57 protein-coding genes, 1 tRNA gene and 1 pseudogene are annotated in these 56289 nt (G+C 71.4%); 10 read left to right on the plus strand and 49 right to left on the minus strand.

What is annotated here, in order from left to right; genetic code table 11:
- The 20 genes and pseudogenes from M8330_RS16735 to M8330_RS16830 all read right to left on the minus strand — a co-directional run.
- A pseudogene (locus M8330_RS16735) lies at positions 1-658 on the minus strand (hypothetical protein); the annotation flags it as partial.
- Between the two features lie 23 nt (positions 659-681).
- Entirely contained in the window at positions 682-1521 is an 840-nt protein-coding gene (locus tag M8330_RS16740; RefSeq protein WP_250828259.1) for a hypothetical protein, read from the minus strand.
- Positions 1446-1721, minus strand: a complete 276-nt coding sequence (locus M8330_RS16745; RefSeq protein WP_250828260.1) for a hypothetical protein — start codon at positions 1719-1721, stop codon at positions 1446-1448. Before M8330_RS16745 ends, M8330_RS16740 begins: the two co-directional genes overlap by 76 nt.
- Before the next feature lie 9 nt (positions 1722-1730).
- Positions 1731-2525: a hypothetical protein gene (locus M8330_RS16750; RefSeq protein WP_250828261.1), complete on the minus strand. Its 795-nt coding sequence runs from the start codon at positions 2523-2525 to the stop codon at positions 1731-1733.
- 297 nt (positions 2526-2822) lie between these two features.
- Complete coding sequence (locus M8330_RS16755) at positions 2823-4868, minus strand: hypothetical protein (protein ID WP_250828262.1); 2046 nt, start codon at positions 4866-4868, stop codon at positions 2823-2825.
- A gap of 131 nt (positions 4869-4999) precedes the next feature.
- Positions 5000-5653, minus strand: a complete 654-nt coding sequence (locus M8330_RS16760) for an ABC transporter ATP-binding protein (protein WP_250828263.1) — start codon at positions 5651-5653, stop codon at positions 5000-5002.
- 4 nt (positions 5654-5657) lie between these two features.
- Complete coding sequence (locus M8330_RS16765) at positions 5658-6119, minus strand: hypothetical protein (protein ID WP_250828264.1); 462 nt, start codon at positions 6117-6119, stop codon at positions 5658-5660.
- A 144-nt stretch (positions 6120-6263) separates the two neighbouring features.
- On the minus strand, positions 6264-7250 hold the full coding sequence (locus tag M8330_RS16770; protein WP_250828265.1) for a hypothetical protein: 987 nt from the start codon (positions 7248-7250) through the stop codon (positions 6264-6266).
- 70 nt (positions 7251-7320) lie between these two features.
- On the minus strand, positions 7321-8823 hold the full coding sequence (locus M8330_RS16775) for a LysM peptidoglycan-binding domain-containing protein (protein WP_250828266.1): 1503 nt from the start codon (positions 8821-8823) through the stop codon (positions 7321-7323).
- A gap of 24 nt (positions 8824-8847) precedes the next feature.
- Complete coding sequence (locus M8330_RS16780) at positions 8848-9243, minus strand: pilus assembly protein TadG-related protein (RefSeq protein ID WP_250828267.1); 396 nt, start codon at positions 9241-9243, stop codon at positions 8848-8850.
- Complete coding sequence (locus M8330_RS16785) at positions 9240-9620, minus strand: TadE/TadG family type IV pilus assembly protein (RefSeq protein ID WP_250828268.1); 381 nt, start codon at positions 9618-9620, stop codon at positions 9240-9242. The genes M8330_RS16780 and M8330_RS16785 overlap by 4 nt, the downstream gene beginning before the upstream one ends.
- Positions 9621-9658: 38 nt before the next feature.
- Positions 9659-10063: a TadE/TadG family type IV pilus assembly protein gene (locus M8330_RS16790; RefSeq protein WP_284704858.1), complete on the minus strand. Its 405-nt coding sequence runs from the start codon at positions 10061-10063 to the stop codon at positions 9659-9661.
- A 4-nt stretch (positions 10064-10067) separates the two neighbouring features.
- Positions 10068-10280, minus strand: coding sequence for a hypothetical protein (locus M8330_RS16795; RefSeq protein ID WP_250828270.1), 213 nt, complete (start codon positions 10278-10280; stop codon positions 10068-10070).
- Positions 10277-10834, minus strand: coding sequence for a type II secretion system F family protein (locus M8330_RS16800; RefSeq protein WP_250828299.1), 558 nt, complete (start codon positions 10832-10834; stop codon positions 10277-10279). The genes M8330_RS16795 and M8330_RS16800 overlap by 4 nt, the downstream gene beginning before the upstream one ends.
- A 326-nt stretch (positions 10835-11160) precedes the next feature.
- On the minus strand, positions 11161-12024 hold the full coding sequence (locus M8330_RS16805) for a type II secretion system F family protein (RefSeq protein ID WP_250828271.1): 864 nt from the start codon (positions 12022-12024) through the stop codon (positions 11161-11163).
- The gene (locus M8330_RS16810; protein WP_250828272.1) at positions 12024-13361 is read right to left on the minus strand and encodes a TadA family conjugal transfer-associated ATPase; all 1338 of its coding nucleotides are present in this window, start codon (positions 13359-13361) and stop codon (positions 12024-12026) included. Before M8330_RS16810 ends, M8330_RS16805 begins: the two co-directional genes overlap by 1 nt.
- On the minus strand, positions 13358-14119 hold the full coding sequence (locus tag M8330_RS16815) for a hypothetical protein (RefSeq protein WP_250828273.1): 762 nt from the start codon (positions 14117-14119) through the stop codon (positions 13358-13360). Before M8330_RS16815 ends, M8330_RS16810 begins: the two co-directional genes overlap by 4 nt.
- Positions 14116-14670, minus strand: a complete 555-nt coding sequence (locus M8330_RS16820; protein WP_250828274.1) for an SAF domain-containing protein — start codon at positions 14668-14670, stop codon at positions 14116-14118. Before M8330_RS16820 ends, M8330_RS16815 begins: the two co-directional genes overlap by 4 nt.
- A gap of 146 nt (positions 14671-14816) precedes the next feature.
- A complete protein-coding gene (locus M8330_RS16825; RefSeq protein WP_250828275.1) occupies positions 14817-15722 on the minus strand; it encodes a hypothetical protein in 906 nt (301 codons plus the stop codon).
- Positions 15710-16357 carry a hypothetical protein gene (locus M8330_RS16830; RefSeq protein WP_250828276.1) on the minus strand — a complete coding sequence of 216 codons (648 nt, stop codon included), beginning with the start codon at positions 16355-16357 and terminating at the stop codon, positions 15710-15712. Before M8330_RS16830 ends, M8330_RS16825 begins: the two co-directional genes overlap by 13 nt.
- A 218-nt stretch (positions 16358-16575) precedes the next feature.
- On the opposite strand from M8330_RS16830, the gene M8330_RS16835 reads away from it, so the two are divergent.
- From M8330_RS16835 to M8330_RS16845, 3 genes are read left to right on the plus strand one after another with little or no spacing between them, the layout of a single operon-like run.
- Positions 16576-16872 carry a hypothetical protein gene (locus tag M8330_RS16835; RefSeq protein WP_250828277.1) on the plus strand — a complete coding sequence of 99 codons (297 nt, stop codon included), beginning with the start codon at positions 16576-16578 and terminating at the stop codon, positions 16870-16872.
- A gap of 58 nt (positions 16873-16930) precedes the next feature.
- Positions 16931-18310: a hypothetical protein gene (locus tag M8330_RS16840; protein WP_250828278.1), complete on the plus strand. Its 1380-nt coding sequence runs from the start codon at positions 16931-16933 to the stop codon at positions 18308-18310.
- A complete protein-coding gene (locus M8330_RS16845; protein WP_250828279.1) occupies positions 18307-18501 on the plus strand; it encodes a helix-turn-helix transcriptional regulator in 195 nt (64 codons plus the stop codon). Before M8330_RS16840 ends, M8330_RS16845 begins: the two co-directional genes overlap by 4 nt.
- Positions 18502-18629: 128 nt before the next feature.
- Here M8330_RS16845 and M8330_RS16850 read toward each other — a convergent pair whose 3' ends face one another.
- Positions 18630-19331 carry a hypothetical protein gene (locus M8330_RS16850; RefSeq protein ID WP_250828280.1) on the minus strand — a complete coding sequence of 234 codons (702 nt, stop codon included), beginning with the start codon at positions 19329-19331 and terminating at the stop codon, positions 18630-18632.
- A gap of 1008 nt (positions 19332-20339) precedes the next feature.
- On the opposite strand from M8330_RS16850, the gene M8330_RS16855 reads away from it, so the two are divergent.
- A complete protein-coding gene (locus tag M8330_RS16855) occupies positions 20340-21374 on the plus strand; it encodes a tyrosine-type recombinase/integrase (protein ID WP_250828300.1) in 1035 nt (344 codons plus the stop codon).
- A gap of 184 nt (positions 21375-21558) precedes the next feature.
- On the opposite strand, the gene M8330_RS16860 is transcribed toward M8330_RS16855, so the two are convergent.
- From M8330_RS16860 to M8330_RS16915, 12 genes are all read right to left on the minus strand, one after another.
- A tRNA-Arg gene (locus M8330_RS16860) sits at positions 21559-21631 on the minus strand.
- Between the two features lie 511 nt (positions 21632-22142).
- Positions 22143-23411, minus strand: a complete 1269-nt coding sequence (locus tag M8330_RS16865; protein WP_250828281.1) for an LLM class flavin-dependent oxidoreductase — start codon at positions 23409-23411, stop codon at positions 22143-22145.
- A 21-nt stretch (positions 23412-23432) separates the two neighbouring features.
- Positions 23433-24299 carry an LLM class flavin-dependent oxidoreductase gene (locus tag M8330_RS16870; protein WP_250828282.1) on the minus strand — a complete coding sequence of 289 codons (867 nt, stop codon included), beginning with the start codon at positions 24297-24299 and terminating at the stop codon, positions 23433-23435.
- Positions 24296-25126: an alpha/beta fold hydrolase gene (locus tag M8330_RS16875; protein WP_250828283.1), complete on the minus strand. Its 831-nt coding sequence runs from the start codon at positions 25124-25126 to the stop codon at positions 24296-24298. The genes M8330_RS16870 and M8330_RS16875 overlap by 4 nt, the downstream gene beginning before the upstream one ends.
- A 39-nt stretch (positions 25127-25165) precedes the next feature.
- Positions 25166-26476: an NtaA/DmoA family FMN-dependent monooxygenase gene (locus tag M8330_RS16880; protein WP_250828284.1), complete on the minus strand. Its 1311-nt coding sequence runs from the start codon at positions 26474-26476 to the stop codon at positions 25166-25168.
- 147 nt (positions 26477-26623) lie between these two features.
- Entirely contained in the window at positions 26624-28201 is a 1578-nt protein-coding gene (locus tag M8330_RS16885) for a sugar ABC transporter ATP-binding protein (RefSeq protein WP_250828285.1), read from the minus strand.
- Entirely contained in the window at positions 28198-29211 is a 1014-nt protein-coding gene (locus tag M8330_RS16890; RefSeq protein ID WP_250057719.1) for an ABC transporter permease, read from the minus strand. The genes M8330_RS16885 and M8330_RS16890 overlap by 4 nt, the downstream gene beginning before the upstream one ends.
- 120 nt (positions 29212-29331) lie before the next feature.
- Complete coding sequence (locus M8330_RS16895; protein WP_250057718.1) at positions 29332-30477, minus strand: sugar ABC transporter substrate-binding protein; 1146 nt, start codon at positions 30475-30477, stop codon at positions 29332-29334.
- A gap of 418 nt (positions 30478-30895) precedes the next feature.
- Entirely contained in the window at positions 30896-31636 is a 741-nt protein-coding gene (locus tag M8330_RS16900; RefSeq protein ID WP_250057717.1) for a GntR family transcriptional regulator, read from the minus strand.
- Positions 31637-31891: 255 nt separating this feature from the next.
- Positions 31892-32383, minus strand: coding sequence for a flavin reductase family protein (locus M8330_RS16905; RefSeq protein WP_250057716.1), 492 nt, complete (start codon positions 32381-32383; stop codon positions 31892-31894).
- Entirely contained in the window at positions 32380-32886 is a 507-nt protein-coding gene (locus tag M8330_RS16910; RefSeq protein ID WP_250057715.1) for an NAD(P)H-dependent oxidoreductase, read from the minus strand. Before M8330_RS16910 ends, M8330_RS16905 begins: the two co-directional genes overlap by 4 nt.
- 307 nt (positions 32887-33193) lie before the next feature.
- A complete protein-coding gene (locus M8330_RS16915) occupies positions 33194-34369 on the minus strand; it encodes a saccharopine dehydrogenase family protein (protein WP_250828286.1) in 1176 nt (391 codons plus the stop codon).
- Between the two features lie 239 nt (positions 34370-34608).
- Between M8330_RS16915 and M8330_RS16920 the strand changes: the two genes are divergently transcribed.
- Both M8330_RS16920 and M8330_RS16925 read left to right on the plus strand, forming a co-directional pair.
- A complete protein-coding gene (locus tag M8330_RS16920; protein WP_250828287.1) occupies positions 34609-34878 on the plus strand; it encodes a DUF2277 domain-containing protein in 270 nt (89 codons plus the stop codon).
- Positions 34875-35816: a Sir2 family NAD-dependent protein deacetylase gene (locus M8330_RS16925; protein ID WP_250828288.1), complete on the plus strand. Its 942-nt coding sequence runs from the start codon at positions 34875-34877 to the stop codon at positions 35814-35816. Before M8330_RS16920 ends, M8330_RS16925 begins: the two co-directional genes overlap by 4 nt.
- Positions 35817-35839: 23 nt before the next feature.
- Here the strand turns inward: M8330_RS16925 and M8330_RS16930 are convergent, their stop codons facing one another.
- Both M8330_RS16930 and M8330_RS16935 read right to left on the minus strand, forming a co-directional pair.
- Positions 35840-36238, minus strand: coding sequence for a hypothetical protein (locus M8330_RS16930; protein WP_250057708.1), 399 nt, complete (start codon positions 36236-36238; stop codon positions 35840-35842).
- A gap of 174 nt (positions 36239-36412) precedes the next feature.
- On the minus strand, positions 36413-37105 hold the full coding sequence (locus M8330_RS16935) for an iron-dependent transcriptional repressor DtxR (protein WP_250057706.1): 693 nt from the start codon (positions 37103-37105) through the stop codon (positions 36413-36415).
- A gap of 190 nt (positions 37106-37295) precedes the next feature.
- On the opposite strand from M8330_RS16935, the gene M8330_RS16940 reads away from it, so the two are divergent.
- On the plus strand, positions 37296-38675 hold the full coding sequence (locus M8330_RS16940) for a cryptochrome/photolyase family protein (protein ID WP_250828289.1): 1380 nt from the start codon (positions 37296-37298) through the stop codon (positions 38673-38675).
- Positions 38676-38788: 113 nt separating this feature from the next.
- Positions 38789-40441 (plus strand): glycoside hydrolase family 13 protein, encoded by a 1653-nt coding sequence (locus M8330_RS16945; RefSeq protein WP_250828290.1) that lies wholly within the window; start codon positions 38789-38791, stop codon positions 40439-40441.
- A gap of 94 nt (positions 40442-40535) precedes the next feature.
- Here the strand turns inward: M8330_RS16945 and M8330_RS16950 are convergent, their stop codons facing one another.
- From M8330_RS16950 to flgN, 14 genes are all read right to left on the minus strand, one after another.
- The gene (locus tag M8330_RS16950; RefSeq protein ID WP_250057694.1) at positions 40536-41024 is read right to left on the minus strand and encodes a MarR family winged helix-turn-helix transcriptional regulator; all 489 of its coding nucleotides are present in this window, start codon (positions 41022-41024) and stop codon (positions 40536-40538) included.
- Complete coding sequence (locus tag M8330_RS16955; protein ID WP_308196306.1) at positions 41024-42655, minus strand: MDR family MFS transporter; 1632 nt, start codon at positions 42653-42655, stop codon at positions 41024-41026. Before M8330_RS16955 ends, M8330_RS16950 begins: the two co-directional genes overlap by 1 nt.
- A 318-nt stretch (positions 42656-42973) precedes the next feature.
- The gene (locus tag M8330_RS16960; protein ID WP_250828291.1) at positions 42974-43480 is read right to left on the minus strand and encodes a chemotaxis protein CheX; all 507 of its coding nucleotides are present in this window, start codon (positions 43478-43480) and stop codon (positions 42974-42976) included.
- Entirely contained in the window at positions 43477-43869 is a 393-nt protein-coding gene (locus M8330_RS16965; protein ID WP_250057690.1) for a response regulator, read from the minus strand. The genes M8330_RS16960 and M8330_RS16965 overlap by 4 nt, the downstream gene beginning before the upstream one ends.
- Before the next feature lie 2 nt (positions 43870-43871).
- Positions 43872-44753 carry a CheR family methyltransferase gene (locus M8330_RS16970; RefSeq protein WP_250057688.1) on the minus strand — a complete coding sequence of 294 codons (882 nt, stop codon included), beginning with the start codon at positions 44751-44753 and terminating at the stop codon, positions 43872-43874.
- Positions 44750-46081 (minus strand): protein-glutamate methylesterase/protein-glutamine glutaminase, encoded by a 1332-nt coding sequence (locus tag M8330_RS16975; protein WP_250828292.1) that lies wholly within the window; start codon positions 46079-46081, stop codon positions 44750-44752. The genes M8330_RS16970 and M8330_RS16975 overlap by 4 nt, the downstream gene beginning before the upstream one ends.
- A gap of 113 nt (positions 46082-46194) precedes the next feature.
- Complete coding sequence (locus M8330_RS16980; RefSeq protein WP_250828293.1) at positions 46195-47832, minus strand: methyl-accepting chemotaxis protein; 1638 nt, start codon at positions 47830-47832, stop codon at positions 46195-46197.
- A gap of 121 nt (positions 47833-47953) precedes the next feature.
- Positions 47954-48385 carry a chemotaxis protein CheW gene (locus tag M8330_RS16985; RefSeq protein ID WP_250057682.1) on the minus strand — a complete coding sequence of 144 codons (432 nt, stop codon included), beginning with the start codon at positions 48383-48385 and terminating at the stop codon, positions 47954-47956.
- Between the two features lie 13 nt (positions 48386-48398).
- A complete protein-coding gene (locus tag M8330_RS16990; RefSeq protein WP_250828294.1) occupies positions 48399-50753 on the minus strand; it encodes a chemotaxis protein CheA in 2355 nt (784 codons plus the stop codon).
- 221 nt (positions 50754-50974) lie between these two features.
- On the minus strand, positions 50975-51208 hold the full coding sequence (gene csrA / locus M8330_RS16995; protein WP_250057677.1) for a carbon storage regulator CsrA: 234 nt from the start codon (positions 51206-51208) through the stop codon (positions 50975-50977).
- Positions 51209-51360: 152 nt separating this feature from the next.
- Positions 51361-51771, minus strand: coding sequence for a flagellar assembly protein FliW (locus tag M8330_RS17000; protein ID WP_250828295.1), 411 nt, complete (start codon positions 51769-51771; stop codon positions 51361-51363).
- A gap of 86 nt (positions 51772-51857) precedes the next feature.
- On the minus strand, positions 51858-52745 hold the full coding sequence (gene flgL / locus M8330_RS17005; RefSeq protein WP_250057667.1) for a flagellar hook-associated protein FlgL: 888 nt from the start codon (positions 52743-52745) through the stop codon (positions 51858-51860).
- Positions 52745-54133, minus strand: a complete 1389-nt coding sequence (gene flgK / locus M8330_RS17010) for a flagellar hook-associated protein FlgK (protein ID WP_250828296.1) — start codon at positions 54131-54133, stop codon at positions 52745-52747. The genes flgL and flgK overlap by 1 nt, the downstream gene beginning before the upstream one ends.
- Before the next feature lie 4 nt (positions 54134-54137).
- Positions 54138-54611, minus strand: coding sequence for a flagellar export chaperone FlgN (flgN, locus tag M8330_RS17015; protein WP_250828297.1), 474 nt, complete (start codon positions 54609-54611; stop codon positions 54138-54140).
- Positions 54612-54951: 340 nt separating this feature from the next.
- Between flgN and M8330_RS17020 the strand changes: the two genes are divergently transcribed.
- Complete coding sequence (locus M8330_RS17020) at positions 54952-55815, plus strand: sigma-70 family RNA polymerase sigma factor (RefSeq protein ID WP_250828298.1); 864 nt, start codon at positions 54952-54954, stop codon at positions 55813-55815.
- Positions 55816-56182: 367 nt separating this feature from the next.
- Positions 56183-56289: flagellin N-terminal helical domain-containing protein (locus M8330_RS22720; RefSeq protein WP_443689928.1), on the plus strand; the 107-nt coding region annotated here is incomplete at its 3' end.

Below are 56289 nucleotides of genomic sequence, written 5' to 3' on the forward strand. Positions count from 1 at the left end.
GCCCGCCCCCCTCCACCCGGCGGTGGTCGCCCCAACCCCCGGGGGGGGCGCCCCCCCGGGGGCCCCCCGCCGCTGAGATCGGGAGTGTCGCCACCAGGACCAGGATCGCGGCTTCCCGCACGAGCATGATGAGGAGGTAGCCGAGCGATGCAGGGATCAGCACGAACAGCGCACAGACACCCAGGACCGTCGCCTCGACGGTTCCGCTGGCCTTCACATCCCAGCCCGATCCAGCCGGAAAGCCTCCGAATGAGTCAACGCCGACCAGCTGCTCGAGCAGAGCCGACGCCAGCGCGCCGCAGAGCGTGATGAGTCCTGCTGTCACGACGATCCAGCAGGCCAGCACCGCGCCGTACTGGGCCAGGCCGATGAGCAGGCTTCCGAGGGTGCGGCCATCGGCTCGGACGGCCACCATCGCGATCTGCCCGAGACCGACCACCATCGCCACGACGAGAGAGATCCAGACGACGCTCCCGTACAACCCATCCAGGCCGGGGTCGGTCACGTCGGGTGTGGTGAAACGGTCGAGGAGCCCGAAGACGGTGGTGAGCAGCCAGAGCGCGGCCGACCACAAGGCCATCATCAAGGCGGTGAAGCCGTCGGCGAGCCCCTTCTGGGCGGCGTCTCCGAGCCAGCTGAAGGGGCCGACATCGATCATGGGAGTCACGTGGTGAGCACTCATCACTGCCTCACCAGCCACTGCCAGCCGGCGTCGGCCGCGGCCTGGCTGCCCGGCCAGACGGACGGCGGTGCCGCAGCCTCCGTCCCCGCGGCGATCACCCATCGCTGACCGGTCCAGCTCATCCGCTGGCAGTCCGCAGCAGCGATCTGATCGGTGGCAACCCCTTCAAGTGACAGCACCAGGTCGACGCAGACCTCGGTGGTGCCAGCACGCACCGGGGACTCGACTCTGCCCATGCTCGCCTCCACCGCGAGACCGGACGTCTTCATGCCGGATGACTCCACGACACCCTGGAGCTCGGCCAGACCTGTCACGAGGGACCACTGGTCCGTCAGCCCGTCGGCCGCGATCCACACGCCGGCGATCTCCTGGGCGCGCTGGAGCGACAGCGGTGACAGCGCCGCGGAGTCGATGGCGACGAGCTGGGAAAGTGCACCCTCGGCCGTCGCCGGGAAGCCGGTCGGGACACCGGCAGGGCCCAGACGGGTGGCCGCCGGGATGGTCAGGCTGCCGATGGGGTCCGTGGTGAGAGACGCCGGCAGCGCCTCGTCCACCGTGGCGGCCGTCCCCACCATGGGCGTGTCCGACGTGGTGGCTTCAGCGGGTGTGGCCGGCGGCGATCCGATCATGCCCGCGACGGCCCAGGCACCGGCGCCGGTGATCGCCAGCGCGACGCCGACGATGGCGGCTCCGGCGAGGCGCAGCCGGCCTCGGCTCCACTGACCGGGGGCATCGACGCGGTCGCGGTGAGTGCGGCGGTTCATCAGCAGCCCCTCCCGACGATCGCCCAGAGGATTCCGTAGATGGTCACGTAGGCCACCGCCGCGAGGATCGACCACAGCAGGCCCGAGGCCCCCATCTGAGCAGCGCGGCTCATGGTCGCGAGGCGGCCGACGATGATGGCACCGATCGAGATGAATCCGCCGGCGATGATGAGGGCGGCGACGCCCCACTTCACCCAGCCCAGCAGCATGTCGGCGTACTGCTCGACGCCGGCTGGGGCCTGAGCGCACACGTTGTTGATCATGTCGAGCGTCATGGCTGCTCCTCAGGCCGTGGCGGCCAGGTAGTCCGCAGCGGCGTCGCGGAGCTTGTCGATCACCTGGCGGCGGTGGGCCCGCAACGTGCTCAAGGCCCAGCCGTGACTGGCGGCAACGGTTCGCAGCACCTGCTCCCGTGAGGTCCCGCTGTTCTCGCCGTCGACGAGCTCGGCGATCAAACCGACCTCGTCGGGCGCCAGCACGGCGGTGCCCCTGGCCCAGGCCAGGAGGTCGACCAGCTCCACCGCCGACGCGGGAGCAGGCTGCTCCGTGCTCTCGGGGAGGTCTTCCGGTCCGCCCATCGGCAGGTGGCGGTTGCGCTCCTGTCTGGTCCCGTTCTCACGCAGGAGTCGAGCCCGGGTCCGCATGACGAGGTGACGGGCGGCGCGATCGCCGATCTGTGGCTCGGCCGCGCGGATCTCCTGCCACATCGCCGAGACGACGTCCTCGGGTTGGCACACCTCCGCAAGGTCGTGTGCCGTCCGGCAGATCCCGCCGGCGAGCAAGGTCAGCACCGCCAGGGCGGCCGGCTGCTGGTCTCCACCTCGCTCACAACCGATGGCTGTGAGCCCGGCGATCGCCGGCCTGACCGGAACGTCGGTGCTGTGCCACGCCACGACGACGTCGTGCAAGCCACCGAAGCAGGCCAGCCGCTTGTCGGCCATCCGCCACTGGTGCCACAGGACACCGTCGCCGAGCTCGGCGTTGACGTGCTCGCCGACCGAGGCGAGGAGGTGGGTCAGACGGCTGCTGGCGTCTGCGGAGAGTGCATGGCCGTTGCGGGCCGGAGGAGCGAGGGGCATCGGGGCCTCCGATGGATGGGGTAGTGGACCCCTCCATCGGGGCCCTCACCACTCACCACCGCTCTCACCACCGCTGATGAGACCTCACCGCAGGTCCGCACCAATGCCAGCCTGCGCGATGGCCAGGACGAGAGCGAGCATCACCTGCCCACCATCCTTCTCCGCCTCGCCCGTCACTCGACCTCCTGGCCCGTGCGCCGGGGGGTGAGGATGCCGTGCGCCTTGGACGTGTCTCGCAGCGCCCGACGTAGGTCCGGCGCATCCGTGTGCTGGGTGCTCGGCGAGCCATGCTGGTGGCTAGTCGGCGGTCGGGTAGCGCGGCGGCTCATGCGATCTCCGTCTGGCCGCTACGAGACCGCCTGCCAGCGCCATCATCAGGGCCGAGGCAGCGGTCGCGGTCACCACCAGCCCCAAGTGCCACGGACTTCGACCGAGACCACCGATCACTGTGTAGGCCTCCGCGACGAGCCAACCGACCCAGGTAGCGAACACGAGCGTCACCGCCCCCGCGAACGCTTGGCCCCAGAAGTGCAGGGCTGGCGCCCTCGTGTGGCCAACGGCCGAGAGCCGCATGTGATAGCGAGAGAACCGGTCACCCTCTCCGGCAGTGGACAGCCACCAGAGCACCAGGCCGGCGGCTGCACCCATGGCACTCGTGGCAACCAGTAGGCGCTGAGTGGGCGCGATCATCGGCAGGTAGGTGCTCGCCTCGATGTTTGCCACGGTGGCCAGCGGAGCCTGCCCCATGACCGCTGAGAAGTACCCATCAAGATCGTCCGCTGGATGGACCAGCAGCTCCGGGTCGCGCAGGGGCTCCTGGACGGTACTCGGGTCCGCAGCCACGATGCGGGTGCCCACCAGCCTCCACGTGTCGCTACCACCGATGGCGATCCGGTCAGCGGTCTCGGGTCGTCCGAGCGGTACGACCTTGAAGACGGAGTTGGGCACGCACACGGCGGCCAGCGCGTCGCCCGCGCCCGCGTCGACAGCGCCCAGGCTGCGCGACAGGTCCTCGCAGGTTCCAGTGGCAGTTCGATGCCGCGGCGGACCGTTGAGCAGCACCCGGGTGACGGCCGGGATGGAGGCAACGGCTCGAACGGAGTCGTCCTCCGCCACCGGGAACGTCACCGAGTACTGATACCCCAACGGTCCTGCAGTGGACGTCGCTCCCAGATCCGTGACCACGCCCGCTGCCAGCCAAGCACAGGTCACTGCCACGAGGAGGCCGGCGCCCGCGGCAGCCAACGCATCCCGATCCCAGCCCACTCGCTTCAGGGCCAGATGAGCGCCGACGCCGCGAGCACGCGACCCCAGGGTGTCCCCCAGGCGGCCAATGACCTCTGGGAGGATCAGCACGCCCCCCACCAGGGCGAGCGGGGCTCCCAGGTACAGCGCCCACACGGCCCCCGAGGCGTGCCCGTGTCCGGTGAGGGCGCCGGGGACCACTATCCCGAGCAGCAAAGCTGTGCCCGCCACGAAGGGGACCCTTCTCCAGGCCCTCAGCGGGAGGGGCCCGCTGTCGTCGCCGGCAATGGCGGCGACGCGTTCAGCCGACCCGCGCGCTGCAACCATGGCCACGCCACCGAGAAGGCATGCCGCCACCACCGCACTAGGAATCAGCGGCAAGACGGTGGGCGGCGGGAACCAGGAGAGCCCCAGCACTGCATCCGGCTGTGACAACAACACCGCCGCGGCAGCCACCGGCAGGGCCACCACGAAGCCCGTCAACCCGCACCACACTGCATCAGTCGCGGCCGCCCAGCTCAACGTCCTTCGGGAGACGCCGAGTCGAAAGAGCCTGCGTATGGAGAGACCGCGAGCGAGGACTGCACCACGTGCCACAGCACGTTGCAGGAGCAACGCGGGCATGCCCGCCAGCCCCAGGATCAAGGCCAGAACCACGAACGAAGGGACCGTCGGCCTGCCGGCCACGTCCGCGTTCTCCCCCCACCCGTCCGCGCCGTACCAGGTTCGTCCAGCTGATGTCCGAGCGACGTAGACAAGAAGCTGGTCGGGCGACTGGAGACCGGCGGCCGATATCGTTCCGGTGATCGACCCCGGGACCCGAGACGCCGACGACGTGTCCGTGTCGAGTGCATCACGCACGGCGGGCGAGACCCAGACCTCCCCAGGTTGTGGAAAGTGATCGAGCCCAGGTGGAGCCGTCGGGTCTCCGCTCGCAGCGACGTAGATGGTCGTCCAGACGTCGCCGCCGTACGGAACGTCAGTCTGCGCGACGTGGAAGGTCGCCCGCGCTGCACCTGCTGGGTGGGGTTCCTGCGCAAGCCCCCGGTCATCTCGGTCCCGGCTGCCCACCCACATGGCCACCGCCAGCAGCGCCACGAAGGAAGCCACGGCGGCGGCGACAACACGTTGGCGGCGCAAGTACCGCGTACTCGCGTCCGGGCGACAGAACCAGGCCCATCCCAGGCCCATGCCCTCATAGCGCTGCCTCAGGGCAAGAAAGCGAGGGCTCAAGCGACCCGCCCGTCGGCCAGACGCGTGATGACGTCGCACTCACCGGCTATGGCCATGTCGTGGGTGACCACCATCAGCGTGGTTCCTTGCTCACTGGTCAGCTCCCGTAGCAACCGCATCACCGTTGCCCCCGCCTCCGAGTCCAGGGCCCCCGTGGGTTCGTCTGCGAGCACCATCCGCGGGCCATGGACGACGGCCCTCGCCACGGCTGCACGCTGCCGCTGACCACCTGACACCTGGGACGGAAGGCGTTCAGCCACCTCATCCAGCCCCAGCCGCTCGAGCAGCGGCAGAGCGACACCACGCCACGGCCTCGCCAACAGACGAAGCGGTAGCTCGACGTTCTGTCGGAGGGTCAGCTCGGGGAGCAGCTCCGCACCCTGGAAGACCAACCCCATCTCGGCCAACCTCAGGGCGGCCCGCTGATCGTCATCCATCGCCCTCAGCGAACGTCCGAACCACATCACCTCGCCGGAGGAGGGCGCGAGTATTCCTGCCGCCAAAGCCAGCAGCGTGCTCTTGCCACTGCCGCTGTGCCCGACGATCGCCCGTCGCTCACCACCATCGACCCTGAAGCTGACACCTGAGACAACGTGCACCTTCTCGTCGAAGGAGAACGAGACATCTTCCAGGTCGAGCACCACGACCACGGCGCTAGTCTGCGTACTTCCAGTTGGAAGCCGTGCACACGTTCGGGATCAAGCCGGTGCGGTGCCGGCAGACCTGGATCTTTCCCTTGCCGGGCGGATCCGAGTACGAGACCTTCTGAGCGATCGAGATGGCAGGAGAGTCACTGCCGTCGTGGTTCTCAGCAGACGCAGAGTGGGCCCACCCGTACCCGTCGATCTTCCCGTCCGTGTAAACCCAGTCACCGTCCGCGGCGCTGTCCTTCAGCTTCCCGTAGTAGTAGAAGCCAGGAATCGTGGGTGAGTCACAGTTCGCCTCGGCCCAGCAATCGAAGCGCCAGGTTCCCTGCGCGAGCTTGGCGGACGAGTCGCTGTTGTAGAAGGGATGCGCAAAGCTCCCCGCATTTCCTCCACCAGCGATCGCAGCAGCCGGCATCAAGAACGCAACGGCACCTATCACCGCAGGGATCAATGTGCGGAGGTTCATCACGAGCCAATTCCTTCCCGAGACAATGTCAGGACAAAATTGGCAGCATTGATTGCCGACGTCAAGCACATGATGGCGCGATCAGACGGACCTACCGCCAGAGCGGTCAGCCGAACCAGTCAGGCGCGGTGCGCGGCGTGGCGGAACCTACGAGCGCTCGGACTGTCTGTGGGCTGATGAGCAAGCCGTCGTGGCGTCGTCGACGATCGATGCCAGTCTGAGGTCGTGCCTGTCCCCCTCGAGCAACCAGCCGTAGCCGCCGGGGCGCAGCTCTCCGAACGGTTCACCGAGAAGCAGGTCTCCGCGGGGCAGGTCGCTGGTCGCTGCTCGCTCGAACAAAGCTGCGTCGAGCAGGACCCCGGGCCGCAGCTCGTAGGTCGGGACCCCGCGGTGACGAGCACTCTCCGTGGTGGCTGCGTCCGGCAGCCATTCCGTGCCGTCCTCGCGCAGTCCCATCATCCTGCGGGCGTCGCGGGCCCGGTTCTGGACCGTTGCGGGGCTCCATCCGAGGTCCTCGGCGGCGCGGTCCTTCGTGACCCCTCGCTCACGGAAGGCGAGGTAGATGATGAACTCGATCGTGCTCGCGACGTTACGGATACCGTCGCGACTGCCACCCGCGGCCATGACGTCCACCGGGCCGAGGACGCGGACCTTGGGCCGCGTGCAGACGGGGTCGTTCCAGTCGTTCCAGTCCTGCAGTAGCTCGGCGTCAGGTGGGGGCGTGGGCGTCTCGATCGGCTCGAAGCTCGTGGTGTCCTCGAGGTCCCCCATGAGCTCGGCGATGCTGGATGCCTGCTTCTTCTCGAGGCGGAAGGGCGCGACGTCCACGTCCCAGTCGAGGACCGTGACGCGCTGCTCGATGGGTCGCACGAGGCAGCGTCTGTCCGGTCCCAGGACGACGGCGCGGTCGCGCTCCGTGCCGCAGGGCGGGACGTCCGCGGTGGCACCGAGGACGACGGTCGGGCCGGTCGCGTCGTCTGCGAGCCCGTCACGACGCAGACCCAGCAGCGTGGTAAAGCGTCGCTCGTTGTCCCGTTGCAGCGCCGCGACGCGACGTGCCGCGAGGCCGGCATCCACGAGGCGCACCCGTTCGGGGTTGATCGCGACCAGGTCCGTGAAGTCGGGGTCGGCCACCAGGAGATCCACTGAGGACGCCCAGGGGGCTGCGGCGAGCTCGGCGACCCAGTGGCGGAGCAGGTCCGGGTCAGGCAGTCCCCCCTCCGCCGTGAACCTCCAGGTCGATCAGCCACAGCCGGCCCGAGTCGTCCACGCCGACGCTCACCAGCGCCGGGTAAGGGGCCGGGTGCTCAGTGGCATCTCGATCGATTGCGGCGTCTCGCGGAAGCTGCCAGGTCTCGTCATCCCCCCGCGCCCACGGCGGTGGCGGCGCCTGGTCGGTCACTCCCACGAGCTTCAGCTCCAACACTTCCTGGCCGAGAACCACGGCGCCCGCCTCGGGGAGGGACTGGTGTGTGTGCCGCAGCGACAGCGAAAGCGACCGCAGGGCGAGATCAATGAACTCCGTGTCGTCCGCGATCGCCGTTCCGGCTTCGTGGATCGCTCGCTCGACCACCTGCAGCCGTGGGGCCACGGCACGAGGAACCTGGCCGGGCGCACGAGCGACTCGCTGGCGACGGCGAGCCGCAGCGACGAGTACCACGAGGCCAGCGGCGAGAGTGCTGCCAGTGGCGAGCGCTGCCCGCCACGGGGTCACGGCCGTGACCGGCACGTCGTCCTCGGGGAGCGCCGCAGCGTCCGTGTCAGTTGACACCTCAGGCGCCGGCGTCGCCGTGAACTGCCCCGCAGGATCGGGCAGCGTCGAGGTGAGGCCGTCGTGCATGTCCGACTCTGCGCGTGTCAGAGGGGGTGTTGATGTCTTCGATGTAGCGCCAGTCTCTCGCTCGAGGCGCAGCATCTGGCCGGGCTCCAGCACATCAGGGTCCGGCCCGACCGTCGCTCGATTGATCCGATAGAGCCGCGGCCACTCGTCGGCGTCTCCCAGGTGGTCCTCGGCCAGCGAGCTCAGCGTGTCTCCGGTCTCGACGCGGACCATGCCCTCCGACCTGAGGGACGTCGCATCACGCTGTTGCGCCGATGTGGGCAGCAACAGCTGCCAGCCGGGCCGAATCTCCCGAGCGGTGGCGAACTGCTCACCGTCCGCCATGACCCGGTCATGGTTCGCATGGGCGATCTCGCGCCACCGCGTCCCCTCCCCCAGGTGTTGCTCGGCAAGCCCCCACAGCGTGTCACCCTTGGCCACCGTCACCATCGCGGAGCCCCGGGCTTGCGGCGTTGCGTTGGTCTCCGCACGCGCTGATGCCACCGGCGATGCAGCCGGCTTCGGTCCTCCGGCCGGGGCCGCCGACGAGGCGTCGGCCCACGCGACAGCCGTCGGGCCGACCGCGCCGGCCGCAGTACCACCGAGCAGCACCAAGTACACCAACGCGCGGACTGCCCGATGCTGCGCGTCGGGGCCGAAGCGGGGCGGGTCGACATCACGGAGGACTCCAGCCACCTCGCTGACGACGCAGACCAGGCACTGGGCCCACGCCAGCCAGGCAGCGCTGGCCAGCAGACCGATCAGCGAGTCAGCAGTCGCGAGCTGGAACGCAGCAGCTCCGTTCGCGGGCCAGGGATTGCCAACCATCACGATCAGCACGAGAGGCACGCCCACGACGAGGGCGGCCAGAGCGATAGTGGCGGTCAACCTGCGTAGATGGAGCATCTGGCGTCACCCTTCGCCGGTGATGGACGTGGCGGTACCGGACTCTCGAATCGGCAGACTGGCGAAACCCACCGCACCCAAGAACGTGGTCTCCGTGCGTCCTTCGACGACCACGGTCACCTGGGTGCCTGCGACGGACACCTGTCCGCCCCAGCCAGCAGTGGCCAGGACAGCGTGGGCGGCTCGCTCAGCGGCCTCGGGGTCCACGTGCAGGTCGCCAGACCGGATGCCAGCCAGCTGGTCCGCCCCTGCTCGGGCGGCCTGCTCGGCAGCCCGGTGGGCTGCCAGGCGGTCGTTCATCGCCGTTCCGCCGTCCACGACCAGGCCCAGCAGCAGGGTCGTCACTCCTGTGGCCGCCAGGACGGTCCACGTGGAGACGAATCCGTGGTCGGCGCGGATCATTCGAGGTCCCGGTGCTCGTCGATCGGGACGACCGCAGTGGCGACGAAGGTGCGCGTCGTCGCCTGCCCTGCCGCCGTTCCGGCGAGCAGGCTGGCACGACACGAGGCCGTGACGCGGATCTGCCCTCCGCTGACGAAGTCAGAGCCGGCGAGCGAGATGTCCAGTCGTGAGCACGTGCTCCCGGACTGCGCCGTCCACTCCGCAGCGGTGGAACTCGCGACGGCCTGCGCCTCCGACCACGTGGAGGACAGGGACGCGGCGCGAGCCACGGAATAGGCAGCATCCGAGGCGTCGCCCTTGCTCTGCACGACCCTTCCAGCCGTGATCACCAGCACCACGAGCGCCATGAGTACCGGCACCATCAGGAGCAGCTCCACGGGTGCAGCGCCTCGGTCTGAACGACGGTCATGTCCGCTCATGACGCGAAGCTCTCGATAGGGGCGGTCTGCTGCGACGAGACCTCAACGCCGAAGCCCGGGATGAGTCGCGGCACGGCGGCGGTCACCGTAGCGGTCACCGTGCTCGGTCCTCGGTCGAATCCGATCGTGGATGCGCCCACCGCATCCCCGGCCACGGTCAATGTCGCCTGAGCAGCTTCTCGCCCGAGCGCGTCCGTGCCCCCATAGGCTGCGGCCGCCACGGCACCTTCCCGGGCAGCTGCGGACACCGCCCGGGCAGCTTGCTCACGCACGGCCCACTGCGCCGTGAGCATGAGGACGAGCACGACCGTCGGCACGATCAGCACGACCTCGAGCGCCGCTGCCCCTCGACAGTGGCGAGATCGACCAGGTCGGCCCCTTCGCCGAGAGGCGCTCGTCATCGTCTCAGTTCCCGTTGAGGCTGTTGCCCTGGGAGGTCACGTATTGGGTGACGGCCACGATGACGATGCCGCAGATGGCCACGGCGCCGATCAGGATGAGGACGTACTCGACGGCGCTGGCGCCTCGATCGGTACGGCGGGTGGCCTTTCCCAGCAGCATGGCCAGAAGCAGTCGTAGGTGAGCGATCAACATGGTGCAGCCTTTCTCGTAGGTCACGCGGTGAACAGGAAGAGCAACCTGGCGGTGATCACGTACGCCGCCGCCAGGAGAGACATGAGAACGAGCGTGTTGCGCATGGCGTCGGTGTCGCGGCTGGCGCGGGCCTGGATGTCTGCAGCCCGCGCGTCGCGCATGGTCTGGGCCCGCGAGACCAGTGAGTCGCGGACGCGGCCGCCCTCGTCCTGGGCGAGGGACATGGACGTCTCGAGGTCGGCAAGCTCCGAGACACCGAGGCGCTCTCCGACCTCGCCCAGCGACCGCCACGTGCTGATCCCGAACACCCGAGCGCTCGCCACGGCGGCCTGCAGCTCCGCGAAGACCCAGCCCTCCCCCACTCGGGCAGCCACCGGTAGCGCCTCGGCGTGCCCTCGGCCGGCCTCGACGGACATGACGACGAGATCGAGGTAGAGCGATAGCCCACGCCGGAACTCGGCCCGACGCCCGGCGGCTCTCGCTGCGAGGTCACGCCGGACGACGAGGAGAAGACCACCCGCCGCAACGACACCGACCAGGAGCAATAGGCCGGCCGAAGCAGCCGGCAGGCCGAGCATCGTGAGCACCGGGAGGAGGAACAAGGGGACGGGTAGGCACGCCAGGGCCAAGCCGCACGTACGCAGCGTCCAGGCCTCCAGGTCGAGTCCGCAGACCGCAGCGTCCTGCCGCAGAGCAGCAGCAGCCTGCGGGAACCGACGACCCGCACCGACCAGGACTCGCGAGAGGCCGGGACGTCGCCGCGACCTCCGGTCCTCCACGACGACGGCCCTGTGCCCTTGCCACGCCGAGATCTGACGGCCGACGGCAGGGGCAGGTGGCCGGGCGAGGCGCACCACCCAGGACATACCTGCGCCGAGGGCGGCGGCGCAGAGCAGGAAGGGGATCACGGTGTCGGCACCCCCGGTCGCCACGAGGCAGCACTCGTCACGGCCACGGTGGAACCGAGGAACCTCGGCTCACGCGGAGGGAGGGACAGCTTCTGGAGGCGCATGCACAGCAACAGGTAGCTACCGGCGATGACGGCCAACACGACCTGGCCCACGACCGTCCCGTAGGGCTCGACCCACGATGGCGCCAGTGCGGCCTGCCCGACAGCCAGGACCAAGAGACCCACTGCGATCTGTTGACTCTGCCGCCGAAGCCCATCGCGCTCCCTCAGCACCCGGCGGCGCGACTCCAGCTCCGCGCGCGTCTGGGACGACAGGGTCGTCAGCACACGACGGAGGCTCCCTCCGCGTTGGCGCGCGTTCAGCGACAGCGCCGCCACCACGAGATCGGCGCCTGCGTCGTCCACCTCTGCCGCGAAGAGGGTGAGGGCCTCGGGCAGAGGCACTCGGACGGTGAGCCGGTTGACCAAGGCGTCGACGGGCACGGCCAGCGCGGGCGGGGCACCGGCGCGCGTCAGCGGGATCGCGGTCTCCAGGGCAGCAGCGGCCGTCGCCGCGTCCCTCAGCGATTCCGTCCAGGTGGCGAGCGCCTCCAGCTTCTCGACGGAGGCTCGCTCGATCGCGCCGCCCTTCGCTACACGGGGCCACAGCCCGAGGACGCCGCCGAGAAGAAGTCCCGCCACGGGCCATCCAGTCACGGCCCACGCGGTCAGCCCGGCTCCCGCCGGCAAGAGCAAGTTCCGGCTCGGGACAGCACGGCCTCGCAGCGGGGGCAGGCCAATGCCTCGGCCACGCGACAACAAGACGAGCCAGACGACGCCCGCGCCAAACAGCGCCACGGCCACCAGGAAGGCGATCATCACGCCCACGTCCCCAGGCCCGCCGATGCCGGCGGCGCCCACCCGGCCTCGATCAGCTCGGCCTCGCACCTGGCTTGGACCAGCTCGTTGCGCGCTGCACTCCGCCCGTCCCACACGAACAGCTCATTCGTCTTGACCCCGTGCTCATCGAGCCCGGCGACCTCTCGCACCGACTCGACCACCCGTCGATTGCCCTGAGCCGCCGACAGGCGGCGCACGAAGACGATCAGGTCCACCGCGCCGGCGAACAGCGCATCAGTGGCAGCCCAGGGCAGCCGCTCCGGTGCCTGCAGTGCGTACGTCTTGACCTTCGCAACCACGTCCGCCGACGAATTGGCGTGGATGGTGGACAGCGATCCGTCGTTGCCCTGGAGCATCGCGTTGAGCATGGTCACGACCTCGTCGCCCAGCACCTCTCCCACGATGACCCTCGAGGGGTTCAGCCGTAGTGAGTCCCTGAGGAGGGACGCCATGGTCACGGCGCCTACGCCCTCCGCGTTGGCGGGTCTTTCCTCCAGGGCCGCGCAATTGGGATGCCGCGTCATGTCCCCGTGCAGACCGAGCTCGAGAGACCGCTCCACGGTGGCCAGCCGTTCGCCCGGCGGAATGCATGAGGCGAGGGCCCGTAGCAGCGTCGTCTTTCCGGCAGACGTCGCGCCGGCGATCATCACGTTCTTGCGTGCTCGCACCGCTGCCGTGAGAAACGCAGCGAGCTCATCGTCGAGGGTCCCGACGCGGACGAGGTCTCCCAGCTCCACCTGGGAGTAGCGGTGCTTGCGAATGGAGACGAGCACGCCGCTCCCGGAGACCGCCTGCACCGCATAGAGGCGCGACCCGTCAGCCAGGCGGAGATTCACTGCGTGGTTGACCGAGTCGAAGGCACGGGCGGACAGCCCGTCGTGGGCAGCGAGCGTCTGAATGGTCTCGACGAGGTCGTCATCGCTGAGGGCCACCGGACCCAGACGAGCCGTGGTGCCGTCGGAGTACTCGACGAACACCCTGTCGTGACCGTTGATGTCGATGTTCTCGACCTCGGGGTCCTCGAGCAGCTGCTGCAGCGAGCCCGCTCCGAAGAGCCTCGCCTCGAGCGCGTCCACGAGGTCCTGTCGGAACTCCCAGGTCAGCTCCTCCTCTCCGTTCTCGGCCAGCCGACTCTCGTGGGCGGAGACCACGGACTGGATGACCTGGCGGGTGTGCTGGACGTCGTCCTCGCCGACCAGCTCGGGGCGGCCGGCCGCGGATCGCCGGGCGAGCGCGTCCCGCCGGCGCTCGCCCACGCTGAACTGGAGTCGTCGGACCAGCACCTGGTCGGGCCCGGCCCCTCTCGGGCCGGTCACGAGACGCCTGCTTGGTCACGGTCGGCGGGCGCTGACGCCTGCAGAGCGGCCCACGCCTGCCCGGCGCTCTTCATCAGTGGGCCGCGGCGCGCCTGGGAGCGGTACAGATCCGCAGCGCCCGCTGCGTCTTCCGCGATCCAGGCAGTGGGGTGCACGACCGGTCCCGACGAGGTGGAGGCCAGGAAGTCATCCAGATCGGCGGCCAGCGAGCGAGCGTGCCGCGGCTGGACCACGAGCAGGGGGACGACGGACGGCGGACCCGAGCGCAGATCAGCGATGACGGGAAGCAGCCGCTGGAGCCGGTCCCTGACCCTCAGGAACGCTTCCATCGTGGGGCGCAGCACGGGGATGACCAGGTCCGCGTCGGCGAGTAGCGGCAGAGCCGGTGAGGCGGATGACGCACGTCCAACGTCCACGACCGTCGGAACAGTCGCGTGGGAAGCCGTCGAGGCGAGACGCTGCCAGTCCACCGAGGCCGCATGCTCGGCAAAGCCGTAGCCCGGCACCACGCGCGCCTGCTCGCCCACCGCATGGGACGCCTGGAGCAGCGTCTCGTCGGGAGTCGTCGTCCTGGCCAGGGCTGCAGCCGTCAGCAGCGTCGGGGTCTCGGGCAGCGGCTGTCGTCCGCGGCGCAGCCTGTAGGCCAGGTCCCCACCGAACGGATCTGCCTCGATGAGGATCGCGCCTGCGACCATGGCGAGACTCAGTCCGGCCGTGGTGCACCCGGGCGAGCCCTTGTCCGAGAACAGAGTGATCATTCGCCGCCACCGCCTCGAGGTGCCTGGAGGATCGTCACCCGGCCGGCCGCGGCGTACGCGGCGAGGGGCGGCGCGTCTACCTCGTCCACGGTCACCGTGAGCGCCACCGTGCCGTCGGGGAGCGTCTCGGTGTCATACACGGTCGCACTCGCTGTCAGCGTGCGGGGCGAGTCGAGGGCCTCGGTCTCAGACCCTTCTCCAGCAGCCGGCGCGACGATGATCTCGATGGGATCACCGGGTTGAAGCTGGGCGGGGACTCGACCCTGGTCCAGCGAGATGGCCACGTTGCGCTCGCCGTCCGCAGGCACGGGGTCAGCAGTCAGGGCACTGCGGCTGAGGACCTGCCCACTCACCAGTCCGTAGATCGGGCGCAGTCCGACGACGTCGCCAGCCTCGGACGTCGGGATGGCATCGTCGAGGCCGGCCACGGCCACGGCAGCGAGGTCACTCATCGCCAGCGCCTGCCCCGCCGGGACGTCCCGGCTGAGCACCAGCACCTCCGAGGTCGTCCCCTTCTGCGCATAGAGCCAGGCGGCGCAGACCATCGACACGAGGACGAGCAGGACTGCAAGGGTCCACTGCCCGAGCCGCCGCGGCGGTCGCCTCGACGACGGGGAATCGGCGCCACGGGGGCTCCGGCCAGGAGTCGACCGCGTGCGTCCCCCTGTCGACGCGGACGGACGAGTCGGCGTAGACGTCATGGCGTCACCACCGTCTGCCGCTGCTCCACCGTCAAGGTCGACGATGGGCCGGGGAGAGCGTCCACCTCGCCCAGATCGCCCGCCACCGTGCTGCACCTGCCTTGGCACGACCACGTGACCGCATATCTCACGCGGGCTTCCACCGACAGCTGATCGCCCGAGGGGTCGAGGAGGTGGTCGACCGTCACTGTGCAGGGGCTCTGTGCATGCTCGCCGAGCGAGTCGTCCCAAGCGCGCCCCGGTCCAGGGCAGGTCAGGCTCTGAGATCCCACCGACCAGAGCACCAGGACGGGTTCGGCGGCGAGCGAGACGGTCGCGCCGGCCGCCGTGACCGAGACAGACAGCGGCCGCCAGGCTTGGTCGTCCACCCAGAGCCACGTGGGGTAGCCGACCAGGGTCGCAGCCGAGCCACCGGGTGCCGTGCGGGCGCCCGGCCGGGGAAAGGCAGCGCGATCCAGCGCCTGCTGGGCCAGGACGGCGGGGTCAACCGCAGGCTCCGCGGAGGCGACGAACCACGTGTTGCCAGGAGTCACGCCGGAGTAGTCGCACGACCAGAGCGATCCCTCAGATGGTGCGTGACCGCCCCACAGGGGGCTCTCCGCAGGTGGTTGAGGATCGAGTTGGTATTGATAACACCACCGCGGTCCACCGCTCCAGACGCCTCCGTAGCCATCCACGCAAGCGACAGCGGTTCCGTCCTCGTCGCGGCAACCGGTCTCGCCCTCGTCACCGATGGGAACCACGGGGTTGGAAGAACCGCCACCCGGGACAGTCTTGATGATGCAGATCCCGCTCGCATCGACCTCGCAGGCGGACGCGCCCGGTCCCATGGCGACGATCCCCGCGACGGCGACTGCCACCAGCAGTCCGGTCGCCATGACACCTCCGGTCACGCGGCGCACGAGGTCTTGTCCTTGAGCTGAATCCTGGCGACCATCCAGTCTCGGCCCCGCGGCCGGTCCATCTCGATGACGATCGGGGTGACCAGGTGGCGCGGCGTAGCGCCCGCGACGACTTCTCCGTCCTGCGTCACGCGCACCCGGGAGTAGTCGTTGCACTGGCGGATCACCACGACTTGGCGCCCGATGCTCGTGGCCCGACGGTCGAGCGCTGTCGGCCCGCGCTCGACTCGAACGCCGCCGTCGTCGTAGGTCTCCGCCAGAGCGCGCGTACGCAGCTGCGCTTGCATGTCGTACTCCGCGAACACCGCGCGGGCACCTGGAGTGTCGACCCCTGCGCGATAGATCCGCGCCGTCTTGTGCGAGTACTCGATCCATCGAGACAGCGCGGCGTCGTAGCGCTGCAGCTGCCCTGGCGAGAACCGAGACCGCCACGCCTCACCGTCGCCCGTCGGCTGGCCGGCAGGTGATGCTTCCTCAGTGGCCGACGTGGACTCGCTGGGGCCCGTCGAAGGCGTTGGCTCAGCCGCTATCGGTTCATCGCCCGAGCAGCCCCCGAGCGCGAGAGCGACACCGATCGAGGCCGCGATCCACCACAGCCGCCCCGCGACTCCCGTCGCGGCTTCCGGCGATGCCATCCCGAGTACGCATCCATCCGACTCTCCCGAAAGTAAAGAGATTCGATCAGTGTGCGCACGGACGGGCTTGACTGTCACGCCCCAATTTCGAGGCTGTGGATATCTGCGCGGCGTCCACACCTGACAGTGGAGGCCACGCGATCTGGCCGAGGATCGGCTGACCTCGGATCATGAGCCCACACCACGAGTCCACTCCAGGACGCCACCACGTTCTTGCCATGAGCACGCTCGTGGCGCTTCTCGCCAGCGACGATCTCCCCCGTCGAGTCCGGCCCAGCCTCGGACTCTGTCGAGCCAGCTTGATCGACCTGCGCAGCCCAGACGCGATCACGGTCATCCCCCTCGATCCGACGCTGCAGGGCCTGACCACGGCCATCGATCAGGTCGCGAGCCACCTCGCTGCCATCACCCGCACCCATCCGCAGGACGCCGGCCGCACCGCCGCAGCCCTCCGGTGGTTGGAGATCGCACGCAGAGCTGCCGCCGAGGAGCGGACCGACCCAACGCCACCGTGACCGGGCAGCGTCGACTTTCGTCGAGCGACAGGAGCCACTTCACGTCGCCTCTGGTGGCATGAACCCCAGACCGACCACCTACGGCGAGCACGCGGAGAACGTCGCCGGCGCTCTGACCCGCCTCATGTCGGGTGCCTCGATCCCGACCGAGGAGTCCGACGTGGATCAGTTGCTGTTCTACCGCGACGTCGTCGCAGACAGCCTGCGCCAGCGACTGCACGACCTGGCACTGCTGCCGGTCGTCGACCGAGCCCAACGCGCCCCAGCAGCCTGGGCGACGAAGCAGGAAGAGCTGTTGCCGACCGCGGTGGCCGCGATCGCCAGCGAGCTGCCCCGGCGGCCACCCCCGGCCGTTCGACCCATGGACCTGTTCGCCCGCCGCAGCGACGACCCGGCCGTCGGCTTGTGGCGCACTGCCGCCGTGGAGTCGATGAGCGCCAGCCACGTGCTCTCCACGTCGTCCGACCGGACATGGCGCCAGCAAGAGTCCGCTCGCTGGCACGTGCTGCGCGATGTGTCGACCACGCTGGAGAGCCTCCTGATCCTGGACGACGCGCTCCGCGAGGTCGGGCTGCGCAACGAGCACGATGCCCCCGTCCCGAGCATGGACGCCACCACACGCCGCGCGGTCCTCAGCCAGACCACGAGACTGGCAGGCTGGTTTGCCCCGAGCGAGCCCACCGACCACGCCGTCGCCGCCCCCGACACCCCGGCGCCGACACGCCACGCCACGCCGGTCCACCTGGTGAAGCGTGCGGCCGACCTTCCTGGCGCACAGCGCGCCCTGGCGTCCTCTCTACGCGCCCGAACAGCCACCAACACCGGATTCGCCGACGAGCCACACATCACCGCGACCTCAGCCAGACACCTGGTGAGCGGGCAGCTGTTCGTCCTCGACCTGGCACGTCGACTGGCTCCCCAGCCCATATCCCCCGGCGGCGCGGTCGACATCATGAACCAGTCGCTCACACAGGTCGACCGACAGATTCAGCGCTTGATCGACCTCGATCCTTCGCGCAGCGAGGCTACAGCCCTCCCCTTTCTCCAGCAGGCCGAGATCGTCACATCACTTCATCGGCTTCTCCGAGACCGACAGCTCCACCCCCTCACCCCCGCCCAGGCCGACGAATGGGGCGAGACAACCCGCGCTGCCACTCACGCGCTCGCCGTGTCCCTGCGGCGCGAGCTGCTCCGCGACGACAGCAACCTGCGCATCGACGACCTCACCGGTTCGGTGGGGCCGACACGGGTGCTGCGACGCTCCGCGCTCGAGTGCGCCGTGACAGCGCTGATTGCGGCGACGCGTGAGCCGGCCTCCGCCGCCACGACGGTGACCATCCAGCGCGCTGTCCTGCGCTGCGCCCTTGACGAGACACCGCCACTGCAGGCCGGTGCCCTCCCCGTCTCGAGCCACCGACACTCCACGCCCTCTCGATGAAAGCGACCACCATGACGTCCGCCGTGCACCTGACCGTCCCGCAGCTGTGTGAGGAACTCGGGATCTCCCGATCCACCTTCTACGACTGGCGAGCAGCACACCGCGCTCCGCGATGCATCAAGCTCCCCAACGGCGCCATCCGCGTGCGCCGCACCGACCTCGACGAATGGTTAGCCCTACAGGAGGACTGACCCATGTCGAAGCCATGAGCATCATGCGCGCCGGCGTCACTGACGATGACCAGAGCCACCAAACTGAACCGACTCGAACGTCCGGCGGCACAGCTGAGGGGTCGAGAAATCTCGCACACAATAGGTCGTCAGCAGTACGGCAACCGGCCAGCACGATCGCAGACGACCATGTCCCATGAAACTTTCAACTCGAAAGCCTCGCCATCCGCCTCATAATTGATAGTGAAGTTGGGGATTCGAGCCCCAGCCTTTCCACTAGGGATGACGATTACCAGCTCTTGAATCTCCGTCTGCGGTACCTGCGACCGACCCAAGGCGCTGACCGCCGCCGAAACTTCGTCGCAATCCCCAGAAACCCGCACGCCGGAAATCGATCTCGAGAACTCCCCGGGAGGCGTCTCAAAACCCACGTACGGCTGACTGAACTCCGGCGGCGAACCCAAGCCGAACGCGATCGGAGCGTAATGACCCCGGTCGCCCTCTTCTGCCAAGCTGACCCGATCTGGCGTCACGGTGCGAATCCACGCCGCCACGCCAGGCGGCGAGCCTTTCGGGAACGCCACTGAATCGAGGGATATTGCGGCAGAACCGCTGGTCGAACACAACAGGAAGGCTCCGAATGTCGCTGTGACATGGGCATACCCTTTGGGGCGATCAACGGAAGCCCCGCCACCCTGCCCATCGACACCGACCGACAGAGGTCCCACCGCATTCGGAGAAGATTTATTCCCCGCAATCGGCGCGTTTAGCTGCGCACAGTTCGCCAGCAGGCCAAGTGCGATCAGGCAGACGAAACTGAGCACCAATACGCTTTTGCGCAGCCCATTCATTCGGGCGCCCGCTCCATCACCTTTGACGCCGATAGAGGGTCGTCACCACCATTGCCACACATCCGCCGGCCCTGCTTTCCGATATTGTAAACCAGCCGCATTCTAAGGGCGTCCACGATCCGCCCACCCCTATCTATTCAGCTGATGCAGTGGGCTGGAACGTAGCACTAAAGCATCAGCATTAAGCCTCGGGCCATCACATCGCAGCTGCGCCGTCAGACTGGACTAGACGGCAATATTTCGCATTGTCACCGCTGCTCCAGTCAGGATAATGAGTGGTATAGGCGAAGGCGTCGGGGCGCGCCCCCGGCGGTTGAACACTGGTCCCAGCAGCGCCCACTGCTCGTCAGTCAGGTCAGTTGAGTACGCCATGGCTCAGACGGTGCCGTCGGGGTTGACTGGCGCAGTCGAAGCTAAATGGGACACACCCAGTGAGACCCCGCCACCTCGGTCAGCTCACTTTCAAGCGCCCGACGCGCTATGCCTCATCCGGAGACGGCGGGCAAGAGCGCATGTGGAGCGCCCCCTGACGGTGGGGCTTCAACGATGGCGCTCGGCCCGCGCGGATACCTCCACAAGGCACTCAACTATCCACAGCCGAGACCGCTGGCGAAGCGCCAGCCGGCCGAGCACGGCACGGTCTGCAGCAAGGAGGCCGAGATGGCAGATGCAGAGACGACATTCGACGTGCGCGTGTGGGGCGTGACCCCCTACCGGGGACGTCGAGGAACCACCTACAGCCTCCGCTGGCGTGCGGGCGGGGAGCGGTTTCACCGCACCTTTGCCAGTCGCAAACTTGCAGATGGCCTTCGCGCGGAACTGCTCGTAGCGGTCCGCCGCGGAGAGCCCTTCTCCATCAGGACGGGGATGCCATCGCCGCCTCAGCCAGATCAGCCTGAGGTCACGTTCCTTGCGTGGTGCCGACAGTACTGCGCCACGAAGTGGCCCGACATTTCCCCCCAACATCGTAAGAGCTTGGCGGAGACGCTGGCGCGCGCGAACGTCACCATGCTGCCCGACCGCCATGACTCGCCGGACCCTGATGCCCTCCGGCGCGGTCTCTACCGAGGGGCATTCGGCAGCCCGACCGACCGCCCAGCACTCGATTCCGAGCCTCTGACGTTGGCTTGGGCAGATCGCCACTCGCCACCCCTCCAGATCCTGAGTGAGATAGGTGTCATCAGGCATGTCGTCAGTGAGCTAGCCACCAACTTGGACGGCAGCAAAGCCGCCTCGACTACGAGTGCCCGTCGCCGAGCCGTACTGCACGGGTGCCTGCAGGCCGCAGTCCACGAGGGACTCCTGCCGGAGAATCCACTCGTCCGAGTCCCCCGAACCCGCAAGACCCGCCATGCTGCTGTCGACCGCAGAGTGGTGATCAACCCTGATCAGGCTCGCGCCATTCTCGACGCTGTTCGACGAGTCTCACCTGAGCTCGAGTCGTACTTCGCCTGCCTCTACTACGCCGGGCTGCGACCCGCGGAGGCGCGGAACCTCCGCCTGGTCAACTGCCACCTCCCGAGCGCGGGCTGGGGCCGCCTGACTCTGACAGGCTCCTACCAGTCCGTGGGAGGTGCCTTCACTGACGGTGGCGTCTCCGGTGAGGAGCGGGAGCTCAAGCATCGCGATCCGGCTGAGAGCAGAGAGGTCCCGGCACACCCCCAGCTCGTCCAGGCCCTACGGCGCCATGTCCAGGAGTTCACGCGTAGCAGCGACGGGCGCTTGTTCGTCAACCGGACTGGGACTTCAGGCGTCCCACTCCCGCCCCCGCACGAGTCCCCCGTGTCGATGAGCACCGTCTACCGCGCCTGGCACCGAGCCCGAGCAGAGGCCCTCGGCACGAGCGACTCCTTCCTCGCGCGCCGCCCCTACGACCTGCGGCACGCCGCTGTGTCGACCTGGCTCAACGCTGGAGTACCCGCAGCCCAAGTCGCCGACTGGGCCGGCCACACGGTCGCCGTTCTCCTGACCGTCTACGCCAAGTGCATCGACGGCGAGCAAGATGCCGCCCTCAAGCGCATCGAGCAGGCCACTGCTCGCTAGTTCTTCGGAGGCATTCATGCCCGGTTGGCGGCGACTGCTTGCCGCGGTCCGTGCGGAATACGTGCAGAAGTTCTGAACTGATCACTCACGCCGAGCACCGTCCGATAGACGAGTCGACGTCGATCGCACTACTGCCGGCGACATCGCTGCAGGTCAGGGCCAGGGTCTACGTAGGTCACCTAGGTGCCCCAGGTAGGAGTCGAACCTACGACCTTTCGCTTAGGAGGCGGCTGCTCTATCCACTGAGCTACTGGGGCGCGGCCCCGCAGGGCCGGACCCATCTTGGCAGGTGGGGAGCCGCTGACCCGAACCGGCTCGGGGCAGCGCGGTCAGGGCGGAAAAGCGGCGCCGCGTCCGGCGGGTCCGTGGCGGACCTGCCGGACGCGGAGCGTTCCGGGCGACACCGTTGGCGCCGGCACGTCGCGGTGCCCACCTCCCGGTCGACCGACGGTTGCTGCGTGAGAACCGGTGGACGGCGTCGGGGCCCTGCGTGAGGGCCCGGTGGCCACGTCTGCGACACCTGTTCGATGCCCCGCATCGGTACTGGTCAATCCCACCCGACCGGGTAGCGGACGCATTCAGTCCGTGATCTGGGGCACAGGCAGGTGCCCACGTGGGAGACCCCCGACCGTCGGTCCTGCCGGAACCCGACGATCGGAGGCGCTGTGGGGGGGTGGGCGGGGTGGACGTCGGGGGCGAAGCGAGTCCACCCCGCCACGGGAGCCGCGCGGCAGTCAGGGGTGGTGAGGGCCGCGCGGCAGCCAGGGGTCAGGCACCGGTGAGGCGCCCTCGGAAGGTGCCGGACGCGGCGACCGGCCCGCCGCCGCGCACCGGACGCTCGAACAGCCCGCGCGACTCCAGCTCGGGGACGAGGCCGTCGAGCACCTCGTCCAGGTAGCGACGCGTGATGATGCCGCCACCACCGTGGAAGAGCAGGAACCCGTCGCCGCCCACCTCCTCCATCGCCGCCTCCATCTGGTCGGCGACGGTGGCGGGGCTGCCGCACAGGTCGAGCGAGGTGGACTCGCCGGAGTTGCCGAGCACCTCGCGCAGCGAGGAGTCCTTGGTGAGCCGCTTGAACGTGTCGAGGATCGACTGCGCACCGTTGGTGGTGGCGTCCTCCGGCACGGGCTCGTCCTCGTCGAACTTCGAGAAGTCGATCTCGGAGATGTTGGAGAGCTGCACGATGCGCCGCAGGTAGTTGTCGGTCGCGTCGGAGTACATGCGGGCCCGCTTGGCCTGCGCCTCCTCGTCGGTCTCGCCCAGGATCGGCGTCACCATGTACAGGACGCGGCAGCGGTCCGGGTCTCCCCCGCTCTCCGCGATGCGCGAGCGGATGCCGTCGCGGTACGCCTTCATCGCCTCGACGCCGACCGGCACCGAGACGATCAGGTCGGCCCACTCCGCGGCGAAGTCCATGCCCGCCTTCGAGCCACCGGCCTGGCACAGCACCGGACGGTCCTGCACCGGCATCGGCGAGCCCGGCGAGACCACCTGGTTGAAGCGTCCGTCGTGGTCGACCGCGCCCTGCCAGGCGGAGGTGACGACGTCGAGGTACTCGTGGGCGCGGGCGTAGCGCTCGTCGTGCTCCCACAGCTTCTCCAGGCCGACGTTCTGCGCGGCGAGGTCCTCGAAGGAGGTGACGATGTTCCAGCCGGCGCGGCCGTTGCTCAGCTCGTCCAGCGAGGCCTGCAGCCGCGCGAGCCGCTCCGGCGGATAGAGGCTGGTCGACATCGTGGTGACGATGCCGAGGCGGTCGGTGGCCTGCGCGATCGCGGCGGCCAGCGGCAGCGGGTCGTGCTTGGGCGACTTCACCGTGGCCATGAACTCGGCGGTCATGTCGCCGCCGTAGTTCTCGGGCACGACCGAGGAGTCCTCGAGCATGATGAAGTCGATGCCGGCGCGGTCCAGCGTGCGGGCCATGTCCACGTAGAACTGGCCGTCCTGCCAGGCGGCGGGCTGGCCGCCGTGGAAGGGACGGTTCCAGCCGGTCGGCATGTAGTTGACGAACCAGCCGAGGGTGAGCGGCTTGCCCATGGTGATGTCTCCTGGAGGTTCTCAGGCGGTGGGGACGGCGGCGGGCGCGCCCGCCCCGGTGAGGCGGTCGCGCAGCAGACCACCGCGGGGCGTCTCGGCCAGGTCGGCCAGCGGACCGTGCAGCCAGGCGGCGGAGTCGCTGCCGTAGGCCACGTCCCGCACGGCGTAGCCGTCGGCGGTGGTCGCCGGCAGACTGGCGTCGGAGGCGCCGCCGACCGCCAGCAGCACCGTCGCGGTGTGCTCGCGGGCGGCGGCCACGTGCGCCTCGTCCGTGACGACGAGGACGTCGACGCCGGCCGGCACGTCCGCCCCGGGGGCGAAGCAGGCCAGGAGGGTCGGGCGGCCCTGCGGCCCGGGCGGCGCGTTCAGCGGGCCGCGGCTGGCGAAGTAGGGGCCCCGGTGGTCGGGCACGTGCACCTTGCCGGCATCCACGTACCGGCCGGTGGCGACGTCGGCGACGATCGCCCCCTCCTCCCACGAGCCCCACAGGGCCTCGGTGGCGGCGAGGTAGTCGGCTCGGGCCGCGACCAGCTCGGCCTCGGCGGCGTCGTAGGGCGTCCAGCGGCCGGAGTCGTCGCCCGAGCGGCCGGTGGGGGCGGTGGTGTCGAGGAACCACCCGGCCCGGCCGCGGCTCAGCGCGTCCAGGGTGTTGAGCGCACGGGCCGCCAGGAACGGCGGCTGCACCCACGGGGAGAGCGAGGCGACGAGCCCGATGCGGGTGGCCGTGCGCGTGGTGAACCCGGCGAGCAGGACCGGGTCCACGGACCCGTCCCCGGGCAGGACGACGGCGTCGACGCCGGCGGCGTCCAGCTCCAGGACGAGGCGGCCCAGGCGGGCCGTGGAGTCGGTGGTGGCGAACCAGACGACGAGCGGCGCGGTGCCGGTCACGACGCCTCCTGGAGGGCGACGACCTGGAGGAAGGTGTGGAAGGGGCGCACGACCTGGTCGGGGTCCTGGTCCAGGACGTACCCGCCGGCCGCGAGCTCGCGGTACTGGATGCCGGGCCGGGCCGAGACGGTGCCGTCGACGTAGGGCGCCAGCACGTCGTGCCGCCCGCACAGGAGCAGGGTGGGCAGCGAGGTCGCGGCCAGCCGCGCGACCAGGTCGGTGCGGAACACGGCCAGGTAGGCCTCGTGCCAGCGGGCGCCGGCCCGCAGCTTGTCGATGACCTCGCGGTGCTGGAGCTCGACGGACGGCGCGCACGTGGTGTCCGGGCCGTCGATCGTGCCCACCTGCTGCCAGGCGTCGACCAGGTGACCGCCACCGGGGCGGACCTCCATCCCCCGCACGGCCTCGTGCCAGGCCAGCCGCTCCTCGGTGCTCATCCCGAGCGCGCCCACCATGGTCAGCGAGCGCACCCGGTCCGGGTGCGCCGCGGCCAGGCAGATGGCCACGGCGCCCCCGGTGTGGTGCCCGAGCACGTCGACCTCGTCGAGGCCGAGCGCGTCGAGCACGGCGATCATGTCGCCCGCCCACACGTCCAGGTCGTAGTCCTCCGGCGGGGTGAAGGACATGCCGAAGCCCGGGGTGTCCGGTGCGAGGAGGGTGAACTCCTCGGCACCCTCCGCCGCCAGGAACCGCTGCGCGAACGCCTCGAACATGACGCCCGAGGCGGCGGTCTGGTGCAGCAGCAGGACGGCCCGGGGGCCCTCCCCCGCGCGGCGCAGGTGGACCTGGCCGCGCGGGGTGTCGACGTAGGAGCGGTGCATCGTCATGGAGTCGTCAACCTTCGGTGTGGGCGGGGAGGGCGGTGCTCAGAAGGAGCGGAGGTTCTCGACGAGCGTGTCGTGGCTGTACTGCGTGCGCAGCAGGCCGCGCTTCTGCAGGACGGGGGCCACGCCGTCGGTCATCTCGGCGACGGACTCACGGCTGATCGGCTGGCCGTAGATGAGGAAGCCGTCGCCGCCGACCTCCTCCATGAACTCCTCCATCTGCGAGGCGATGGCGTCGGGGGTGCCGACCATCTCGGTGGTCTGCACGCGCATGCCGGAGAAGCCCTCGCGGATGGTCTTGCCGTCCAGCTGCTTGCGCCACTCGACCAGCTGGCTCTGGTGACCGTTGGTGGAGATGTCCTCCGGGATCGGCTGGTCCGGGTCGAACTGCGACATGTCGAGCTCCATCGTGGCCGCCATGTGGGTCATCTGGACCTCGAAGTTGTGCTGCTTGCGGGCGTACCACTCCTCGTTCTTCGCCTCGGCCTCGGCCTTGGTGCGGCCGATGATCGGGTAGATGACGGGGAAGACCTTGATGTCGTCGGGGTTGCGGCCGAACGTCGCGGCGCGGGCCCGGATGTCGTCGCGGTACTCCTTGGCCCGCTCGATGCCCGAGGGGATGCAGAGGATGACGTCGGCGTTCGCGGCGGCGAAGTCGCGACCGCGCGGCGAGCCGCCGGCCTGGCAGATCGCGGGGCGGCCGTTCGGGCCGGCCGGCAGGTTCAGCGGGCCACGGGACTTGAAGTACTCGCCCTCGTGGTGGATCGGGTTCACCTGGTTGAAGTCGGCGTAGTAGCCGGACTCGGCGTCGGCCAGGATCGCGTCGTTGGAGAACGAGCCCCACAGCTTCTTGACGACGTCCATGAACTCGGAGGCGATGTCGTAGCGCTTGTCGTGCTCGGGGAGCTTGTCCATGCCGTAGTTCTGCGCGGCGCGGTCCTCGGAGGAGGTGACGACGTTCCAGCCGATGCGACCGCCGGAGAGGTTGTTCAGCGTCGCGAACTGACGGGCCAGCTGGTAGGGGTGGTAGAAGGTCGTCGACGCGGTGGCGATGACGCCCATGTGCTCGGTGACCTCGAGCAGCGCAGCGGCGGCGGCCACCGGGTCCATCTTCGGGGCGTAGCGGGCGTGCTTGAGCTCGATCTCCGCGGTGCCCTGGTAGATGTCGGAGACCATCAGGGAGTCCTCGATCATGAGGAAGTCGAACCCGGCGCGCTCCAGGTTGCGGACCATGTCCTTGTAGAAGCGCAGGTTGAGGTAGTTCTTCGTGGAGTCGTAGCCCGAGTACGGGGTCTTCCACTCCGGAGCGGCGAGGTTGCCGAACCAGCCAAGACGGAACGGGTCGATGGCCATGGTGAGTCCTCTCTTGCCGGCGACGGCGCCGGGTGCGGTGCAGGTGCTGCTGGGGTGCGGGTCAGGGGTGGTGCTGCTGGGTGCTGCTGGGTGCTGCTGGGTTGCTGCGGGGGGGGATCAGGCAGGGGGACGGGCCGGGGAGCCCCGTCAGGCGGCTCCCTCGGTCGCCGACGCGGTGACGGCGGCGTGGTCGAGCTCGCTCGCGGCGAGCAACGACTCCTCGGTGAGGTCGGCGCCGGAGAGCTCCGCGACGATCCGGCCCTCGTGCAGCACGAGGACGCGGTGGCAGATGGCGGCGAGCATCTCGTGCTCGCCGGAGAAGACCAGGACGGCCGAGCCGCTGCTCGCGGCGTCCATGGCGCGGCCCAGGAGGTCCTTCGCGGCGCCCGGGTCGACGCCCTGGGTCGGCTCGTCGAGCAGCAGGACCTGCGGGTCCAGCTGCATCCACTTGCCGAAGACGATCTTCTGCTGGTTGCCGCCGGAGAAGCCGCCGAGGGGGCGCTCGGGGTCGTGCGGGTGCACGCCCACACCGGCCATGAGCTCCTCGGCCTTCGCCCGGATCAGGCTGTTGCTCACGCTGCCGCGCTTGCGCAGCTGCGGGACGACGGGGAGCGTGATGTTCTCCTCGGCCGAGCCGGCGACCCAGATGCCGTCGCGCAGCCGGTTGCCGGGCACCAGGACCATGCCGGCGTCGATGATCCGCGACGGCGTGGCGCCGGTGAGGTCCGCGCCGTCGACGAGCACGGTGCCGGACACGGTCTCGGTGGCGCCGCCGAGCAGGTTGGCCAGCTCCTCCTGGCCCATGCCGGCCAGGCCGGTGAAGCCGACGACCTCGCCGGCGGCCACGTGGAAGGTGGCGTCGCGGACGACGGGGCCGGTGAGGGCGTCCACCGCGACCCGGACCTCGCCCGGGGTGACGTTCGGCGGGTCGGGGTAGAACTCGTCCATCCGACGGCCGAGCATCGCCGCGACGATCTCGGCGCGGTCGGTGTCCTCGATCCGGGTCTCCAGGACGTCGCGGCCGGCGCGCATCACGGTGGCGCGGTCGCAGACCTCCATCACCTCGGCGAGGCGGTGGCTGATGAAGATGACGGCGCTGCCGAGGTCGGCCACGGTGCGCATCAGCGTCAGCAGCCGGTCGGCCTCCGGCTTGGGCAGCGCCGCCGTGGGCTCGTCCAGGATGAACAGCTGGCCGGCCGCGTCGTCGGGCATGAGGCGCATGGCCCGGACGACGGCGACCAGCGCCCGCTCGGACGGGCTGAGCGTCGAGACCTTGGCGTCGAGGTCGAAGTGGAAGCCGACCCGGTCCATCAGCTCGGTGTAGATCCTGCGCTCGCGCCGGGTGTTGACCGGCAGCAGCAGCCTGGTGCCGTAGCGGGCGTTGGCGCCGAGGTTCTCGAGCACCGTCATCTCGTCGACCAGGCCGATGTCCTGGTGGATGACGGCGATGCCGTGCTCGTGGGCGGCCTCGACCGGGAGGTGGACCTGGCGGTCGTAGACCTCGACCGTGCCGGAGTCGGGGCCGATGACCCCGGTCAGGGACTTCACGAGGGTGGACTTGCCGCAGCCGTTCTGGCCGAGCAGGGCGTGGACCTCGCCGACCCGGACGGTCAGGTCGAGGTGCTCGAGGGCGACGGCGCCGCCGTAGGTCTTGCGCAGGGAGCGGACCTTCAGCGCCGGGGCCGGGCCGGCCTGCTCCACGGGGAGGCGGGTCGCGGTGCTCACTTGGCACCACCGGCGCGGCGACGTCCGGCGATCTTCGCGGCGGCGACCGAGAGCATCAGCGCGAGGCCGTAGAAGAGGTTGGTCACCCAGGTCTCGGCGCCGAGGATCTGCAGCGCGGTGATGCCGACGGTGAGCAGGTAGAGGGCAGCGATGGTGCCCCAGGCGTTGAAGCGGCCGACGGTGATGGCGGTGGAGCCGAGGAACGCGGCGGCGAACGGCTGGAGCATGTACTGGCCGCCGGCCGAGGGGTCGACCGCGCCGAAGTAGCCGAAGAAGCAGACGCCGAGGAACGCGGCGAGCAGGCCCGAGACCACGTAGGCGCCGGTGCGGATGCGGTTGACCGGGATGCCGGCGAGGGTGGCGGCGTTGCGGTTGCCACCGATGAAGAGCGAGTACCGGCCCAGCGGGGTGCGCTGGTAGACGTACCAGAGCACGATCACGAGGATCCACGCGTACCAGGTGATCAGGGGGATGCCGGCGATCTGGGAGCGGGAGAAGTTGATGAACCCGTCCGAGGCGCCGGCCACGATGCGGCTGTCGGTGATGAGGTAGCTCAGGCCGGCGAGCGCCGTGTAGGAGCCGAGGGTGGCGACGAAGGAGTCGACGCCGATCCGCACCACCAGCAGGGCGTTGACCAGGCCGACGCAGGCGCCGAGCGCCAGCGCCAGCGGGATGGCCACGGCCGGCGAGGTGCCGTTGGTGGTGAGCTGGCCGATGACGGCGGCCGAGGCGACCATCGTCTGCGAGATCGAGAGGTCGAAGTCGCCCATGCGCAGCACCACGGTGGCGGTGAGGGCGAGGAGGAGCACCAGCGACTGCGCGTTCAGCATGGTGGTGAACAGCGAGGCGGTGCGGAACTGCGGGATCGTGGCCATGCAGACGGCGACGAGGACGACGAGGGCGCCGACGAGCGCCCACTTCTCGAACAGGCCGCTGACGTCGGTCTTGCGACGGGCGGCGCTCTTCTCCGGCGTGCCGGAGCCGGCGGGCGCGGTGGTGGACGTGGCCATGGGTGGCTCTCCTCGGGAGGGGCGGGGCGCTGCTGGGAGGTGGTGCCCGCGACGCGGGAGCGGGACGGACCGCCCGCCCCCGCGTCAGGGAGTGCTGCTGGTGCTTCTGGGGGCTGCTGGTCAGCCGTTCCAGGCCTCGGTGAAGGCGGACTGGAAGTCGACGTACGCGGGCCAGATGTCCTCGGTCGAGCCGTCGCCGACGGTCTCGGAGTCGATGATCCGGGTCGGGATCACGTAGCCGGGGGCGTCCTCACCGGTCATGGCGCGGAGCAGGTCGTCGACCGAGAGCCAGCCGAGCCAGTCGGTCGGCGGGGTGCCGACGGTGACGTCCTGGGTGCCGTCGAGGACCCAGGCGATGTTGGCCTCCAGGCCGTCGCGGGAGATGACCTTGGCGTCCGAGCCGGCGGCCGCGATCACGGGGGTCACGTAGGTGACGGCGGAGTCCCACACCGGGATCACGTAGTTGGTGTCGGGGTTCTTCTGCAGGGAGGACTGCAGCTGGGCGCCGACGTCCGTGGCCGCGTTGGCGAGGTCGATGTCGAGCATGTCGACGTTGCAGTCGGAGCACTCGGCCTTGATCTCGGCCTCGGCGGCGGTGGCCATGAGGTCCCACACCTTGATGGCGGAGGAGTAGATGATCGAGATGGTGGCGTCGCAGCCGGAGTCGGCGAGCGCCCAGTCGGCCATCGTCGCGCCGTCGGCGGAGAAGTCCGAGGTCAGGTTGCCGTAGAGACCCTCGGCGAGCTCGTCGTCGGGGTCGGAGTTCAGCGTGTTCTGCACCGGGATGCCGGCGGCGTCGGCGTCGGCCAGGGCCGAGGAGACCACCGAGGGGTCGATGCCGACGAGGATGATGCCGGCCGCGCCCTGGGCGATGGCCTGCTCGATGCCCTCGTTGTAGCGGTTGGTGGAGCCCTGGCCGTCGTAGGACTTCACGGAGACGCCGGCGGCGTCCGCGGCCTCCTCGACACCGGCCAGCATGTCGGAGCTGAACTGGTTCATGGTGACGGTGATGAACCAGATGGTCTCGCCGGAGACGGCGTCCAGGTCGATCGGGCTGTCCGGGGCGAGCAGGTCCACCTCGGCGGAGGCGGCCTCGACCTTGGGCTGCACAGAGTCGACGCAGGACTGCTGGGCGTCGGTCAGGTCGGCGGTGCTGGCGCTGCTCGAGTCGTCACTGGCTTCGGTGGCGCTCGTGCAGGCGGTCATCGACAGGGCGAGCGCGGTGGCCGCGGCGGCCAGGGCGATCGTGGTGCGACGGGGCTTCATGTGGTCTCCGTGTGGGTCAGGGGTGAGAGCGGGGAGCAGGCCCTCCCGAGCGGTGAGGTGAAGTCCAGTCGGTTGCGGTTTCCCTCCCGTGCCGCCGCCATTCAGCGTTCATTGCGCCCGGTTTCGGGCGGCGTGGTCACGGCGTAATACGCCGTTTCGGCCCCGCTCCCCCGCCTGCGGAGGGCCTCGGGTCACGGCGGACAAGGACGTGTGACCTGGCACGTAGGGCCATGTCCGCGCCCCGACGGGACGCTCGCGGGCCCTCCGACCCCCTTGCGCCGGGACGCAGGACCCCCGTGGCGCACCCGGTGCGGGGCAGGCGCGTGCCCGATGCGCACCTGGCGCGTGGCCGTCCGGAGGCCCGAGGGCCCCGCACCGGACGGTGCGGGGCCCTCGAGGGAGGAGGCGAGGGACGGCGTCAGAGGCCGTGCGGCCCGCCGACCGGGAAGGAGACGCGGTCGGCGCGGTAGTGGCTGAAGGTGTACTCGTAGGGCACGCCGTCGGTGCCGTGCAGCACCTGCTCGCGCATGAGCACGGGCGCGCCCTCGCGCAGGTCGAGCAGGCGGGCGGTGTCCGCGTCGACCGCGACGGCGTCCACCACCGTGTCGATGTGGCCGAGGTCCACGCCGAAGACGGAGCGGAAGGCGTCCGCCAGGCTCGGGCAGGTGGCCCAGCGCGCCGGCTGCTGGTAGCCCGGGCGGTAGTAGGCGATCCGCACGCCGATCGGCTCGACGCCGTGGGGGCGGACCCGCTCGAAGACGTGCTCGACCAGCCCCACGGACTCGGCGGTGATCTCGAGTCGCTTGCGGATGAGCGGGGTGGATGGGACGATCCGGTCGTCGGTGATGCGCACCATGAACCCGGCCGGCGCCTGCCACGGGAGGATGTCGTCGACGGGGACCTGGTAGTAGTCCTGCGCCACACGGGTGCCGCTGCGGCGCTGACGGACCACGAGGCCCTCGGCCGCGAGCTGCTGGAGGGCGAGGCGGACGCTGGCGCGGGAGACGCCGAACGTCTTGATCAGGTGGTCCTCGACGAGCTGCTCGTCGTTGATGAGGAAGCCGGAGCGGATGAGGCTGCGCACGTGCTCGTAGGCACGGCGCACCTGGTTGGACGGGGCCGGTTCGCGATGCGAGGCCACGGAGAGCTGAGCGGGCACGGGGCACTCCTCCGGGGGGATGAAGACGGCCGGGGAAGCGACCGCTCCTCCACGGTAGGAAGACCCTGTTTCAAGCCCGTAACGCAGCACCACACGCGTCGTCATTTAACGTGGCGTGCGTCACGGCAAGCGCCTGACCTGCCAAGACGCTCCCGACAGATGTCGGGTAGGAGTGGTCTCAGGCCGGCACGGGGGTGGTCGCCCGACCCGCGGGCACGACGCTGTGCCGCGGGTGCGGGGACGAGGGGGGCCGGGTCAGCCGGCGAGCGCGGCGAACGCCGAGCGGTGCCACACGAGGGGCGCGTGGTCGAAGTCCGAGCGCAGGTTGTGCACGCGCAGCACGATGATGTCGTGGTCGCCGGCCGGGTAGGTGTGCTCGACCGAGCACTCCATCCACACCGGGGCCTTCTCGAGCAGGATCGCACCCTCGTCCGTGGTGTGGGTCTCCAGACCGGCGAAGCGGTTGGACTTGTCCTTCGAGGCGAGCTGGCGGGTGCTCTCGGCGTGGGTCTCACCGAGGATGGAGACGCCGATCTTCTCGGCCTCGGCGAGGACCGGCCACGTGGTGGAGGTCTTCTGCACCGCGAACATCACCAGCGGCGGGTCCTGGGAGACACCGACGGTGAAGGACGAGGCGACGAGCACGGTCTGCTCACCGTCCACGACGGCGGCGAGAGCGGCGACGCCGCAGGGGAATCCGGAGAACGACGTGCGCAGCGCGGTGACGTCGCCGACGGCCTGCATCATGCGGGGACCTCCTGGTCGAGGGGAGCGAGGGCGTGGACGGTGGTCGACCAGCGCTCGACGAACGCCTCGAGGGCGCCGTCGGTCTCGTAGGCCTTGTCCAGCAGGTAGAGCGCTGCGGTGGGGCAGCTGGCACCGAGCTCGGCGAGCACGGGCTTGAGCGTGAGCTCGGGGGCCATGGCGTGGGCCGGGCCGGCGCCGAGCATGAGCGGGACGACGACCTTGCCGGCGAGGCCGGTGCCGCCGTCGAACTGGTCGAGGAAGCACTTGAGCAGGCCCGTGTAGGTGGCCTTGAAGGTCGGGGACGCGACGACCACGAGCGTGGCCTCGGCGATCTTCTCCTTCGCGGCGGCGACGGCCGGGTCGCCCCAGCCCAGCACGCCCGGCCCGATCTCGGCGACCTCGACCACGTCGGGCTCGTAGCCCAGGGCGGTCAGCAGGGCCTCGGCGGCGGCACGGGTGCGGGACTGCGGCTTCGGGTTGCCGATGACGGCGACGGCCTTCACGGGCTGCTCCCTTCAGGGTGCGACGGCGGGGATGCGCGTCAGGCCCTGCTGGGGTGGGGGCCCGGACGGCTGCGGCCACCTCTGTGACCACGACATCCATGGTGGCCGCTCGTTGTTAGACGCCGATTGCGCCGCCACCGTCACCTGTTAAGCCGTCGTGGCGCCGCCCCGGACGCCGCTCCCACCGCAGGCTGCGCGCCTCCGGCGCAGGTCAAGCCGCCGTCGTCCGCGCCCCCGCCGCAGGCATTACGCCGCTTCCCGCTCGCCCTCGGGCGCGGCGGGGCCGCCCCTCGAGGGCGTCACCGGGTCACGCCGGGACGGTCTCGAACCGGATGCCCAGGTCCTCCAGCCGGGCCAGCAGGTTCTCCCCCATCGCCTGCGCGGTGGTCAGGCTGCCGCCCTGCGTCGGGTTGTCGTCCAGGGCCAGGCACAGCCCGGCCGACGCCAGCATCCGCGCGGTCTCGGTGTAGCCCGGGTCCCCTCCGGACACACGGGAGTGCTGGACGCGGCCCTCGGACTCGGCCACCACGTCCACGGTGAACCAGGACCGCGCCCGCCGCTCCGCGGAGGGGCCGGAGCCGGCCGGCAACCGCCGCAGGAGCGCCTCGCGCAGGGGCGGCACCTGGGCCGCCACCGCGAGACCGGCGGCGCCGGCCGCGCCACCGGCGGCCCAGCGCAGCGTCTTCGTGCCGGCGTAGTGGCTGTAGGTGAACGCGGGCCCGTAGAGGTCGAGCGCGCGGGCGCTGCGGGCCACGACCTGCGGGTCGATGGTGGGCAGCGGCACCAGCCAGAAGCCCAGCAGCGGGTCGCGGTGCGGGCGACCGGCGGTGGCGCGGACGCGGCGCCCCGCCCCGCCCGCGGCGCGCTTCTCCATCGCCCGGCGACGCCCGGCGGCCTCCTTCATCTCCCGTGCGCGGGAGAAGGCGCCCAGGGCGGAGTGGAACGTGCCGCCGGAGAACTGGGCCGAGGCGCGGACGACGCCGCGCGCCTCCACCGGCCCGGTCGGCTGCAGGGCGCGCATCGCGTGCAGCACGCCGAGGTCGTGGGGCACGGAGTCGAAGCCGCAGGCGTGCACGATGCGGGCGCCGGTGCGCACGGCCGTGCTGTGGTGCCGCACGTACATGAGGTCGACGAACTCGGGCTCGCCGGTGAGGTCGACGTAGTCGGTGCCCGTCTCGGCGCACGCCGCCACGAGCGACTCGCCGTGCTGGAGGTACGGCCCGACCGTGGTCACGACCACCTTCGCGCGGGAGACCAGCTCGGCGGTGGCCGCGGGGTCGGTGAGGTCGAGCTCGAGCAGCGGCAGCTCGGCCAGCTCGGGGCGGATGCCGGCGAGCCGGTCCCGCACCGCGGCCAGCTTGTCGGGGCTCCGGCCGGCGAGGGCCCAGCGCAGGCCCTCGGGGGCGTGCTCCGCCAGGTGGTCGGCCGTGAGGCCACCGGTGAAGCCGGTGGCGCCGATGAGCAGCAGGTCGAAGTCGGGCATGGTCGCATCGTGCCAGGGATGTGACGCCGCTCCCACCGCCCTCCGCCGGCCGCACCCCGGGCCCGGTCTCGCGACGGCCGTGGCCGGCCTCCTCGCCAAGCAGCCGCGGGCACGTGCGGCGAGCTCGGGGCTCGGGCGTGGCCGCCCTCGCACCTCGATCACCGGAGCCCCGGGGGTCGAGCAGCGAGGAGCCCCGGCGACGAGCGCACGTCGAGACCACCACGCCGTACGCTCGAGGCATGTGCCGCAACATCCGCCAGCTCCACAACTTCGAGCCGCCGGCCACCACGTCCGAGGTGGAGGCCGCGGCGCTGCAGTACGTCCGCAAGGTCTCGGGGAGCACCAGGCCCTCGCAGGCCAACCAGGAGGCGTTCGACCGCGCGGTCGCCGAGGTCGCCCACGCGACCCAGCACCTGCTGGACGCCCTGGTCACCACCGCCGCGCCCAAGGACCGCGAGGTGGAGGCGGCCAAGGCCCGCGCCCGCGCGCAGGAGCGGTACGCGCGTTGACCGAGGCCTCCCCGGGCGCCGCGGCGCCACCCGTCCGCGTCCCGTCCGTGTCCCCCGCGCTCGTCGCGGTCCCGACCCGGGCGGTCGCACCGGCGGGCTGGGAGCCCGAGCCGGCCTGGTCCGCGCCGGTTCAGGTGCAGCGCGCGGCCGACCTGCTCGTCGGCCGCCACCTCGTCGTCCTCACGGGCGCGGGGCTCTCCACCGACTCCGGCATCCCCGACTACCGCGGCCCCGGTGCGCGCCCGCGCAGCCCGATGACGTTCGCGGAGTTCGTCTCCGGGCCCGTCGCGCGCCGGCGGTACTGGGCGCGCAGCCACGTCGGGTGGGGCCGGATGCGCCAGGCCGACCCCAACGCCGGCCACCGGGCGGTGGCCCGGCTCGGCGCCGACCTGGTCATCACCCAGAACGTCGACGGCCTGCACGAGCGCGCGGGCACGGACCCGCTGGTCGCGCTGCACGGCCGCATCTCCGAGGTCGTCTGCCTCTCCTGCCGAACCCTGACCTCGCGGGCGGACCTGCACGAGCGGCTGACCGCCCTCAACCCGGGCTACTTCGAGGCGCACGCGGACGCGGCGGTCAACCCGGACGGCGACGTGGAGCTGGACGACACCGACGGCTTCGTCGTCCCCGACTGCGAGGTGTGCGGCGGCATCCTCAAGCCACACGTGGTGTTCTTCGGCGAGAACGTGGAGGCGCCGGTGGTCGCGCGCTGCTTCGCCGCGGTGGACGCCCTCTCCCCCGCCGACGGCGCCGTGCTGGTCGCCGGCTCCAGCCTGGCGGTGATGAGCGGCCTGCGGTTCGTCCGCCGGGCGGCCCGCGCCGGCGTGCCCGTGGTGATCGTGAACCGCGGCTGGACCCGCGGCGACGCGCTCGCCGACGTGCGGGTGCAGGGCGGCGTCGCCGACGTGCTCACCACCGTGGCAGACGCCCGGCGCTGAGCCCCGGCCACCGGCGAGGACGGTCAGTCGTCGTCGCGCTCGGCCCAGCGCCGCCGGAGCTCGCCGAGCAGGTCCACGACCGAGCGCTCGTCGTCCGGGCCGGGCGGGGAGCCCTCCTCGGGCGCGCGTGGTGCGACGTGCAGCATCCGGTCGCGCACCTGCTCGGGCGGCACCCGGGCGTCGCGACGCAGCACGTAGACGGTGTCCTCGAGCTCGAAGCGGAGGTCGAGCACGGTGGCGGTGTGGTACTCGCCCTCGGGGTCGACGAGCATCACGACCTCTCCGGGCTCGAGCCCCCGACCCAGCGCGGTCTCGGAGTGCCGCAGCACGAAGTCGGCCCCGGTCGCGGGGTCCAGCGGGTGCGCGGGGTCGCTGTGCTCGCCGAGCAGGTCGACGGGCATCGTGACAGCGATCAGCTCCACGACGCACCCCTCCTCGCCCGGGCCGAGCACGACCCGTCACGGCGGTCGCCCCCCGCGCCCGCTGTGCGCTCACGGTAGGGCAGCCCCCGGACACCGACAAGGCGGGCACCCGTGCCGGTGGACGCGCGTCCACCGCGGGGACGAGCGGTCACCCCCGCGGCGGCGAGGCCCGGCTCAGGAGCAGCGTGAGACGAAGATGTGCTGCGCCGCCTCGTCCGAGATCTCGGCGGACTCCCCGCCGGCGGAGACGAGGTAGCCGGCGTCGGTGGCGCCCGCGGAGACCGTCTTGTCGGGGCGCGCGCCGACGCGACGCAGGGCGCTCATGAGGGCCTCGTCCTTCTGCATCTCCTCGGAGATGCGGCGGACCAGCACCATCACCTCGCCGCCCAGGCCGACGACCTTGGCCAGCGGCTCCACGCCGTCCATGAACTGCTCGCCGGAGGGGCTGCTGCCGAGCTCGTCGAGGCCGGGGATCGGGTTGCCGTAGGGGGACTCGGTGGGGTTCTCCAGCAGCTCCAGGAGCCGCTTCTCCACGGTCTCGGACATGACGTGCTCCCAGCGGCACGCCTCCTCGTGGACCATCTCCCAGTCGAGGCCGATGACGTCGACGAGCAGGCGCTCGGCGAGCCGGTGCTTGCGCATGACGCGCGTGGCCAGCATCCGCCCCTCGTCGGTCAGCTCCAGGTGGCGGTCGCCCTCGACGGTGAGCAGGCCGTCGCGCTCCATCCGGGCGACGGTCTGGGACACGGTGGGACCGCTCTGGTGCAGCCGCTCGGCGATCCGGGCGCGCAGCGGGACGATGCCCTCCTCGACCAGCTCGTAGATGGTCCGCAGATACATCTCGGTGGTGTCGATCAGGTCGCTCACGCCGACTATTCTCCCTCATCGTCAGGGTCGCTTCGACCCGCGCCCCCTCCCCCCGCTGGAAGGGCGTGCTGACGAGCCGGGGTCACCGTGACACACCACGCCGACGCCCGCCACACGAAACCCCGGGGCGGTGCCCGCGGCCGCGGACCGGGTGAGCAACCTCGCGCCCCGCGGCTGGCAGCCTCGGGGGATGACCTCGGTGATGTGGTTCCGCCGCGACCTGCGGCTCGCCGACAACCCCGCCCTCCGCGCGGCGGCCGACGACGGCCCCGTGCTCCCGCTGTTCGTGCTCGACGACCGGCTCTGGGGCCCGGCCGGCCCGAGCCGGCGTGCCTACCTCGCGGCCAGCCTGCGGTCGCTGGACGCCTCGCTGCGGCAGCGGCACGCCGGCCTCGCCGTCGTCCACGGGGACCCGGTGGAGCAGGTGGTGGCCGCCGCCCGCGCCGCGGGAGCGGGCGCCGTGCACGTCGCCGCCGACTACGGGCCCTACGGCAGCGCCCGCGACGAGGCCGTGGAGAAGGCGCTGGCCGACGCCGGGATCGACCTGGTGCGCACCGGCTCGCCCTACGCCGTGGCGCCCGGACGGGTCACCAACGGCTCCGGCGACCCGTACAAGGTCTTCACCCCGTTCTCGAAGGCGTGGGCCGACCACGGCTGGCGCGCCCCGGTCGACGCCCCCTCCGGCGGCTCGTGGCTGACGACCGACGACCTCAAGGGCCAGGACGGCGCCGGCCCGCTGCACCCGGTGGAGGTCCCGGACGTCGACCTCCCCGAGGGCCTCGCCCTGCCCGAGGCCGGGGAGGCGGCGGCCCTGCGCCAGTGGGAGTCGTTCCTCGACGACCTCGACGCCTACGACGAGCAGCGCAACGACCCCGGCAAGGACGCCACCAGCCGGATGTCGGTGCACCTGAAGTACGGCGAGGTCCACCCGCGCACGCTGCTGGCCGAGCTCGGGCAGCGCCGCTCGGCCGGCGCGCGCTCGTACCGCAACGAGCTCGCGTGGCGGGAGTTCTACGCCGACGTGCTGGCCCAGAAGCCGGAGACCGCGCGGGAGTACCTGCGCCCGGAGTTCGCGCGGATGACCTACGACCGCCCGGGCGAGGACTACGACGCGTGGCGCGAGGGACGCACCGGCTTCCCGATCGTGGACGCCGGGATGCGCCAGCTGCGCGCGACCGGCTGGATGCACAACCGGGTGCGGATGATCGTGGCCAGCTTCCTGGTCAAGGACCTGCACCTGGAGTGGCAGCACGGCGCCCGCCACTTCATGCGGTGGCTGGTCGACGGCGACCTGGCCTCCAACCAGCACGGCTGGCAGTGGACGGCCGGCTGCGGCACCGACGCCGCGCCCTACTTCCGCGTCTTCAACCCCACCAGCCAGGGCAAGAAGTTCGACCCGCGGGGCACCTACGTGCGCCGCTGGGTCGAGGAGCTGGCCGACCCCCAGCAGGTGCCGGACCCGCACGAGCCGGACGCGGAGACCCGCGACCTGGTCGGCTACCCGCACCCGCTGGTGGACCACAAGGCCGAGCGGCAGGAGTCGCTGGACCGGTGGCAGGCCATCCGCTGACCAGCCTCTCCCCCGCTCCGCGCACCACCGACGCAGCCCCGGGAGCGTCCCAGGATGCAAGCGCTCTCGCGCGAGAGGTTTACCGGTAACATCCGATGTGCGAGAGTGAGTGCATGGCTGGCAACGACGCATCCATCGACCCGACCCCCACCGGCGCCGAGTGGTGGCGCCACGCGGCGATCTACCAGGTGTACCCCCGCTCCTGGGCGGACGCCGACGGCGACGGCGTGGGTGACCTCCCGGGCATCACGGCCCACCTGGAGCACCTGCGCGACCTCGGCGTCGACGCCCTGTGGATCTCCCCCTTCTACCGCTCCCCCCAGGCCGACCACGGCTACGACGTGTCCGACTACCAGGACATCGACCCGCTGTTCGGCACCCTCGAGGACGCCGACGCCCTCGTCGCCCGCGCCCACGAGCTCGGCCTGAGGCTCATCGTGGACCTCGTCCCGAACCACTCCTCCGACCAGCACGAGTGGTTCCAGGCGGCACTGCGCGCCGAGCCGGGCAGCCCGGAGCGCGCCCGCTACCTCTTCCGCGACGGCACGGGCGAGGGCGGCCTGGAGCCCCCGAACAACTGGGAGTCCGTCTTCGGCGGCTCCGCGTGGGACCGCGTGGCCGAGCACCCGGACGGCCGCGACGACGACCCGCAGTGGTACCTGCACCTGTTCGACTCCTCCCAGCCCGACTTCGACTGGCGCAACCCCGAGGTCGGCGACATGTTCGAGGGCGTCCTGCGCTTCTGGCTCGACCGTGGCGTCGACGGCTTCCGCGTGGACGTGGCGCACGGCCTGTTCAAGGAGGAGTCGCTGCGCGACCAGGTGCGCCCCGAGGGCGCCAAGGGCGGGGCCACGGCCGGCGAGGAGGCGGGCTCCATGGTCGAGCGCGCCGCGCTGGACGAGCCGATGTGGGACCAGCCGGAGGTGCACGAGGTCTACCGCCGCTGGCACCAGGTGCTGGCCGAGTACCCCGGCGACCGGATGATGGTCGCCGAGGCCTGGACCGCCACCGCCGAGTCGATGGCCCGCTTCGTCCGCCCCGACGAGTACCAGCAGACCTTCAACTTCGCCTGGCTGCTGGCCCCGTGGTCGGCCGAGAAGTTCGCGGACGTCGTCACCCACACCTTCGACGCCCTCGAGCCCGTCGGCGCGACCCCGACGTGGGTGCTCTCCAACCACGACGTCATCCGGCACGTCACCCGCTACGGCGGCGGCACCCAGGGCCTGGCCCGCGCCCGCGCGGCCACGATGACGATGCTGGCGCTGCCCGGCTCGGCGTACCTCTACCAGGGTGAGGAGCTCGGCCTCGAGCAGGTCGACGTGGCCCCCGAGGACCGCACCGACCCCAGCTGGCTGCGCACCAAGGACACCGACGCCCCCGAGATCGGCCGCGACGGCTGCCGGGTGCCGATGCCGTGGTCGGGCGACTCCGCCCCCTTCGGCTTCGGCCCGGGCAGCGGCCAGCCCTGGCTCCCGCAGCCCTCGGGCTGGGGCAGCCTCACGGTGGCCGCGCAGGAGACCGACCCCGAGTCGACCCTCGCGTTCTACCGGCGCACGCTGGCCGCCCGCCGCGACCTGGCGGACCTCCCCGCCTCCGTGAAGGTCGTCGTCGACGGCGACGTCCTCAGCTTCACCCGCGGTGACCTGACGGTCGCGCTCAACTGCGGCACCGCGGACGCGGCGCTGCCGGACGGCGAGGTCGTGCACGCCAGCGGTCCGGTCGACGGCACGCTGCCGGCCGACACCGCCGTCTGGGTGCGCGGCTGACGCACCCGGCACAGCAACGACGAGACCCCCTCCGCCCGCGGGCGGAGGGGGTCTCGGGCGTCGTGGGCCGCGGGTGCGGCCGGGGGCGGGCCGCTCAGGCTCCGGCCGGGTCCGGCTCCGGGCGTCCGGTGAGGGCCTCGTTGTAGCGCCCCAGCTGCACGGCCAGGCGCTCCACCTCGTCGTCGGACCAGCCCTCGAGCTGGTCGGAGACCCACTGCCGGCGGACCTCCTTGATGGGCTCCAGGCGCTCGCGGGCCAGCGGCGTCACGCTCAACAGCGAGGCGCGGCCGTCGTCGGGGTCCGGGTTGCGCACCACGAGGCCGAGGTCGACCAGGTGGCTGACCTGACGGCTGATCGCGCCCTTGTCGATGTCGAACAGCTCGGCCACCACGGAGGCCCGCAGCGGACCCTGCTCCTGGAGGTAGCTCAGCATCAGGTACGAGGCGGGCTGGAGGTCCGGGTGCACCGCGCTGGCACGCGAGTTGATCACCTTGCGCACGCGACGGATCAGCACGCCCACCTCCTGCTCCAGGCGCATGAGGGTGTCGGCTCGCGGGGTCGTCGGGCTCGCTGGTGGCGTCATCAGACGTCGAGCGTAGCCGCCGCAGCGGTCCGCGGCGCGCGGTCCCCGTCATCCGTGGACGCCGCGTCCTGGGCGGGCTCCTCGCGCACCGGGCCGTTGGACGTGCGCAGCTCGACCTTCGGCATGGCCAGCACGGCGACCAGGGCGATCACCGCGAGGGGCGCCGCGACCAGGAAGACGTGGGCGAAGCTCTCGCCGTAGGCGGCCTCGACCACGGCCAGGACGGGGGCGGGCAGCGAGTCCAGGTCGGCCAGCGCGGAGGACGAGCCGGTCGCGCTGACGCCGAGGTCGGCCAGGCCGGAGGCGATCTTGCCGGCGACCTGGTGGGAGAGCAGCGCCCCCAGCGCGGAGACGCCGATCGAGCCGCCCAGGGTGCGGAAGAAGGCGGCGACGGACGAGGCGACGCCGATGCGGTGCAGGGGCACCGCGTTCTGCACCACGAGGACGAGGTTCTGCATCGTCGAGCCCATGCCGACGCCCAGCACCGCCATGAAGGCCCCCACGACGACCAGCGAGGTGGTCTCGTCGATGGTGGAGAGCAGGCCGAGGCCCACCACGACCAGCGCCATGCCGCCCACCAGCCACGGCTTCCAGCGGCCGTTGGCGGTGATGACGCGCCCCGAGACGATGCTGGAGACGAGCAGCCCGCCGACCATGCAGACGGTCATGAGGCCGGCCTCGGTCGGGGACATGCCGCGCGCGGTCTGGAAGTACTGCGAGAGGTAGACGGTCGAGCCGAACATCGCGACGCCGACGAGCGCGGAGGCGATCACGGCCAGCACGATGGTGCGGTCGCGGAACAGGTCGAGCGGGATGATCGGGTCGCGGGCGACCTTGCCCTCCACCAGGACGGCGGCGGCCAGCACCACCACGGCACCGGCGACCATCAGCACGGTGGTCAGGGAGCCCCAGGCGAACTGGTCGCCGGCGAGGCTGACCCAGATCAGCAGGAGGCTGACGCCGCCGACGACCAGGAACGAGCCCAGCACGTCGGGGTGCACCTCGCGGCGGACGGTGGGCAGGTGCAGCGTGCGCTGGAGGACGACGAAGGCGGCGACCGCGAACGGCAGGCCGAGCCAGAACACGCCCCGCCAGCCGAGGGCGGAGTCCACGATCACGCCGCCGATGAGCGGGCCCGAGACGGTGGCCACGGCGAAGACCGCGCCGATGTAGCCGCTGTAGCGGCCGCGCTCGCGCGGGCTGACGATCGTGCCGATCACCACCTGCACCAGCGCGAGGATGCCGCCGGCACCCAGACCCTGGAGCACGCGGGCCCCGATGAGCACCTCCATGGACGGCGCGAACGACGCGATCACCGAGGCGATCGTGTAGAGGACCAGCGCGACCTGGACCAGGCCCTTCTTGCTGACCAGGTCGGACATCTTGCCCCACAGGGGCGTGCTCACCGTGGTGGCCAGCAGGGTCGCCACGACCACCCACGTGTACCCGGTCTGCGAGCCGTCCAGGTCGGCGACGATGCGCGGCAGCGCGTTGGTCACGACGGTGCTGGAGAGCATCGCCACGAACATGGCCAGCAGCAGGCCCGACATCGCGGTCAGGATCTCGCGGTGCGTCATCTGCTGGATCTCACCGGGGTGGTGGTTCTCCGGGTGCGGGGCGGTCTGCGTCAAGGGGGCCTCGGGGTGGTCGACGGGGATGGTTGCCGGGCACAACTGTATGCGATAGGCAACTATTCCCGATGGTCGGCTCCGCCGACATGTCGCCGGGCGACGCTTCACGCGTCCGGAAAGCACGATCCCCAGAGGCACAGGGGGATGTGCCTCTGGGGACCAGTCAGCAGAGGGGCATGAAGCGTTCGTGCGCGACGCCTGTTCTACAGCGAGGATGGCGAGGTGCCGACCGCGAGCCTGCGAGCGTCGGTGCCGAGGGCTCCGAGCGTAGAACAGGGGTATAAGCGCGCGAACATGTCGCCGGAGGCGACCGATGTGTCACGCCGCCGACCACACGCTCACCGTCACCGGGTGCCCGGCCCAGTCGAGGTGGACGCTGCACACGGGTGCGGCTCCGCCGGCGACCCAGCGCCCGGCCTCGGTGACCGGCAGCCCCAGGGAGGAGGGTGCGGGCACGAGGCTCTTGACGTTGCCGCCGACGACGTTGACGAGCTCGCCCACGGTGTCGTCGAGGTCGGCCGGGGTCACGTCGGTGACCATCAGCATCTGGCGAGCCATCCGCTCGGCGGCGGTGCGGCTGCACTCGACGACGACCTGGCCCTCCCAGGAACCGAGCACGGCGATGGCGGAGTGCACGGCGTCGGTCCCGGGGTCGGTCTCGGGGTCGGTCTCGGCGTCCGTCCCGGCGTCGTCGCCGGGCGGCGGCACGTCGCCGGCGTCCAGGAAGGTCGCCCAGACGTCGTCCGCGATCTGCTGGAGGTCCTCGACGGACACGGCGGCGGGGGTGCTGCCGAGGGCGTCGGCGGGCGCGTCGGTGGTGGTCATGCCACTCTCCTGGAGGGGTCCAGGCCGAGGAGGTCGAGCTTGTCGGCCATCGCCTCGGCGGTGAAGGGCTTGATGAGGTACTCGTGGGCGCCTGCGGCGAGGGCCCGCACCACCTGGTGGTTCTCCGACTCGGTAGTGACCATCATCAGGGTCAGGTCCCGCAGCTCGGTGCGCTTGCGGGCGGACTGCACGAAGGTCAGCCCGTCCATCACGGGCATGTTCCAGTCGACGGTGCACAGCACCGGCAGCTCGTGCGGCTCGCAGGCGCCGAGGACGTCGAGCGCCTCCTGGCCGTCGCCGGCCTGGAGGATCTCGAAGCCCTGCTGGGTCAGGAGCCGGCCGATCATCATCCGCATGGCGCGGGAGTCGTCGATCACGAGGGCACGCACGGTCAGATCACCTTCCTGGCGGCGAGACCGGACAGGGGCGCGGTCCCGACGGTGGGGGCGGCGACGGCGCCGCGTGGGCGGTTGACCGTGAACCGGCCGATGGTGCTGCGCTCCCACGAGTCGTCGATGCCGAGGGTCGTCTCGGCGCCGCCGAGGAAGAGGTAGCCCTGCGGGTCGAGCACCTGGCGGACCCGGCCGAGCACCTGCTTCTTGGTCGCGGCGTCGAAGTAGATGAGCACGTTGCGCAGGAAGACGATGTCGAAGACCGGCATCGGCGGGTAGGGCGCCGCGAGGTTGAGCGTCTGCACGCGCACCATGGAGCGCAGCTGGTCGGAGACCTTCCAGCCGGTGCCCTCGCGCTGGAAGTACTTGACCAGCAGCGGCGCGGGCATGCCGCGGCCGATCTCGAGCTGGCTGTACCTGCCCTCGCGGGTGCGGTCGACCATCGACTGCGCGAGGTCGGTGGCGACGATCTCGACGCGCCAGCCGAGCGGCACGACGTGCTCGGCGGCGAGCATGGCGATCGTGTACGCCTCCTGGCCCGACGAGCAGGCCGCGGACCAGATGCGGATGGTGCGGCTGGCGTTCGGCCGCTGCATCAGCTCCTGGAAGATCGTGCCGGACAGCGCCTGGAAGGGCTCGCGGTCGCGGAACCAGGAGGTCTCGTTCGTGGTCATGGCCTCGACGACCTTCGACTTCTCCCGCGCACCGTCGGGCCGGCGCAGCCGGTCGACGTAGGCGTTGACGTCGGCGTCCCCCGCGGCGACGGCGAGGGAGCGCAGGCGGGAGTCGACGAGGTACTCCTTGCCCGTCTCCAGGACGATGGCGGACTCGCGTCGCACCAGGTCGGCGACGAAGCGGAACGCCTCGGGCGAGAGGGTCATGACAGGACTCCTGAGGTGAGGGCGGAGCGGGTGCTGGCGGTGGCGTGGAGGGGAGCGGTGGTGCGGCCGGTGGCGGCGAGCGGGCGGGAGCGGCGGACCTGCTCCACGATCGCGGGGCCCACGGCGGGGAGGGGGAGGACGTCGGCGGGCACACCGGCGTGGACCACGGCGCCGGGCATGCCCCAGACCACGGAGGTGGCCTCGTCCTGGACGAGGACGGCGCCGCCGCCGTTGTGGATGGCGACGCAGCCCGCGGCCCCGTCCTGCCCCATGCCGGTGAGGACGGCGGCGAGCGTGTGCTCGGCGCCCCAGGTCTCGATCACGGACCGGAACATGACGTCGACGGCGGGCCGGCAGTAGTTCTCCGGCGCCCCCTGGTCGAGGGTGGTGCTGACGACGTCGCCGGTGCGCCGGAAGCGCAGGTGGTGGTCGCCGGGGGCGAGCTGCACGGTGCCGGGCTCGACCCGCTCCCCCGCGCCCGACTCGACGACCCGGAGCGGGACCTTGGAGTCCAGCCGGTCGGCGAAGGCCTTGGTGAAGACGGGGGGCATGTGCTGAACGACGACGACGGGCACGCCGAGGTCGGCCGGCAGGGACTCCAGGACCCGGGTGAGGGCCTCGGGCCCGCCGGTGGAGACCCCGATGGCCACGACGTCGATCCGCGAGCGGGGGGCTCGCGCGACGCGGGTGACGGCCGGGGTGGGCGTCCGCACCTCGCGCGGGTGGGCCCCGGGGCTCACCGGCGGGAGGTGGGCGGCCTGCGGCGCGTGGGCCGCGTGGGCGTCGGGACGGGGGGTCTCGTGCCCGGCCCCGCCGGTCGGGGACGACGGGGTGGCACGGTTGCGCGAGGCCTGCTCGCGGCTGGTGCCGGCCGGGCCGAAGATCCCGGCCCGCGGGGCGCGGGGCCCGGCGCCACGGCGGCCGCCCACCAGGGCGACGACCTTGGGGATGAGCTCCTCGCGGACCGCGGCCATCGACGCCTGCACGGAGCCCACGTTGGCGGGCTTGGTGACGTAGTCGCTGGCCCCGAGCTCGAGGGCCTGGAGGGTGGCCTGCGCGCCGCGCTCGGTGAGCGTCGAGAACATGACGACCGGCAGGCGGATGCCGAGCTTGCGCATCTCACCGAGGGTGGCGATGCCGTCCATCTCGGGCATCTCGATGTCCATGGTGACCAGGTCGGGCTTGAGCTGGGTCATCTTGGTGATCGCGACGCGGCCGTTGACGGCGGTGCCGACGACCTCGATGCGCTCGTCGGCGGCCAGCACGTCGGTGACCAGGCGGCGGATGACGACGGAGTCGTCGACCACGAGGACGCGGATCTTGCTCATCGCCTGCTCCTGGGTGGCTCGGTCCGGCGGGTGGGGGTGTGCGGGGTGCTGCTGGGCGGTGCGGGGCAGGACGCCGGCGGTGCCGGCGTCCTGCCCGTGCCCCGTGGGGTGGGTCAGAGGCGGAACTGGCTGACCAGCGACCGCATCTCGGCGGCCATCCGGGCCAGGTCGGTCGCGGACCCACTGGTGGAGTCGGCAGCCGCCATCGTGTCCTGAGCCGCGCGGGCGACCCCGGTCACGTTGTCGGCGATCGCGGAGGAGCCGGTGGCGGCCTCGGCGACGCTGCGCGACATCTCGTTGGTGGTCGCGGTCTGCTCCTCGACGGCCGAGGCGATGGTGGCCTGGGTGTCGTTGATCTGGCCGATGACCTCGGCGATCTGCGCGATGGCGGTGACGGCGGCCTCGGTGTCGGCCTGGATGGCCTCGATCCGCTGGCCGATGTCCTCGGTGGCCTTGGAGGTCTCCTGGGCCAGCTCCTTGACCTCGTTGGCGACGACCGCGAAGCCCTTGCCGGCCTCGCCGGCACGGGCGGCCTCGATGGTGGCGTTGAGGGCGAGCAGGTTGGTCTGCTCGGCGATCGAGTTGATCACCTTGATGACGTTGCCGACCTCGTAGGAGGACTCGCCGAGCTTGGCGACGGTGCTGGTGGCGGCCTCGGCCGAGACCACGGCCTGGGCGGCGACGCCGGCGGCGCTGGTGGCGTTCTGGGCGATCTCGCGGATCGAGGCGGACATCTCCTCGGTGCCGGCGGCGACGGTCTGCACGTTGCGGCTGACCTCGTCGGCGGCACCGGCCACCAGGTCGGCCTGGGTGCTGGACTCCCCCGCGGTCCCCTTCATCTGGGTGGAGACGGCGGAGAGCTGGTCGGAGGCGGAGGTGAGCGACTCGGCGCCGGAGCCCATGCGGCGCAGCGCGTCGGACAGGTTCTCCAGGGTGCGGTTGAGGGAGTCGCCGAGGCGGCCGATCTCGTCGCGGCTGCGGACCTCGATGCGGGTGCCGAGCTCGCCGTCGGCGGCCGCGTCGAGCACCGAGACGGTGCGGGCCAGCGGGCCGGTGATCCGGCGGCCGATGACGACCGCGAGGAGCACCGAGACGACGCCGGCGCCGAGCAGGGTCAGCAGCAGCGTGATCCGGGCCGCCGAGGAGGCGTCGTCGAGCCCGACGCGAGCGTCCTCGAGCCCGCCCTCGAGCACGACGCGGAGGTCGTCGAGCGCCGCGTCGAGCTCGTGGTTGGAGTCGGTCACGGCCGTGACGCCCTCGGAGCCGGACACGCCCAGCTCGCCGGCGGTCAGGGAGAGCACGTAGTCGTAGTAGCCCTGCGAGGAGGCCTCGAGGACGTCGACCTGCTCGGCGATGTCGGCCGGGAGGTCCAGGCCCTGGAGGAGGGCGATGACGTCCTGGGCGCTGACGACGTCGTCGGCCGCGTCCGTGGCGGCCGTCTCCTGCTCCCCGGCGATCAGGTAGCGGAACGCGTCCGCCTTGATCTCGGAGTTGCGGTTGTCCAGGTGGTAGAGCTCGGCGGCGGCGGTGTCGAGCGCGGCCTCCGCGTCCTGGGCGTCGGCCTGGTTGCCCAGCACGCTCAGGGTGGTCGCGTAGAGCAGCGCGGCCGGCAGCAGCGCGACGCCGGTGAGCACGGTGAGCTTCTTGCCCACGGACAGGTCGGCGAGGAAGCTCCGTCGGGGGCGTCCGACCGACGGGGCCGGGTCCGCGCCCCCGGAGGTGGAGACGGGCGGGTCTGCGAGGACGGTCATGACGGTTGGGTTCTCCTACGGGTTCGTGACCGTGGTCCGTGGTCACGTGCGGGTGCCGGTGGTCGCACCGGCGGGGTGGGGTCCGAGAGCGGCCCGAGCGGGCCGAGGGTCAGGCGGCGGGTCAGGCGGCCTCGAGGCCGCCGACGGCGCGGTGCGTGTCGAGGAGCAGCATCAGCCGCTTCTCGAGCTTGCAGACGCGCTCGACGACGGCGCGGACCGAGGCGGGCACGGTCTCCGGCGGGGTCTCGAAGGAGTCGGCCGGCGGCTCGAGGACGTCGCCGATCTCGTCGGCGACCAGCGAGACGGCGGAGCCGTCGGCGGTGCGGACGACGATGTTGACGCTCTTGCCGTCGGGCTCGCGGTCGGCCATGCCGAGCCGGCGGCGCAGGTCGATCGAGGTCACGATCGCTCCGCGCAGGTTGAGCAGGCCGGAGACCTCGCGGGGCGCCAGGGGGACGCGGGTGACCTCCTGGGCCCGCAGCACCTCCTGGACGCTCTCGACCGGGACGCCGAACAGGTGGCCACCCACGGTGAAGGTGCAGAACTGGGACATGCCAGGTGCCTCCTCAGGCGGACCACGCCAGCGACGGCGCGGGGGTCAGTCGGGCCGCGATGGCCGCGATGTCGACGAGCTCGGTGACGTGCTCCTGCACGACGGCGGAGTCAGAGCCGCCGTTCTCGATGCGCACCGCGAGGTCGGACTCGACGATGTCGAGGATGTCGTCCACGACGACGCCGAGCAGCTGGTCCTCGGAGCGGCAGACCACCACGCGCAGCGAGGAGTCCGGGTCGGCGAAGGCGCCGCCGGTGCCCAGCTCGTTGGCGAGCCAGACCATCGGGAGGATCTGGCCGCGGTACTGCACGACCTCCTGCTGGCCGGCGCGCTCGACCCGGTCGGGGCGCATCTCCTCGAGGCGGTCCACCGCGGCGACCGGGATCGCGGCGCGGCGGCCGGAGCCGACGTCCACGACGAGGACGGAGGTGGACTCGGCGGAGGCCAGGTCGATGTTCGCCACGGACGGGTCCTCGCCGCTCTCCAGGTTCATGCCCGAGCTGCGGGCGATCGCGGTCACGTCGAGGATCAGCGCGACGGAGCCGTCGCCCATGATCGTGGCGCCGGAGTAGGTCGACAGCGAGCGCAGCTGGCTCGAGAGCGGCTTCACCACGATCTCCTCGGTGTCGAGGATGTCGTCGACGACGAGGCCGTACTCCTGGTTGTCGGCCTGGAGCACCACGATGTAGGTGGCGCCGGGCTCGCGGGCCTCGAGGCCGAGCTGCTCGCGCAGGTCGACCAGGGGCAGCAGCTTGCCGCGCAGGCGGTAGACGGGGGCGCCGTGGACGGTCTCGATGGCGACCTTCGACTGCTCGGCGTCGAGGCGGACCAGCTCCAGCAGGTTGACCTGCGGGATCGCGTAGCGGTGCTCGGCGGAGGTCACGACCAGGGCGGGGATGATCGCCAGCGTCAGCGGGATGCGGACGCGGACGGTGGTGCCCTCGCCGTGGGCGGTGACGATGTCGATCGTGCCGCCGATCTTCTCGATGTTCGTGCGCACCACGTCCATGCCGACACCACGCCCGGAGACGTTGGTGACGGCCGCGGCGGTGGAGAAGCCGGGCAGGAAGATCAGCTGGACGGCCTCGTGGTCCGTCATCCGAGCGGCCTTCTCCTCGGTGACCAGGCCCTTGCCGATCGCCTTGGCCTTCAGCGCGGCCGGGTCGATGCCCTTGCCGTCGTCGGAGATCTCCAGGTTGACCTGGCCGCCCTCGTGGAAGGCGCGCAGCGTGAGCGTGCCCTTCTCCGTCTTGCCGGCGGCCGCGCGGGTCTCCGGGCCCTCGATGCCGTGGTCGATGGAGTTGCGGACGAGGTGGGTCAGCGGGTCGCGGATCGCCTCGAGGATGGTCTTGTCGAGCTCGGTCTCCCGGCCCTCCATCTTCAGGTCGACGTGCTTGCCCAGCTGGACGGAGAGGTCGCGGACGACGCGGGGCAGCTTGGACCACACGTTGTCGATGGGCTGCAGGCGCGTCTTCATGACGCCCTCCTGCAGCTCGCCCACGATGAGGTTGAGGCGGTGCGTGGTGTGCGCCAGCTCGGAGTTCTCGGTGGCGGCGGCCCGCTGGAGCATCTGGTTGCGGGTCAGCACCAGCTCGCCCACCATCGTCATGAGCGAGTCGAGCAGACCCACGTCCACGCGGATGGTGGAGTCGGCGACCGAGCGGCGCGGCTCACCGCCGGCGGCGTCGGGGGCGACCTGCGCGACCGGGGCCTCGTGGTGCTCCTCCTCGACCGCGCTGGGCACGGCGGCCAGCGTCGGGGCGGGGGCCGGCACGGGCGCTGCGGCGACCGGCTCGGGGGCCGGCACGGGCGCTGCGGCGACCGGCTCGGCGACCTCCTCGGCCACGGGCTCGGCGGCGGGCTCGGCGGGGTTCTCTGCGGCGGGCTCGGCGTGGGTCTCGGCGGCGGGCGCCGCGGCCTCGTCGGCGCTGCCGCCGTCCAGGACGTGCTGGACGCGGGCGACGAGCTCGTCGTAGGCCGCGCCGGCCTCCCCGTTGTGCTGCTCGATCGTGGCGAGCAGGTCGCGCACGGCGTCGACGACGTCCAGCAGGATCGTCGTGGTGCCGGGGGTGAGCGTCAGCTTGCCGTCGCGCAGCCGGGCCAGGAGGGACTCACCGACGTGGGTGACGCTCTCCAGGGTGCCGAAGCCGAGGAAGCCGCTGGTGCCCTTGATCGTGTGGATCGTGCGGAAGACCCCCGAGAGGAGGTCACGGGAGGTCGGGTCCTGCTCGAGGGCCACCAGGTCGCGGTCGAGCTGGTCGAGGTTCTCGTGGCTCTCGATCAGGAACTCCGAGACGATGTCCTCGAGCCCCGCGAGGGGCGAGGAACCCGCGGTGTCTGCGGGGTTGTCCTGGGACGAGTTGCTCATGGCGGGCGCTCTCTCTCGCTGTAGCCGAAGTCGCAGGTGGATTCGGCACAGCGGCAGCCCGGCTGAGTAAAACCCCGCCCGGCCCTCGCCCGGCAGGAGGCCCCACAGACCAGGGACCATGGTCCTTTCGGACGGTCAGGTCAGCGCCGAGCGGTGGTGGTGGCGCCCCTCGTCACGCGGCGTCGTGACCTCGGTCGGCGGCCCGGCCGGCCCGGTGGGGCTCAGCGCTTGTCGCGCAGGAGCTTGGCCAGGGAGGCCACCTGCTCCTCGCTGGCGGACGCGGCGGCCTGGTTGCTCGACTCGAGCTCGGCCAGCAGCTCCGCGCGGTTGACCGCGACGGAGCGGGGCGCGTCGATGCCGATCCGCACGACGTCGCCACGGATCTCCAGCACCGTCACGGTGACGTTGTCACCGATGACGACGCTCTCGCCCACGCGGCGGCTCAGGACCAGCATGGCGGCCACGCTACCCGGTCCCCGGCCCCGCCGGGGAGCAACGCCGCGCCTCGGGCCCGAGTCACCGGGGTCCGGACGGGCGCGGGGCCGGCGCGCCGTGGGGCACGCCGGCCCCGGGCCGGTGCCGCTGGGTGCTGCTGGGTGGCTGCCGCTCAGACGAGCGGCACCGCGGTGGTCAGCGAGGCGTCGTCCAGGATGACCTGGGCGGCGGCCAGCGTGTGCCGGTTGACCACGACGGGAGCCAGGAGGTTCGCCGTGGTGCCGGCGAGCGACTCGCCAGGGGTCAGCACGACGAGCAGCAGGACGTCCTCGGCGGTCTCCAGGCCGAGCTCGGCCTGGGTGGTGTCGTCGACGACCGGTGCGTAGTCGGGGAAGAACGTGTGCGGCGGCACCACGAGGAAGCGGGTCTCGTCCTCGACGGAGCGCAGGGCCGAGAGCACGCCGGCGTCGTCGAGGGACTCGAGCGTGAAGCGGTGGTGCCCCGGGAAGCCGGGCAGGGGTCGGACGAGGCTGATGACCGCGCCGGCGTCCGTGCCCTCGGCCTGGGGGGTGCTGGTGGTCACTGCGGAGCTCCTCCGGAGCGTGGGGATGCGGGGGGTCTCGACCGCGGCCGGCGCGGCGGGCCGGTCGTGCCGGGTCGTCGTCGTGATCATCGCAGAAAGTCCACGAGGCTCGGCTGAACGACCTTGGCCGTGGCGGCCAGCGCCGCCTGGTAGGCGACCTGGCTGACCTGGAGGTCGACCATGGCGGCCGGCAGGTCGACGTCCTCGACCTCCGAGAGGGAGACCTGGAGGCCGAAGACCGCGTCCTCGGCGGTGAGCACGGCCTTGTCGGCGCGGGAGTAGGTGGCGCCGACGCGGGAGATCACGTCGGTGACCCCGGCCATCCGGCTGGTCATGGAGTCGATGGCGGCGCTGATGGACGCCTTGTCGTCGCTGCGCAGCGCGGTGGCGAGGGCGTCCAGCTCGGCGAAGACGCTGGAGGCCCCGTCGCCGAAGACGTCGGTGCCCTCCACGTCGACCCGCAGGCGGACGCCGTCCGCCACGGTGCGCTGCACCGCGCCGGGCACGCCGATCCACGTGCCGGTGTCGTCGAAGGCCTTGCTGCCGGCGGTGACGCCACCGAAGACGGGGCGGCCCAGGTAGGAGGTGTTGGCGTCGTCGAGCATCGCGGCGCGGATCTGCTCGACCTCGGTGGCCATGGCCTCGCGCGAGGTGGCCGAGGAGGTGCCGTTCGCGCCGGTGAGGGCGAGCTCGTGCACGCGGCGCAGGTTGTCGTTGGTGCTGGTCAGCGCGGTCTCGGCCATGGTCAGCCAGGAGAGGCCGTCCTGGCCGTTGCGGACGTGCTGCTGTGCGCGGGAGAGCTCCGAGCGCATCCGCATGGAGACCACCGCGTCGGTGGGGTCGTCGGAGGGCCGGTTGATGTTCTTGCCGGTGGCCAGCTTCTCCTGGACGTCGGCGACCCGGGACAGGCCGCTCTGCAGGCCCGTGAGCGAGCTCCGGACCATCATGTTCTGGGTGACACGCAGCACGACCATCAGCGCACCAGACCTGTCCTGTTGATGAGGGTGTCGAGCACGGTGTCGACCGTGCTCATGACGCGGGCGGCGGCCTCGTAGGCGCGCTGGGCGGCGACCATGTCGACCATCTCCTCGTCGAGGTTGACGCCGGAGAGCTGCTCCTTGGCCGTGTCGACCTGGGTGGTGAGCAGCTGCTGGGTGGCGGTCAGCCGCTTGGCCGAGGCGACCTCGGTGCCGCGTCCGCTGACCAGCTGCTGGTAGGCGAGCTCGGCGGTGCCGGAGGCGGCGAGCCGGTCGGCCACCCCGCCGTCCAGGCTGCCGGCGACGTCGGAGGCCGCGACCTGGCGGTCGGTGACGGCCACGGTCAGGGTGGACGCCGGGTCGGCGGGGTCGTAGGTGAAGAACGGGTTGCCGGTGCCGCCGTCGAGGTCGTGGCCGGCCACGTGGGCGGCGTTGACGGCGTCGGCGAAGTCGCGGACGACCGTGTTGAGGTGGTCGGCGTAGCCGGGGAGCGTGGTGTTGAGCAGCTCGGTGGTCGCGCCCAGCTCGCCCGAGAGCGAGGAGGTGTGCGCGGAGGTCGAGCCGCCCAGGGTGATCTCGTAGCTGACGGGCAGCCCGTCGGCGTCGCCGTCGGGGGTGATGCCGGAGGCGATGGCCAGCGAGCCGGCCTGCATGCCGTCGACGAGCTTCACGCCGCCCACGGTGATGTCCAGGCCCCCGTCGGAGCGCTCGGTGGCGGTGCCGCCGGTGATGGTGGTCAGCTGCTTGGCCAGCCGGTCGCGCGTGTCGTGGAGCGAGCTGGTGTCGGTGCCGTCGAGGCGACCGGCGTTGATGGCGCGGTTCGTCTCGGACAGCTCCACGGCGATGGTGTTGACCTCGCCGACGAGGCCCGTGGCGGTGAGCCGCTGCGTGGCCTCCTCGTTGTCGATGTTCGCGGCCTGCGCGGCGAAGGAGTCGGCCAGGGCGGCGGCCGCGGCGATCACCTGACCGCGGGCTGCGATGGAGCTGGGGTCGTTCGCGAGGTCGTCCCAGGTGTCGCGGAAGTCCGAGAGCGCCGCGGAGACGCCGGAGTCGCCCGGCTCGCCGATGCCGCTCTCGAGGCGGGTCAGGGCCGTGGTGCGGGTCTCCAGGTAGGCCAGCTTGGCGTGCTCCGTGCGGGAGCGGGCCTCCATCAACGGGTCGGCGAGCCGCTCGACGCCGCTGGTGCGCACGCCGCCGTCGGGGCCGGTGTAGCGCGACCACATGGCCGGGACGGACGGCGCGCCGAGCGTCTCGGCGGTCACGCGACGTCGGGTGAAGCCCTCGACGCCGACGTTGGCGACGTTGGCGCTGGCGGTCTCGATGGCGACGCGCTGGTAGCGCAGCGCGGACAGCGCGGAGTTGAGGGAGGACAGGGTGCCGCTCATGAGGTCACAGGCTCCCGTCGAAGAGTCGGGCCACCCGGTCGCTGCCGACCGCCCGGCCGTCGCCGGCGTAGGTCGTCGGCTCCTCGAGGTCGGCCAGCGCGGCGCGGGCGGCCTGCCAGCCCGCGGTGAGCAGGTCCCGGTTGGTCTCGGCCATGTCGGTGAGCCGGTTGGTCGTGGAGGTGAAGGCCTCGCGGTGCTCGAGCAGGATGGAGCGCCACGGCTCCTCGCTGGCCTCGGCCAGGTCGAACAAGGAGGGCGAGGGGGCCAGGCCGAGCGCGGCGGCGGCCTCGTCGGCGGCCACGGCGCGGAGCACCTCGGTCTGGCGGATGGTCTCCAGCACGGCCTCGACGTCGTTCGCCGCGCGCGTGAGGTGGTCCGAGCGGTGGTTGGTCAGCAGCAGCTGCTCGACCTCCAGCCGGTACAGCAGGGTCTCCAGCAGCTCGCGTTCGCGCCACAGGACGAGGGCCAGCTTCTCCACTCGAGGCTCCAGGTGTTCGAAGGGGACGGTGCGCCGTGCGTGGCGCCGCGGGGCGTCTGCCTCGCACCGGGCTGATCGGCCCCGAAGCCGCCCATCTGAGCCGGATCGCCCACCCCGACACCACGACTTCCGGCGCGACGAGGGCGCCGACCCGGGACCTTCGGCCCACCCCTTTAACAAGGTTCCACGTCGATCCGACAAGGAACCGACAAGGAAGGCCCAAGAGTCCTTGAGCCACGGTCACAAGCGGTTTCGCAGGGTCCACAGTGGTGCTGTCGCCGGCCACGAGGGTCCGGCGGAGGACACCCGGACCACCACCCCCGAGGCAGAGGAGACGACCGTGACCCCCAGCGCGCGGATCGCAGAGATCGAGACCACCACCGTCCTGGACGACCAGGCCCGCGAGGCCCTCGCGGTCGACCACATGGCGCTCGTCTCCCACATCGTCCGCGAGACCATGGGCCGCGTGCCGGCCCACGTCTCCCGCGACGACCTGACCTCCGCCGGGCTCACCGCTCTGATGAAGGCGGCCCAGGCCTTCGAGGCCGACCGCGGGGTGCCGTTCACCCGCTACGCCGCGTCCCGCATCCGCGGTGCGATCCTCGACGAGCTGCGCGGCATCGACTGGGCCTCCCGCTCGGTCCGCCGCCGCGGCCGCGACCTCGAGGCCGCCCGCTCCTCCCTCGCCGCCGAGCTCGGCCGGGCCCCCGAGGTCCACGAGGTCGCCGCCCGCGCCGGGATGACCGTCGCCGAGGTCGAGAACAACGACGGCGACGTCGCCCGCGCCAACGTCCTCTCCCTCCAGGGCTCCGAGGTCTCCTTCGAGGAGGTCCTGGTGAGCTCCACCCCGGAGCCGTCCGAGGTGCTCGAGCACCGCGAGCGCCTGGAGTACATGGTCGACGCGATCGCCGAGCTGCCCGAGCGCATGCGCGTCGTGGTCCAGGAGTACTTCCTCGCCGAGCGCCCGATGGCCGAGATCGCCGAGACGCTGGGCGTCACCGAGTCCCGCATCTCCCAGATCCGCGCCGAGGCGCTGGTGCTGCTCCGCGACGCGATGAACTCCGCGCTCGACCCCGACCTGGTCGCCGCGCACCCCCGCCCCCAGGGCTGCGCCGCCCAGCGTCGCTCGGCCTACTTCGCCGCCGTCGCCACCCGCCACGCCACCGGTCGCACCCAGACCGCGGCCGTCGCCGGCATCGCCTGAGCGACGAGCTCCCCCGACGCTCCCCCGACGCTCACCCCGGTGCTCCCCCGGCACCGCCCACGCTGCCCGCGGCGCCCCTGAGGCCACGGACCGCACCAGCGCGCACCGCGCGCCTCCCGCCACCCGGTCACCCACCGGGTCGGACGCTCGGGTCCCCCGCCTGCGCGTCCCGCACGACACGCACCGCCACCCGCTCCACCTGCTCCACCCGCCGGCAGCGTCGCCGGCGCTCCCCCGTGGCAGACCCAGCCACAGACACCGCCACCGTCACGGATCCAGCACGACCGGCCTCCGGCCGGACGCTGCTCCGCCAGCAGCGAGCCCACGGACGGGCTGACCGACTCGACTCCCAGGAAGGGAACCCATCATGAGCCTGCGCATCAACACCAACGTCGACGCGATCAACACCTACCGCAACCTCTCCTCGACCCAGAGCTCGATGAGCAAGTCGCTGGAGAAGCTCTCCTCCGGCTT

Source organism: Nocardioides bruguierae (genome assembly GCF_023656415.1).
In the GTDB taxonomy this organism is placed as follows: Bacteria; Actinomycetota; Actinomycetes; order Propionibacteriales; family Nocardioidaceae; genus Nocardioides; species Nocardioides bruguierae.

Excerpts from the sequence above, each read along its gene's own strand:
- M8330_RS16745 (WP_250828260.1), bottom strand. The coding sequence starts at position 1,721 with ATGACGCTCGACATGATCAACAACGTGTGCGCTCAGGCCCCAGCCGGC.
- M8330_RS16750 (WP_250828261.1), bottom strand. The coding sequence starts at position 2,525 with ATGCCCCTCGCTCCTCCGGCCCGCAACGGCCATGCACTCTCCGCAGAC.
- M8330_RS16780 (WP_250828267.1), bottom strand. The coding sequence starts at position 9,243 with ATGATCCGCGCCGACCACGGATTCGTCTCCACGTGGACCGTCCTGGCG.
- M8330_RS16790 (WP_284704858.1), bottom strand. The coding sequence starts at position 10,063 with ATGACGAGCGCCTCTCGGCGAAGGGGCCGACCTGGTCGATCTCGCCAC.
- M8330_RS16800 (WP_250828299.1), bottom strand. The coding sequence starts at position 10,834 with ATGCTCGGCCTGCCGGCTGCTTCGGCCGGCCTATTGCTCCTGGTCGGT.
- M8330_RS16805 (WP_250828271.1), bottom strand. The coding sequence starts at position 12,024 with ATGATCGCCTTCCTGGTGGCCGTGGCGCTGTTTGGCGCGGGCGTCGTC.
- M8330_RS16815 (WP_250828273.1), bottom strand. The coding sequence starts at position 14,119 with ATGATCACTCTGTTCTCGGACAAGGGCTCGCCCGGGTGCACCACGGCC.
- M8330_RS16830 (WP_250828276.1), bottom strand. The coding sequence starts at position 16,357 with ATGGCATCGCCGGAAGCCGCGACGGGAGTCGCGGGGCGGCTGTGGTGG.
- M8330_RS16835 (WP_250828277.1), top strand. The coding sequence starts at position 16,576 with ATGAGCACGCTCGTGGCGCTTCTCGCCAGCGACGATCTCCCCCGTCGA.
- M8330_RS16840 (WP_250828278.1), top strand. The coding sequence starts at position 16,931 with ATGAACCCCAGACCGACCACCTACGGCGAGCACGCGGAGAACGTCGCC.
- M8330_RS16845 (WP_250828279.1), top strand. The coding sequence starts at position 18,307 with ATGAAAGCGACCACCATGACGTCCGCCGTGCACCTGACCGTCCCGCAG.
- M8330_RS16850 (WP_250828280.1), bottom strand. The coding sequence starts at position 19,331 with ATGAATGGGCTGCGCAAAAGCGTATTGGTGCTCAGTTTCGTCTGCCTG.
- M8330_RS16855 (WP_250828300.1), top strand. The coding sequence starts at position 20,340 with ATGCTGCCCGACCGCCATGACTCGCCGGACCCTGATGCCCTCCGGCGC.
- M8330_RS16865 (WP_250828281.1), bottom strand. The coding sequence starts at position 23,411 with ATGGGCAAGCCGCTCACCCTCGGCTGGTTCGTCAACTACATGCCGACC.
- M8330_RS16875 (WP_250828283.1), bottom strand. The coding sequence starts at position 25,126 with ATGACGATGCACCGCTCCTACGTCGACACCCCGCGCGGCCAGGTCCAC.
- M8330_RS16880 (WP_250828284.1), bottom strand. The coding sequence starts at position 26,476 with ATGGCCATCGACCCGTTCCGTCTTGGCTGGTTCGGCAACCTCGCCGCT.
- M8330_RS16890 (WP_250057719.1), bottom strand. The coding sequence starts at position 29,211 with ATGGCCACGTCCACCACCGCGCCCGCCGGCTCCGGCACGCCGGAGAAG.
- M8330_RS16895 (WP_250057718.1), bottom strand. The coding sequence starts at position 30,477 with ATGAAGCCCCGTCGCACCACGATCGCCCTGGCCGCCGCGGCCACCGCG.
- M8330_RS16905 (WP_250057716.1), bottom strand. The coding sequence starts at position 32,383 with ATGATGCAGGCCGTCGGCGACGTCACCGCGCTGCGCACGTCGTTCTCC.
- M8330_RS16915 (WP_250828286.1), bottom strand. The coding sequence starts at position 34,369 with ATGCCCGACTTCGACCTGCTGCTCATCGGCGCCACCGGCTTCACCGGT.
- M8330_RS16920 (WP_250828287.1), top strand. The coding sequence starts at position 34,609 with ATGTGCCGCAACATCCGCCAGCTCCACAACTTCGAGCCGCCGGCCACC.
- M8330_RS16940 (WP_250828289.1), top strand. The coding sequence starts at position 37,296 with ATGACCTCGGTGATGTGGTTCCGCCGCGACCTGCGGCTCGCCGACAAC.
- M8330_RS16945 (WP_250828290.1), top strand. The coding sequence starts at position 38,789 with ATGGCTGGCAACGACGCATCCATCGACCCGACCCCCACCGGCGCCGAG.
- M8330_RS16950 (WP_250057694.1), bottom strand. The coding sequence starts at position 41,024 with ATGACGCCACCAGCGAGCCCGACGACCCCGCGAGCCGACACCCTCATG.
- M8330_RS16960 (WP_250828291.1), bottom strand. The coding sequence starts at position 43,480 with ATGACCACCACCGACGCGCCCGCCGACGCCCTCGGCAGCACCCCCGCC.
- M8330_RS16970 (WP_250057688.1), bottom strand. The coding sequence starts at position 44,753 with ATGACCCTCTCGCCCGAGGCGTTCCGCTTCGTCGCCGACCTGGTGCGA.
- M8330_RS16975 (WP_250828292.1), bottom strand. The coding sequence starts at position 46,081 with ATGAGCAAGATCCGCGTCCTCGTGGTCGACGACTCCGTCGTCATCCGC.
- M8330_RS16980 (WP_250828293.1), bottom strand. The coding sequence starts at position 47,832 with ATGACCGTCCTCGCAGACCCGCCCGTCTCCACCTCCGGGGGCGCGGAC.
- M8330_RS16985 (WP_250057682.1), bottom strand. The coding sequence starts at position 48,385 with ATGTCCCAGTTCTGCACCTTCACCGTGGGTGGCCACCTGTTCGGCGTC.
- M8330_RS16990 (WP_250828294.1), bottom strand. The coding sequence starts at position 50,753 with ATGAGCAACTCGTCCCAGGACAACCCCGCAGACACCGCGGGTTCCTCG.
- csrA (WP_250057677.1), bottom strand. The coding sequence starts at position 51,208 with ATGCTGGTCCTGAGCCGCCGCGTGGGCGAGAGCGTCGTCATCGGTGAC.
- flgL (WP_250057667.1), bottom strand. The coding sequence starts at position 52,745 with ATGGTCGTGCTGCGTGTCACCCAGAACATGATGGTCCGGAGCTCGCTC.
- flgK (WP_250828296.1), bottom strand. The coding sequence starts at position 54,133 with ATGAGCGGCACCCTGTCCTCCCTCAACTCCGCGCTGTCCGCGCTGCGC.